Origin of the sequence: Streptomyces sp. NPDC048277 (genome assembly GCF_040652235.1) — a bacterium.
Taxonomy (GTDB): Bacteria; Actinomycetota; Actinomycetes; order Streptomycetales; family Streptomycetaceae; genus Streptomyces.
The window spans coordinates 112288-169958 of the sequence record NZ_JBEZLQ010000017.1; the positions used below are offsets into that span (position 1 = coordinate 112288).

Annotated in this window: 47 protein-coding genes and 1 pseudogene (2 of these 48 only partly in view); 22 read left to right on the forward strand and 26 right to left on the reverse strand. The window is 71.4% G+C overall.

The window, feature by feature from the left end; all coding sequences use genetic code 11:
• Window positions 1-1478, forward strand: the 3' portion of a protein-coding gene (locus tag AB0D85_RS32350; RefSeq protein WP_362328091.1) for an alpha/beta fold hydrolase. It extends 247 nt beyond the left edge of the window; 1478 of the gene's 1725 nt are visible here — the last part of the coding sequence; the start codon falls outside the window, past its left edge; its stop codon occupies window positions 1476-1478.
• Window positions 1479-1636: 158 nt separating this feature from the next.
• On the opposite strand, the gene AB0D85_RS32355 is transcribed toward AB0D85_RS32350, so the two are convergent.
• Window positions 1637-2869, reverse strand: a complete 1233-nt coding sequence (locus AB0D85_RS32355) for a beta-ketoacyl-[acyl-carrier-protein] synthase family protein (RefSeq protein WP_362328094.1) — start codon at window positions 2867-2869, stop codon at window positions 1637-1639.
• 488 nt (window positions 2870-3357) lie between these two features.
• Between AB0D85_RS32355 and AB0D85_RS32360 the strand changes: the two genes are divergently transcribed.
• On the forward strand, window positions 3358-3882 hold the full coding sequence (locus AB0D85_RS32360) for a helix-turn-helix domain-containing protein (RefSeq protein ID WP_362328096.1): 525 nt from the start codon (window positions 3358-3360) through the stop codon (window positions 3880-3882).
• Window positions 3883-4002: 120 nt separating this feature from the next.
• Here AB0D85_RS32360 and AB0D85_RS32365 read toward each other — a convergent pair whose 3' ends face one another.
• The 8 genes from AB0D85_RS32365 to AB0D85_RS32400 form a co-directional block, all read right to left on the reverse strand.
• Window positions 4003-4752 carry a response regulator transcription factor gene (locus AB0D85_RS32365; RefSeq protein ID WP_362328098.1) on the reverse strand — a complete coding sequence of 250 codons (750 nt, stop codon included), beginning with the start codon at window positions 4750-4752 and terminating at the stop codon, window positions 4003-4005.
• Between the two features lie 5 nt (window positions 4753-4757).
• Window positions 4758-6185 (reverse strand): MFS transporter, encoded by a 1428-nt coding sequence (locus tag AB0D85_RS32370; protein WP_362328100.1) that lies wholly within the window; start codon window positions 6183-6185, stop codon window positions 4758-4760.
• 93 nt (window positions 6186-6278) lie between these two features.
• Window positions 6279-7259, reverse strand: coding sequence for a ThiF family adenylyltransferase (locus AB0D85_RS32375; RefSeq protein ID WP_362328102.1), 981 nt, complete (start codon window positions 7257-7259; stop codon window positions 6279-6281).
• A complete protein-coding gene (locus AB0D85_RS32380; RefSeq protein WP_362328104.1) occupies window positions 7256-8248 on the reverse strand; it encodes a hypothetical protein in 993 nt (330 codons plus the stop codon). The genes AB0D85_RS32375 and AB0D85_RS32380 overlap by 4 nt, the downstream gene beginning before the upstream one ends.
• Window positions 8245-9474 (reverse strand): acyl-CoA dehydrogenase family protein, encoded by a 1230-nt coding sequence (locus AB0D85_RS32385; protein WP_362328106.1) that lies wholly within the window; start codon window positions 9472-9474, stop codon window positions 8245-8247. The genes AB0D85_RS32380 and AB0D85_RS32385 overlap by 4 nt, the downstream gene beginning before the upstream one ends.
• A 57-nt stretch (window positions 9475-9531) precedes the next feature.
• Window positions 9532-9900 carry a hypothetical protein gene (locus AB0D85_RS32390; protein WP_362328108.1) on the reverse strand — a complete coding sequence of 123 codons (369 nt, stop codon included), beginning with the start codon at window positions 9898-9900 and terminating at the stop codon, window positions 9532-9534.
• Between the two features lie 290 nt (window positions 9901-10190).
• A complete protein-coding gene (glpK, locus tag AB0D85_RS32395) occupies window positions 10191-11711 on the reverse strand; it encodes a glycerol kinase GlpK (protein ID WP_362328110.1) in 1521 nt (506 codons plus the stop codon).
• 66 nt (window positions 11712-11777) lie between these two features.
• Entirely contained in the window at window positions 11778-12545 is a 768-nt protein-coding gene (locus AB0D85_RS32400; protein ID WP_362328112.1) for an IclR family transcriptional regulator, read from the reverse strand.
• A gap of 200 nt (window positions 12546-12745) precedes the next feature.
• On the opposite strand from AB0D85_RS32400, the gene AB0D85_RS32405 reads away from it, so the two are divergent.
• Complete coding sequence (locus tag AB0D85_RS32405) at window positions 12746-13171, forward strand: ATP-binding protein (protein ID WP_362328114.1); 426 nt, start codon at window positions 12746-12748, stop codon at window positions 13169-13171.
• Window positions 13172-13269: 98 nt separating this feature from the next.
• Here the strand turns inward: AB0D85_RS32405 and AB0D85_RS32410 are convergent, their stop codons facing one another.
• Together AB0D85_RS32410 and AB0D85_RS32415 are read right to left on the reverse strand one after the other, a co-directional pair.
• Window positions 13270-14580: a PP2C family protein-serine/threonine phosphatase gene (locus AB0D85_RS32410; protein WP_362328116.1), complete on the reverse strand. Its 1311-nt coding sequence runs from the start codon at window positions 14578-14580 to the stop codon at window positions 13270-13272.
• A 99-nt stretch (window positions 14581-14679) separates the two neighbouring features.
• Window positions 14680-15438: an IclR family transcriptional regulator C-terminal domain-containing protein gene (locus AB0D85_RS32415; RefSeq protein WP_362328118.1), complete on the reverse strand. Its 759-nt coding sequence runs from the start codon at window positions 15436-15438 to the stop codon at window positions 14680-14682.
• 145 nt (window positions 15439-15583) lie between these two features.
• On the opposite strand from AB0D85_RS32415, the gene AB0D85_RS32420 reads away from it, so the two are divergent.
• The 13 genes from AB0D85_RS32420 (at window position 15584) to AB0D85_RS32480 (ending at window position 29188) form a co-directional block, all read left to right on the forward strand.
• Window positions 15584-16651, forward strand: a complete 1068-nt coding sequence (locus AB0D85_RS32420; RefSeq protein WP_362328120.1) for a glucose-1-phosphate thymidylyltransferase — start codon at window positions 15584-15586, stop codon at window positions 16649-16651.
• Window positions 16648-17643, forward strand: a complete 996-nt coding sequence (gene rfbB / locus AB0D85_RS32425; RefSeq protein WP_362328122.1) for a dTDP-glucose 4,6-dehydratase — start codon at window positions 16648-16650, stop codon at window positions 17641-17643. The genes AB0D85_RS32420 and rfbB overlap by 4 nt, the downstream gene beginning before the upstream one ends.
• Window positions 17644-17857: 214 nt before the next feature.
• Window positions 17858-18457, forward strand: a complete 600-nt coding sequence (locus AB0D85_RS32430; protein WP_362328124.1) for an acyltransferase — start codon at window positions 17858-17860, stop codon at window positions 18455-18457.
• Window positions 18458-18741: 284 nt separating this feature from the next.
• Window positions 18742-19911, forward strand: coding sequence for a hypothetical protein (locus AB0D85_RS32435; RefSeq protein WP_362328126.1), 1170 nt, complete (start codon window positions 18742-18744; stop codon window positions 19909-19911).
• Window positions 19908-20681, forward strand: coding sequence for a WecB/TagA/CpsF family glycosyltransferase (locus AB0D85_RS32440; RefSeq protein ID WP_362328128.1), 774 nt, complete (start codon window positions 19908-19910; stop codon window positions 20679-20681). The genes AB0D85_RS32435 and AB0D85_RS32440 overlap by 4 nt, the downstream gene beginning before the upstream one ends.
• On the forward strand, window positions 20681-21940 hold the full coding sequence (locus tag AB0D85_RS32445; protein WP_362328130.1) for a nucleotide sugar dehydrogenase: 1260 nt from the start codon (window positions 20681-20683) through the stop codon (window positions 21938-21940). Before AB0D85_RS32440 ends, AB0D85_RS32445 begins: the two co-directional genes overlap by 1 nt.
• A gap of 3 nt (window positions 21941-21943) precedes the next feature.
• The gene (gene wecB, locus AB0D85_RS32450) at window positions 21944-23095 is read left to right on the forward strand and encodes a UDP-N-acetylglucosamine 2-epimerase (non-hydrolyzing) (RefSeq protein ID WP_362328132.1); all 1152 of its coding nucleotides are present in this window, start codon (window positions 21944-21946) and stop codon (window positions 23093-23095) included.
• A gap of 51 nt (window positions 23096-23146) precedes the next feature.
• Window positions 23147-24049 (forward strand): chain length determinant protein, encoded by a 903-nt coding sequence (locus tag AB0D85_RS32455; RefSeq protein WP_362328134.1) that lies wholly within the window; start codon window positions 23147-23149, stop codon window positions 24047-24049.
• Window positions 24012-25526 carry an oligosaccharide flippase family protein gene (locus tag AB0D85_RS32460; protein ID WP_362328136.1) on the forward strand — a complete coding sequence of 505 codons (1515 nt, stop codon included), beginning with the start codon at window positions 24012-24014 and terminating at the stop codon, window positions 25524-25526. Before AB0D85_RS32455 ends, AB0D85_RS32460 begins: the two co-directional genes overlap by 38 nt.
• 5 nt (window positions 25527-25531) lie before the next feature.
• A complete protein-coding gene (locus AB0D85_RS32465; RefSeq protein ID WP_362328138.1) occupies window positions 25532-26659 on the forward strand; it encodes a hypothetical protein in 1128 nt (375 codons plus the stop codon).
• Window positions 26656-27468 (forward strand): glycosyltransferase family 2 protein, encoded by an 813-nt coding sequence (locus AB0D85_RS32470; protein ID WP_362328140.1) that lies wholly within the window; start codon window positions 26656-26658, stop codon window positions 27466-27468. The genes AB0D85_RS32465 and AB0D85_RS32470 overlap by 4 nt, the downstream gene beginning before the upstream one ends.
• A gap of 56 nt (window positions 27469-27524) precedes the next feature.
• On the forward strand, window positions 27525-28202 hold the full coding sequence (locus AB0D85_RS32475) for a class I SAM-dependent methyltransferase (protein ID WP_362328142.1): 678 nt from the start codon (window positions 27525-27527) through the stop codon (window positions 28200-28202).
• On the forward strand, window positions 28196-29188 hold the full coding sequence (locus AB0D85_RS32480; protein WP_362328144.1) for a class I SAM-dependent methyltransferase: 993 nt from the start codon (window positions 28196-28198) through the stop codon (window positions 29186-29188). Before AB0D85_RS32475 ends, AB0D85_RS32480 begins: the two co-directional genes overlap by 7 nt.
• Window positions 29189-29215: 27 nt before the next feature.
• On the opposite strand, the gene AB0D85_RS32485 is transcribed toward AB0D85_RS32480, so the two are convergent.
• The 3 genes from AB0D85_RS32485 to AB0D85_RS32495 all read right to left on the reverse strand — a co-directional run bounded on the left by AB0D85_RS32485 (window position 29216) and on the right by AB0D85_RS32495 (window position 33412).
• Entirely contained in the window at window positions 29216-30325 is a 1110-nt protein-coding gene (locus AB0D85_RS32485; RefSeq protein WP_362328146.1) for an acyltransferase, read from the reverse strand.
• 145 nt (window positions 30326-30470) lie between these two features.
• The gene (locus tag AB0D85_RS32490; protein ID WP_362328148.1) at window positions 30471-31358 is read right to left on the reverse strand and encodes a glycosyltransferase family 2 protein; all 888 of its coding nucleotides are present in this window, start codon (window positions 31356-31358) and stop codon (window positions 30471-30473) included.
• Entirely contained in the window at window positions 31355-33412 is a 2058-nt protein-coding gene (locus AB0D85_RS32495) for an O-antigen ligase family protein (protein WP_362328150.1), read from the reverse strand. Before AB0D85_RS32495 ends, AB0D85_RS32490 begins: the two co-directional genes overlap by 4 nt.
• A gap of 68 nt (window positions 33413-33480) precedes the next feature.
• Between AB0D85_RS32495 and AB0D85_RS32500 the strand changes: the two genes are divergently transcribed.
• Window positions 33481-34152 (forward strand): hypothetical protein, encoded by a 672-nt coding sequence (locus tag AB0D85_RS32500; RefSeq protein ID WP_362328152.1) that lies wholly within the window; start codon window positions 33481-33483, stop codon window positions 34150-34152.
• A 20-nt stretch (window positions 34153-34172) separates the two neighbouring features.
• Here AB0D85_RS32500 and AB0D85_RS32505 read toward each other — a convergent pair whose 3' ends face one another.
• The 8 genes from AB0D85_RS32505 to AB0D85_RS32540 form a co-directional block, all read right to left on the reverse strand.
• Window positions 34173-35219: a glycosyltransferase gene (locus AB0D85_RS32505; RefSeq protein WP_362328154.1), complete on the reverse strand. Its 1047-nt coding sequence runs from the start codon at window positions 35217-35219 to the stop codon at window positions 34173-34175.
• A gap of 75 nt (window positions 35220-35294) precedes the next feature.
• The gene (locus tag AB0D85_RS32510) at window positions 35295-38894 is read right to left on the reverse strand and encodes a DUF4082 domain-containing protein (RefSeq protein WP_362328156.1); all 3600 of its coding nucleotides are present in this window, start codon (window positions 38892-38894) and stop codon (window positions 35295-35297) included.
• 81 nt (window positions 38895-38975) lie between these two features.
• Entirely contained in the window at window positions 38976-40094 is a 1119-nt protein-coding gene (locus AB0D85_RS32515) for a DegT/DnrJ/EryC1/StrS family aminotransferase (protein WP_362328158.1), read from the reverse strand.
• The gene (locus AB0D85_RS32520) at window positions 40091-40780 is read right to left on the reverse strand and encodes an acetyltransferase (RefSeq protein ID WP_362328160.1); all 690 of its coding nucleotides are present in this window, start codon (window positions 40778-40780) and stop codon (window positions 40091-40093) included. Before AB0D85_RS32520 ends, AB0D85_RS32515 begins: the two co-directional genes overlap by 4 nt.
• Window positions 40777-41916 carry a DegT/DnrJ/EryC1/StrS family aminotransferase gene (locus AB0D85_RS32525; RefSeq protein WP_362328162.1) on the reverse strand — a complete coding sequence of 380 codons (1140 nt, stop codon included), beginning with the start codon at window positions 41914-41916 and terminating at the stop codon, window positions 40777-40779. Before AB0D85_RS32525 ends, AB0D85_RS32520 begins: the two co-directional genes overlap by 4 nt.
• A complete protein-coding gene (locus AB0D85_RS32530; protein ID WP_362328164.1) occupies window positions 41913-42887 on the reverse strand; it encodes an SDR family NAD(P)-dependent oxidoreductase in 975 nt (324 codons plus the stop codon). Before AB0D85_RS32530 ends, AB0D85_RS32525 begins: the two co-directional genes overlap by 4 nt.
• 31 nt (window positions 42888-42918) lie before the next feature.
• Window positions 42919-43968 (reverse strand): Gfo/Idh/MocA family oxidoreductase, encoded by a 1050-nt coding sequence (locus AB0D85_RS32535; protein WP_362328166.1) that lies wholly within the window; start codon window positions 43966-43968, stop codon window positions 42919-42921.
• A gap of 68 nt (window positions 43969-44036) precedes the next feature.
• Entirely contained in the window at window positions 44037-45476 is a 1440-nt protein-coding gene (locus tag AB0D85_RS32540) for an exopolysaccharide biosynthesis polyprenyl glycosylphosphotransferase (RefSeq protein WP_362328169.1), read from the reverse strand.
• Between the two features lie 294 nt (window positions 45477-45770).
• Between AB0D85_RS32540 and AB0D85_RS32545 the strand changes: the two genes are divergently transcribed.
• From AB0D85_RS32545 to AB0D85_RS32555, 3 genes are read left to right on the forward strand one after another with little or no spacing between them, the layout of a single operon-like run.
• Window positions 45771-46622 (forward strand): glycosyltransferase family 2 protein, encoded by an 852-nt coding sequence (locus AB0D85_RS32545; RefSeq protein WP_362328171.1) that lies wholly within the window; start codon window positions 45771-45773, stop codon window positions 46620-46622.
• 25 nt (window positions 46623-46647) lie between these two features.
• Complete coding sequence (locus AB0D85_RS32550) at window positions 46648-47955, forward strand: MFS transporter (RefSeq protein WP_362328173.1); 1308 nt, start codon at window positions 46648-46650, stop codon at window positions 47953-47955.
• Window positions 47956-47999: 44 nt separating this feature from the next.
• Entirely contained in the window at window positions 48000-49022 is a 1023-nt protein-coding gene (locus AB0D85_RS32555; RefSeq protein ID WP_362328175.1) for a TolB-like translocation protein, read from the forward strand.
• Window positions 49023-49043: 21 nt separating this feature from the next.
• Here AB0D85_RS32555 and AB0D85_RS32560 read toward each other — a convergent pair whose 3' ends face one another.
• From AB0D85_RS32560 to AB0D85_RS32570, 3 genes are read right to left on the reverse strand one after another with little or no spacing between them, the layout of a single operon-like run.
• A complete protein-coding gene (locus AB0D85_RS32560; RefSeq protein ID WP_362328177.1) occupies window positions 49044-50018 on the reverse strand; it encodes an antibiotic biosynthesis monooxygenase in 975 nt (324 codons plus the stop codon).
• Window positions 50019-50024: 6 nt separating this feature from the next.
• Window positions 50025-52742, reverse strand: a complete 2718-nt coding sequence (locus AB0D85_RS32565; protein ID WP_362328179.1) for a molybdopterin cofactor-binding domain-containing protein — start codon at window positions 52740-52742, stop codon at window positions 50025-50027.
• Entirely contained in the window at window positions 52739-53566 is an 828-nt protein-coding gene (locus tag AB0D85_RS32570) for an FAD binding domain-containing protein (RefSeq protein WP_362328181.1), read from the reverse strand. Before AB0D85_RS32570 ends, AB0D85_RS32565 begins: the two co-directional genes overlap by 4 nt.
• Window positions 53567-53956: 390 nt before the next feature.
• On the opposite strand from AB0D85_RS32570, the gene AB0D85_RS32575 reads away from it, so the two are divergent.
• Both AB0D85_RS32575 and AB0D85_RS32580 read left to right on the forward strand, forming a co-directional pair.
• Complete coding sequence (locus AB0D85_RS32575; protein ID WP_362328183.1) at window positions 53957-56893, forward strand: alpha-L-rhamnosidase; 2937 nt, start codon at window positions 53957-53959, stop codon at window positions 56891-56893.
• 138 nt (window positions 56894-57031) lie between these two features.
• Window positions 57032-57242: pseudogene (locus AB0D85_RS32580) on the forward strand (MFS transporter); the annotation flags it as partial.
• 28 nt (window positions 57243-57270) lie between these two features.
• On the opposite strand, the gene AB0D85_RS32585 reads toward AB0D85_RS32580, so the two are convergent.
• Window positions 57271-57671 carry the final stretch of a GAF domain-containing protein gene (locus AB0D85_RS32585; RefSeq protein ID WP_362328185.1) on the reverse strand. It continues 1570 nt past the right edge of the window, so only the last 401 of its 1971 coding nucleotides appear in the window; its start codon lies beyond the right edge, outside the window — the gene reads right to left on this strand; it ends in the stop codon at window positions 57271-57273.

Consider the following 57671-nt stretch of genomic DNA (forward strand, 5'->3'; position numbering starts at 1 on the left):
CCGCGCGCTTCGCGTTCGGCATCGAAGCGGCGGAGGCGCGGGCGGTCAACGTCACAGGTGCCGTGCGGGTGGTCGAGTGGGCGGCCGGCCTGCCGAAGCTGCGCCGGGTGGTCCACATCAGCGGCTACCGCATGGCGGCCGCCGAGGGGCGGGCACCCGACTACCGCGCGCAGGGCGCGTACGAGGCGTCGAAGCAGGAGGGGGACGCCGCGGTGCGAACCCGCGCCCGCGAGCTGGGTGTTCCGCTGAGCATCGCCAACCCCAGCACGGTGATCGGGCCGGGACAGTACATCGGCCTGGCCACGGTGGTCTCCGAGCTGTGGCGGGGCCGGCTGCGGGCGCTGCCCGGCGGTCCCGGCATCTTCCTGCCGGTCGTGGCCCTGGACCACTTCGTCCGGTTCCTGGCCGCTCTTCCCGAGCACCCCGGGAGCGAGGGCGGTACCTATGCCGTCCTGGACGACTCGACCCCCGAACTGCCGGCGCTGGTGGGCCTCTTGGCCGAGCACATGGGGGTGCGCGCGCCCCGTCGCTCGGTTCCCGTGGGTCTGCTGCGCAGGCTGCCCCGCGCGATCACCCGGGCGGACCCCGAGACCCTGTCGTTCCTGTCGACCGACCGCTACGACACGGCCTCCGCCCGGGCCCTGTCCGAAGCGCACGGACTGTCCATGGCGCCCGTGCAGGAGGCGCTGCGCGGGTGGGCCGACGACCTGGTCGCCACCCGGTTCGGCGGCTCCGGACCGTGCCGCCGTCCGTACGGCTTCCACAGCGTGGGCGGCAGCCGGACCTGGGTGACGGGCGAACGCCGGCGGCCCGGATACGTCCTGCTGCACGGACTGCTGCTCAGCGCGGACGCGTGGGCGGGGGCGGCGGACCACCTGGACGCCCCCTCCCTCGCGGCGGACCTGCCCGGGCTGGGCAGGTCGGGAGCGCGCGAAGGGACGCTCGACGACTGGCTCACCGAACTGCTGCGTCCCGTGGACACCCGGCCGGTGCTCGTGGCGCACTCGCTCGCGTGCGGCCCCGCACTGCGCTACGCCGCGGCCCGGCCCGACCGCCTCTCGGCACTCGTGCTGGTCGCGCCGGCCTTCCTGCAGCGGCCGTCCTCCGCGTTGCTGCGGTCGCCCCTGGCCGTACCGCTGCTGCGGGCGACTCCCGTGTCCCGCCTGGCCCGTTCGCTCGGTCTCTCCGAGGGCCCGGGCCTCGACGCCCTCGCGCTGGACCTGCGGCGTGCGGGGACGGCGCGCCGGGTGATCGCCGCGCTGCGCGAGGCCCACGGGCAGCGCGCCGAACTGCGCCGTCTGCTCGGGGAGTTGCGGCTGCCCGTGGAGATCGTCGTCGGGTCGGCGGATCCGCTGACCGAGACCGTGGACACACCGGTCACGGTGGTCGAAGCCGCGGGGCACTGTCCCCAGCTCACCCGTCCGGCGTCCGTCGCGCGCCTTCTGACGTCCTGCCGGGACCGGGTCGGCGCCCGCTAAGCGCTCCGCTGGAAGTGCCGCGGTACATAGTCGATCGTCTGCGGCGCCGTCGTGGCTGGTCGCGCAGTTCCCCGCGCCCCTTCGGGGCGCTGCCGAAGTGCTGCGGACTTCGCCCGGCCCGCTGGGCGGCGGCCCGCTCGGCCGGAGGGCACCGGTCCTCACCGTGTGAAGGCGAGGACCACGTTGTGTCCTCCGAACCCGAAGGACGTGGACAGGGCCGCCCGGGCCGGGGTCCGCCGCGGCCCGCCGGACACCAGGTCCAGTTCGATCCCGTCCGACGCCCGGTCCAGATTGCGGACCGGCGGAATCAGCCCGTGCACCAGGGTGAGGACGGTGAAGACGGCCTCGACCGCGCCGGAGGCGCCCAGGAGGTGCCCGGTGGCGGACTTGCAGGCGGTGACCGCCGGGTGCGGGCCCACGGCCTCCCGTACGGCCCTGGCCTCGGTGACATCGCCGACGGGCGTGCCGGTGGCGTGGGCGTTCACATGGTCGATGTCGGCCCCGGCGAGGCCGGCGTCCCGCAGCGCCGCCCCGATGGCCCGCATCTGCCCCTCCGCGGCGGGCAGCGTCACGTCGTAGGCGTCGGATGTGACGCCGGCGCCGGACATGGCCGCGTGCACATGGGCTCCGCGCGCCCTCGCGAAGTCGGCGCGCTCCAGTACGACCATGCCCGCGCCCTCGGACATCACGAACCCGTCGCGGTCCCGGTCGAACGGCCGGGACGCCCGGTCCGGAGCGTCGTTGCGCAGGGAGAGGGCACGCATCCGGGCGAACGCGCCGAGCGCCAGGGGGTGCAGGCAGGCGTCCGTCCCCCCGGCGACGACCACGTCGGCGCGGCCGGCCCGGATCAGCAGCGCACCGACCGCCAGTGCCTCCGCGCCGGACGCGCAGGCACTGGTCGGGGCGTGCGTGCCCGCCCGGGCCCCCAGCAGCAGGCCGACCGCCGCGGCACTGCCGTTGGGCATCAGCATGGGCACGGTGTGGGGCGAGATGGCACGGGGGCCCCGCTGCTCGAGGCGGTCGTCCTGTTCGAGGAGCGTGAGTCCGCCGCCGATGCCGGTCCCCACGACCACCGCGAGCCGTTCGGCCTCGACCTCGGGCGCGCCGGCGTCCGCCCACGCCTCCCGGGCCGCCACCACCGCGGCCGCCTGGCTGCGGTCCAGCCGCCGCTGCCGGATCCGGTCCAGTCGTGCGGCGGGGTCCTCACGCATGGTTCCGGCGATGCGGACGGGCAGTTGCCCGGCCCAGGGGGTGTCCAGCCGGGACACGCCGGAGCGGCCGGACAGCAGCGCCGCCCAGCTGGACGGGACGTCGCCGCCGAGCGGGGTGGTCGCTCCGAGGCCGGTCACCAGGACGTCGGGCCGGTTCGCTTCAGTGGTCGCGGGCAGCATGACGGATTCCTTCCGCGCGGTGTTCCTGTCCCTTGCCTTGCGTGGCCGGCGGGAGGTTCCCCGGCGTCTCTCCCGGGGCCCGGACGAGACCGGCCGCGACCAGTGCCACGATGGAGATGAGTAATTCCCCGGTGGTGAGAATATCTTCGGCCCTTTCCATGGCCTTCCATGCCCTTTCCGTGACCTTTCCCGGCACCTTCGGACATCGATTGATTTCTTCGAGGAATCTACCCGGCGGAAACAGCTCGGCGCCTCATTCTTTTTCATGAGATCCAGGCCGGTCCGGGGGGCCACACAAGGGACCATTAACACTATTAACAGCCCACAGCCGGTCCTATTTTATGCAGATAACCCGACAGTGGGCCCGCTAATGCACTTGTTGCAGCGATGCTTGGACCCCCTGCATAGTGAGGTAGTAATGCCACAGGGGGAGCGAGACGAACAGGGCCTTGCATTTATTCACCACGCCCGAAAGGGGAAGGTAATTCGTGCCGCAATACAATGAGGGGCAGTTATTCTCAGCCGCCCAGGACGTGCGTGTCCTGCGCTGGCCGGTCGAGGTGCAGGAACTGGAACAGTTACGCCGCCGGGGAATCCTCCGCCTGCTCGTGGTCGAGAACGGCGCGACCCCGCCGGTACCGAGCGACTCGCGGGAGGACTGGATCAGGGCGCCGGTCAGCCGGGCCGACTTCGCCGCCCGGGTCGCGGCGCTCCGGGCCAGAGCCGGCACGCACCTGATCCCCGTCCTGGACCAGGACGGGCTGCTCCGGTACGGCAGCCGGATGGTCCCCGTGTCACCGACCCAGATGAACCTGCTGCGTCCGCTGGTCGAGAGGTACGGCACCCTCGTGCCCCGGCACGAGCTAATCGCGCTGCTCCGTGCACGGCGCGGCACGGCGAGCCAGAACGCCCTGGACCTGCACATCATGCGAATCCGGCGCAAGGTGCTCTGCCTGGGGCTGCGCATCCGGACCGCCAACGGACGGGGATATCTCCTCGAATCGAGCGACTGATCTCCGCAACAGCCACCAGAACGAGCCCTGTTGAGCGCCACGCGCTCAACAGGGCTCGCACGGAGCGCCGCGGGCTCATTGGAGCGCCGCCGGAGCACCCGGGGCGTTTCCGCCCGCACCTCACGCCGACACGCCCGCCCATGGGCCGTACGGAGAGTGGTCGCCGTCGCGCCGCGGTCCGGGCTCCGGACAGGCGGATGCCACCAGGCCCGTCCGATAGGCGTGGATGACCGCGTGCACCCGGTTACGCAGGTTCAGTTTTTCCAGCAGTCGTTGCACATGGGACTTCACGGTGTTTTCGCTCAGCACCAGCACCGCGGAGATCTCCGTGTTGCTCAGTCCCTGCGCTAGCAGACGAAAGACCTCCCTCTCCCGCCGGGTCAGCAGCTCGAATCCCGCCGCATCCGCCGTCGAGGAGTCATGGAATTCCGTTGCCCCGGGGAACGGGCCGTCGTCGTACGCCGGGGGAATCCTCTCGTCGAAGAAGATCCGGTAGCCGGCGGCCACCACATGAATCGCGGACAGCAACTGCTCCGGGGTGACACGGTGGAGAACCACGCCGTTCGCTCCGGCCCGGAGGGCGCGCCGCGCACCGCGGCCCCCCTCGGGGGTCATGAGCAGGACGCCGGGCCCGCTCCCCCCGTGGCACACGGACAGTTCGTCGACCAGTTCCACGGCATCGGCCGGGGGCGGCACGGCTCCGACGAGCACCAGGTGCGGCCGGAGCTCACAGGCCTGTCCCACCGCACCCGCACGGTCGGACACCTCGCCGACCACCTCGATACCGCCGTCCTCCTCGAGAACGGACCGGATTCCGGTACGGGCGATGGACCGGTCGTCCACCAGCAGGACTCGGATCGGTGCGCTCATCGCCGTCACACCAGGTCGCCCACGCACCCCGGCACGGCCGGTTCGGGGTCTGCGGAGCGGTCGTCGCGGGGGCGCCGGGGCACCAGCAGGACCGCCAGTGCTCCGCAGGCGATCAGGGCGACTCCGGTCCACACCGCGGGAATCATGCCGTCCGTGAACCGGTCCGCCGTGGTGAGGTCGCCGTGCGCGGAGAACACCGAGGCGAGCACCGCGATGCCCAGCACACCGCCGAGTTCGCGCAGCGCGCTGATCGCCCCGGACGCCATGCCGCGTTCCCCGGCGTCGACCGCGCTCATCACCATGTTCGCCGTGGGGGTGAAGTAGAAGGTCATGCCCAGACCGCACAGGACCAGTGCGGGGACGAGCGACGGATAGGAGACCTCGGGCGAGACCCGGGCGGCGATCCACCCCAGGCCGAGTGCCTGGAAGGCCAGGCCGAGCGCGACGATGGTCCGGCTGCCGACGCGGTCGGAGACCAGTCCCACCAGGGGCGCCACGAAGATGGGGACCGCGGTCCACGGGAGGATCCGCAGCCCCGCCTCCAGGGGGGTGTAGCCGCGTGGTCCCTGGAGGAACTGGGTGAGCAGGAAGACCGAGCCGAACATGCCGGCGAACATCAGCAGCCCGGCGGCGTTCATCGCGCTGAACGTGCGGTGGCGGAACAACTGCATCGGGAACATGGGCCGTTCGGCACGCAGTTCCCACAGGACGAAGGCGGTCAGGACGACCGCGCCACCGGCCAGCGACAGCAGGACGCGCGTACTGGTCCAGTGGTCCGCGTGGCCGTTGATGATGCCGAGGACGATCCCGAAGAGCCCGGTGCTGGCCAGGACCGTCCCCACCAGGTCCAGCCGCGGGCTGGGGCCGTGGCTCTCGGTGAGCTTCCACCGGGAGACCGGCAGGACCACGGCACCGATCGGCACGTTGATCCAGAAGATCCACTGCCAGCTGAGGTGCTCCACCACCGCTCCGCCCAGGAGCGGGCCCATGGCGATGGCGATCCCCTCCACGGCGCTCATCGCGCCCAGCAGGGCACCGCGCCGCCGCTCGGGTGCCGCGTCCGTGAGGATCGTCAGGTTCAGCGGCATCAGCAGCGCGGCGCCCAGCCCCTGCACGGCGCGCGCGGCGATCAGGGCGCCGATGCCGGGGGCCGACGCGGCCGCGGCCGACGCGAGGACGAAGACGCCCAGCCCGATCCCGAACATCCTCCGCCGGCCGAACCGGTCCCCGAGGGCCGCGCCGGTCAGCATGAGCACCGCGTAGGTGAGGGTGTAGGCGTTCACGGTCCATTCGAGTTGCCGGATGCTCCCGCCGAGATCCGCGCGGATCGACGGCAGGGCCGTGATGACGACGAGGTTGTCGAGCGACACCATGGCCACGCCCAGGCCACAGCAGAAGAAGGTCCACAGCAGGTTCCGTTGCCGAACACTCATGTCCACCTCCGTGATGGGATTGCCTCCGGTCGTGCGGCCGCGCGCGTTCTCACCCGGTTCGCCCTCGGTGCACGCGCGGCCTGGGCCGGAGCTTCAGTGCCAGGAGGCCCGGGGCGCGTCGCGGTCCGGCGCGGCCGCCGGTGCGCGGCCCGCGGCGGACTCCCGGACCAGCCGCAGGAGTTCGGGCAGCAGCGCCCCCAGTTCCACCGGCCACCGCGCCCGGGTGCGCCACCGTTCCCCGAGCGGCCTGGCCTTCTGGTGCACGTCGAGACGGACCTCGTGCCGCACCCGCCGGCCGGCCAGCAGCCGCACCACCATGTGGGAGCTGATCACGCCGAACGCCATGGCGGTGTAGGCGACCTGGGGAAAGCTGTAGTCGGTCCGGGCGTGGTTGGCCCGGATCTCGGCGAGCATGTCGGTCGGTACGTGCCGCAACGGGACGGCCCGGCGCAGCAGTTCCCACATGTCGAGGCGGTCCGCGTCGTCCGGGCCGATGGCCCCCGCGAACGGTTCGCGGACGTGGCGGTAGTCGTAGCAGCGGACGTACTGGGTGCCGGCCATGTCCCAGCCGGTGATCAGGGGGAGCCGGCGTCGGACGGCGTGGCGGTGCAGCAGGAGTTTGGCCTGCCAGCCCTCCGGGGTCGTGACGTCCACCCCGTCGATGACCACCTGGCAGGAGGCGGTCAGCTTCTCGACGGTGTGCCGGGTGACGCCTTCGGTGAAGACCTCGACCGAGGCGTAGGGGTTGATCGCCCTTACCCGGTCCCCGGCCAGCGCGGCCTTGTTCCGGTCGAGGTCGGCGGCGGTGGCCGACTGCCGGTTGAGGTTGTTCAGCTCGTACGTCCCCGGGTCGGCGAGGACGAACTTCTGCAGGCCGAGCCGCGCCAGTGGTTCGACGGCGGCGCCCCCGATCGACCCGCAGCCGGCCACCAGGACGGTGGCCGAGCGCAGGGCCCGCTGATCGGCTTCGGCCACCACTCCGGCGTTGCGGGCGGTCAGCTCGGCGTAGAACCCGGCTTTCGCCGCGGGCCCTGCCAGGGTCTCGGGCATCGGCTCCATCTCGCCGTTCGTCACCTGTGTGCCCCTTCCGGTGCGGCATCGGGACGGTGGCCCGAACGCCTCTTCCGTGCGGCCAGGGTGGTGATCACGGCCTGCCACGAGGCCAGGTCGCTGGTCCCGGCGAGATAGGAACGGACCACGTCGCGGTACCAGGGGATGTCCGCGGGCACCGGGGCGACGAACGGCTTGGCGAGGACGGTCTGCCGGTAGATCGGCGCCATGGGATCCGCCGCGGACAGCTGCGGCGAGGTGCCCTCGACGACGTGCAGGTCGAAGCCGACGAGTCGCAGATGGCGCAGTGCGACATGCTCCTTGGCGTCGCCCAGCACCATGCGCAGGCCGTCGCCGAGTCCGAGCACCGCCTCGCCGATGCCGAGCATGAGGTGCCAGGGGACCCGGGCGTACTGCTCGTTCCGCGGCATCGTCTGGTCGCGCAGGAAGCGCTTGAACTCGAAGGCCTGGTGGGTCCCCAGGCCGGGCCGGGCGTACCTGGAGAGCAGGTCGATGCCGTGGGCCGCCTCCGTCGGGAACGGGATACGGCACGCGGAGTCCAGGGGCAGGTTCTCCGTGTCCGCCGAGCAGGCCAGCCCCACGTAGCCACGGATCTTCCCGGAGCGCGTGCACAGCGTCACGGTGTGGATGTTCTCCACGGCGTGTGCCTGCGGGAGGGGTTCGTGGAAGGCGGCGGTCCGGTGGACCGCGTCGGCGGAGATCCAGTTCAGCCGGAGGTACTGGGCGAGGCGGAATCCCAGCATCCCTTTGAGGTAGCGGGAGGGGAACTGGCTGTCGTGTCCGGTGACGGTGACCAGCGCGCCGTGCGGGTCCTCCACGAGGGAGAGCGGGGCGCCCCTGAGCTCCATGGGCAACCGCCGGTAGCTGAGCCGGTCGTGGAGCCCGATGATGTCCTGGGCGTAGCGGCGGGCGCGGGGGTCCCGGCCGCCGTCGTGCTCCTGGCCCGAGGTGCGGCGCGGGGCGGTGCCGGCGGTCCGGCCGGCGGTGCTCACCACTCGTCGTTCTCGGCGTAGAGGCTGTCGGTGATGGCGAGTGCCAGGACTTCGGGGGTGCCTTCGTAGATCCGGGTGCCCAGCGCGTCCCGCATCATCTTCTCCACGCCGTAGGAGCGCAGATAGCCGCGCGCTCCGAGCAGGGAAAGGGCCGTCTCGGCCACGTCGATCGCGGTCCGGTCCGCGAACAGCTTGGCCGCGGCCGGTTCGTAGACCGGCGGCGGCAGTTCGTTGTCGACCTTGTCCGCGGCGCGCAGGTACAGCATGCGGGCGGCGTCCACCTTGGCCGCCATCCCGGCGAGCTTGGCGGCCGTGAACTGCTGGTCCTTCAGGTGCCGTCCGCCCTGCACCCGCTCACCGCACCAGGTGATCGCCCGTTCCAGGGCGCTGCGCGCCACGCCGGTGGAGATGCCGGCCACCGCGGCGCGGGCCATGTTGCTCTGCGCCATGTTGATGGCCATGCCCTCGCCCTCTCCCCCGATCATGTACTCGGCGGGCACCCGGACGTCGTGGAACTCCAGTTCGCTCCCCAGGCAGGCGCGGTATCCCATCTTGTCCGCCACCGGGCCGCGGACCACGCCGGGCAGGTCGAGGGGGACGATGAAGGAGGTGAGCCCCGTCGCCCCCGGGCTGCCCTCCATGCCGGCGAACACGGAGGCGAACGCGGCGACCTTCGCGTTGGTGATGAACCGCTTCCGGCCGGTCAGGACGTAGTGGTCGCCGTCCCGGCGTGCGGTCGTGACGTTGCGCGCGTGCTCGGCCTGGGAAGGGATGATCAGGTCGCAGCCGGCGTCCTCCTCGGTGACCGCGTTGCAGGCGAGAACCGGTTCGTCGCCCGAGAACATGGGCAGGAAGCGGGCCTGCAGCCGGGGGTCTCCGGACAGCAGGATCGGCGCCTGGCCGAGCAGGGTGGCCCCGAAGACCAGTGCCGTGCCCGGGCAGACCGCGGCCACCTCCTCGAGCGCGGTGGCGACCCCCAGCATCCCCACACCCATGCCGCCGTATTCCTTGGGGACGGCCGCGCGGGTGAGGCCGACCCGGTGGCCGTGGCCGACGAGTTCCCAGTCGAAGTGCGCTGCCGGTTTCTGGTCCAGTTCCTGTACTCGGGGCCTGACGACGTTCCGGGCGAACGTCCTCGCGGCGTCCCTGAACTGCTCGACCTCGTACGGCAGTACGTCGAAGTTGAGCGCCGTCTCGGACACGGATTCGGACAGAGCGGTGTTCACGTGGGATGTCACTCCTTACGCGTGGGATTCGGTGGTCGTGACGGTGTCCTGCGGCGGTTACCCGTCGATTCCGCAGGCGGCCGCGATGTCCGGGTACCGGTCGAACGCGGGCCGCAGCATCGGCACCAGTTCCAGCACCTTGGCGACCTTGCCGCGGATCCTGAGCCGGCCGGTGGCGATGGCGACGGGCACCATGAGCCGCCCCATCCACAGTGCGTGGGCCGTGTCGCAGGACATCCTGAGGGTGATCGCCGCCGTCCTCGACGGCTGCTCGCCGATGACGACACCCTGCGGTGCCACGAAGATCTCGCAGTCGGGCTTGGTGTGGACGAGCCGGACGGACAGCCCCTCCTGCCGGGCTTTCGCCACGAATTCCTCGTCCTCCAGCAATACGGTGAACAAACCGCCGAAGACCTTCTCGGCCATTTCACCCGATGGAAAAATGCCGGACATCTTCCCCCCTTTCGATCGCTTCTCTCGTTTCTGCCGGACGACATCTCCTACGAGGAACGATAAGGGCCGCCGCACCCGGATTCCATCGCGTCAACATAAGGCCGAAGGGAAGCGGAAAGGACACCGAAAGGCGACGCAACAATCGGTCGACGGGAAACAGATGACGAAAAGGATATTCACCCACAGCCACTTCGTTGGCTTCTGCATGCATCACCGGCAACACGCTGCGTTTCCGGCACAGTGTTCCCGGCCGGCCGTGCGGGTCAGGACGGCCGGGGCGGTTTGATCCAGCCCAGGGACCGTTCGACGGCCCGCAGCCAGTTGTCGTACTCGGACTCCCGGTGGCCGGGGTCCATCGCGGGCAGCCATCGGGCGGCCGGGTGCCAGTTGCGGCGCAGCACCTCCAGGTCCGGCCAGTAGCCGGCGGCGAGCCCGGCGGCGTAGCCGGCTCCGAGGGAGACCGTCTCGGAGACCATGGGCCGTACGACGGGCACGTCGAGGACGTCCGCGATGAACTGCATGAGCAGGTTGTCCGCCGTCATGCCGCCGTCCACCTTGAGCTCCTTCAGCGCCACCGAGGAGTCGGCGTTCATGGCGTCGACGACCTCCCGCGTCTGCCAGCCGGTGGCCTCCAGGACGGCCCGGGCCAGGTGCCCGCTGGTGATGTAGGAGGTCAGGCCCACGATGACGCCGCGTGCGTCGCTGCGCCAGCGGGGTGCGAACAGGCCGGAGAAGGCGGGGACGATGTAGCAGCCGCCGTTGTCCTCGACGGTCCGGGCGAGCGTCTCGATCTCCGGTGCGCTGTTGATCAGTCCCAGCCGGTCGCGGAACCACTGGACCAGTGCGCCGGTGACGGCGATCGACCCTTCCAGGGCGTAGACCGGCGGCCGGTCCCCGATCCGGTAGGCGACCGTCGTGAGCAGCCCGTGCCGGGACCGTACGACGTCGGTGCCCGTGTTGAGCAGCAGAAAGCTGCCCGTGCCGTAGGTGCACTTGGCCTCGCCCGGGGAGAAGCAGGTCTGGCCGAAGAGGGCCGCCTGCTGGTCGCCGAGCGCGGCGGTGATGGGAACGCCGGGCAGCAGCGCGCTGGCCTCGCCGTAGGTCTCCGCGTTGGACCTGATCTCGGGCAGCATCGGCCGGGGCACACCGAACAGCGCCAGGAGCTCCTCGTCCCAGGTGAGGGTGTGGATGTTCATCAGCATGGTGCGGCTGGCGTTGGTGGCGTCGGTGATGTGCAGACCGCCGTCGGCACCGCCGGTGAGGTTCCAGATCAGCCAGCTCTCCATGGTGCCGAACAGCACCTCACCGTCCTCGGCACGCTGTTCCAGGCCTTTGACGTGGTCGAACAGCCAGCGGATCCGCAGCGCCGAGAAGTAGGTGGAGGGCGGCAGCCCGCAGCGGTCGAGGAAGAACTCCTCTCCGGGCCGCTGTCTGAGGTCCTCGACCAGCGGCGCCGTGCGGGTGTCCTGCCAGACGATCGCCCGGCCCAGCGGGGTGCCCGTGCGCGGGTCCCAGAGCACCGTCGTCTCCCGCTGGTTGGCCAGGCCGATGGCGGCGACCTGCCCCGCGTCGACGCCGGTACCGGCTCCGGACAGGGCCTCGGACACGACGCGCCGCAGGTTCTGCCAGATCTCGACGGCGTCGTGCTCGACCCAGCCGGGCCTGGGGAAGTGCTGCTGGTGCTCCCTCTGCGCGACGGACACCAGCCGCCCGCCCTGGTCGAACAGGATGCATCGGGTGGAATTGGTGCCCTGATCGATGGACATCACATACCGTTCCACCATGATCGGGTCCGCCTTCCGATGGGTCGCGGAGTGAGCGCGGGGCCGGGGGCCGGGGGGCAGGGGGGCTTACCAGCGGGCGGCTCCCAGGTCCCTGGAGATCGCTCGCGCGGCCTCACGGATCAGCGTGATCAGGCTGGGCCGGGGCCGGCCCCGGCTGTCACAGATCCGCTCGACCGGGCCGGACAGCCCGATGGCACCGACCACGAGGCCGCCGTGCCCCCGGATCGGCACGGCGAGCCCGGCCTCGCCCATGCTCATCTCCTGTGTCTCGACGGCCCAGCCCAGCTCCCGGACCTCGGCGAGCGCCCGGGTGAGCTGCTCCTGGGTGACCAGGGTGTGCCGGGTGTACGCCTCGAGGCCCGACTCCAGGGCGGATTCGAGGGGGGCGGCCCCGTAGGCCAGCAGCACCTTGCCCAGCGAGGAGGCGTGCAGGGGCAGCAGTGAGCCCACGTCCAGGGTCTGGAGCGTGTCGTCCGGCCGGAACACATGGTGGACGACCAGCACCATGCCTTCCAGGGGCGTGCCCAGGCGCACCGCCTCCCCGCTGCGGGCGGCCAGGGCGTCGGCCCAGTTGATGGAACGGGACCGCAGCTCGTTGACGTCGAGGTAACTCGTGCCGAGGTGCAGCAGGGCGGCTCCGAGCTGGTACTTCCCGGTCGTCGCGTCCTGCTCCACGAAGTCCACGTGCTGGAGCGTGCGCAGAATGCCGTGGGCGGTTCCCTTGGCCAGCCCGAGGGAGGCCGCCACCTCTCCGAGCCCGAGACGACGAGGCCCACCCGCGAGCAGGCGCAGAATCGCGGCCGCCCGTTCGATCGACTGGACCGGACCGGCCATGGAATGAGCTTATTACCGACGCGGAGGGCGCGCCGTGTGTGCAGGTGGGCGCCCCGGCACACGGGAGTGGGCAGCGGCGTTCGGTAATGCCGACCGGCATTCATTGACCGGCCCGGCGCGGCTCCTTAGCGTGCTACGAAGCCCGGCAAAGCGCCGAGGCGTGATGCGGGGCCAATGGCGCTCACCCCTGGAGACACGAGATGACGGTAGAGCTGAACACACTGGCACGGGAGGCATGCGAACACGTCTTCCCGATGCCGCCCGTCGCCGGTGCCGTCACGGACCTGCGTCGACGGGCGGGTACGGTCCTCGCCGCCTGGAAGGTGTCCCCGGAGATCGTCGAGGACGCGCTGCTGGTGGTGTCGGAACTCCTCACCAACGCGATCGTCCATGCCCTGCCCCCGGCGATGCTGCGGCTCTCGTGGGTCCGCGACGCCGGGTTCGGCACCCTGCGCATCGAGGTCACGGACGCGGGTCCCGCGCGTACGGCGGGAGAGCCGCCCGCGGGGATCGACCCGGACGAGCACGGCCGGGGCGAGGAGATCGTCCATGCGCTGGCGACCCGGTACGGCATTCGCGTCCGCCCGGGCGGGGTCACCCGGTGGGCCGACCTCGTCGCGGTATGAGACCGGGCAGGCCTACGAGTCGGGTGTGAGACCGGGCGGACCGACGAGTCGGGTGTGACACCCGGCGGACCATCGGGTCGGCTGTGACACCCGGCGGGCTATCGGGTCGACGGGAGCGCGAGGCCGCTCCGCTCGGCCCTCCGCCTTCCACCGTCCGACCCCCCGGCGACGGACCGGAAGCGTGACACCACGCGGACGGAACCGCTGTCGGCCACGTGCCCCGGTGCCCTCGCGCCGGGGCCGACGCGTTCCTCCACCGCCTGCATCCGGAGCAGCAGCAGCGCCGCGTCGTCGTGCAGCCGCCCGCCCACGTGCGCCAGCAGTTCGTCGTGGACCGCGGACAGGACGTGTTCCGGCTCGTCGCACACATGGCGGGCCACGCCCTCGGCCAGCGGATAGAACTCGCGGGCGCGGTCGCGGGCCTCGGTGACGCCGTCGGTGTAGAGCAGCAGCTGGTCCCCGTCGGAGAAGGGCAGGATCTCCAGGCAGGGGGGCTCGCCGACGAGGGCGCGCAGACCGAGCGGCGGGGCCGGGGAGGTGGGTTCGACCGCGGCGACGTCTCCGGACGCGGATATCAGCAGGGGAGGCGCGTGGCCGCAGTTGACCACCTCCAGCTCCCCCGGGCGCGGGTGTCCGACGACCACCGCGGTGACGAAGTCGTCCGGCGCGAGGTTGCGCTCCAGGCTCCGCTCGATCCTGCCGACGACGGCAAGGAGATCGGGCTCGTCGTAGGCGGCCTCGCGGAAGACACCGAGCACGAGGGCGGCGGTCCCCACCGCCGTCAGCCCCTTGCCGCGCACGTCGCCGACGATCAGCCGCACCCCGTGCGGAGTGGGTACGAGTGCGTAGAGATCACCGCCGATCCGGGCCTCCGCCGCCGCGGCGCTGTACCGGACCGCCACCCGGAACGGGCCCACGGTCTGCGGGATGGGCTGGAGAACCGCGTGCTGGGCGGCCTCCGCGACCGAGCGGACGGCGGCGAGCACCCGTTCCCGGCGGCAGCGCAGCGCACTGGCCAGGGCACTCGCCAGAGTGACGGCGAGCAGAGCGGAGAGTACGACCGCCAGCTCGCGCCCCGGAACCCCGTCGTCCACGCCGCCGAGCATCGCGCCCAGCACCGCGGCGAGAAGCCCGACGCACAGGACGCCCCGGGGACCGTTGGTGCTCGCGGCCAGGGCCGGCCCGGCCGCCAGCAGCGGCAGCCAGAACAGGCCCGATCCCCCCAGGGAGTCCACGAACACGACACCGGAGACGATCAGAACCGGCACCACGGGAAATCCGGCGGTCAGCTGGGAGACGGCACGTCGGGGAGCCGACGCGCCCCGGCCGGCCGCTCGCCGGCCGGCCATTCGCTGCCTGAACGGCAGCAACGGCCGGTGGTCGCCACCATGGTCTCGGGCCTGGCTCATATGACTGTCCGCAATCCTCGCCTATACGGGGAGTACTCCCGACTTGTCCGTTTCATCCAGGAAACGGGGTGCGGTCAGCACGCCACAAGGAGCGGATTTTCAGATAGTGAGCGACAGGCCTCTGGTCACGCGGTCGGCGGTCGGGATCAGCCGGTCCCTGACCTCCCGGAGCCGGGAGATCCGCTCCGCCGGGAGGGACACACCGAGCGAGCCGAGGACGTCACCGCGGTAGATGGGCACGGCGACGCACACGGTGCCGAGCGCGTACTCCTCGAGGTCCGTGACGGCCGGAGCCAGCGGGGAGGCGTCCAGGTTCCGGAGCAGTTCCGGGAGGCTGGTGATGGTCCGTGGCGTCAGGTCGGCGAGATCGTGCCGGGAGAGGTAGTCGCGGCGGGCGTCCTCGTCCAGTTCCCGCAGGACGGACTTGCCCAGCGCGGTGGCGTGTCCCGCGTCCTCGAACCCCACCCAGAGGTCGACCCGGGGCGCGCGGGGACCGTCGACGATCTCGGCGACGCTGATCTCGCCCTCCTCGTAGAACGTGATGTAGGTGGCGGTGACCAGCTCGTCACGGAGCGCGGCGAGCGTCGGCCGGACCCGGCTGAGCAGTGCCTGGGCGCGGCCCGCGGTGTGCAGCGTCTGCACCTTGTCGCCCAGGACGAAGCCGCCGTCCGCCAGCTTCCGCAGGTATCCGTCGTGGACCAGCGTCCGCAGCAGGTGATAGGCGGTCGCCAGGGGCAGCCCCGTCTCCCGTGCCAGCTGCTTCGCCGGTGCGCCGTTCTCGTGCGCGCTCACCGCCTCCAGCAGCCGGAAAGCACGCTGGACGGACATGATGAGCGTGGGGCTCTCTTGAACGCTCATGCCACCAGCGTGCGCCGCGGACCCGGCACGGGCAAGGCGCACGGCTCGCACGGACACCGCGCGACACGTCACCGGGCCGGTCGGCACGGTCCCCGGTGCACGGAATCCCCCCGTCGGCGCGCCCGGCATAAGTAGGGTGATGCGCATGAAGGCACTTTTGTTGTCCGGTGGCTCTGGTACCCGTTTGCGCCCCATAACCCACACCTCGGCGAAACAACTCGTACCCGTCGCGAACAAACCGGTGCTGTTCTACGGCCTGGAGGCGATCGCCGAGGCGGGCGTCACCGAGGTCGGGATCATCGTCGGGGACACCGCCGAGGAGATCCGGGCGGCGGTCGGCGACGGCTCCGCGTTCGGTCTCGACGTGACCTACATTCCGCAGGCGGCGCCGCTGGGGCTGGCCCACGCGGTGCTGATCGCCCGGGATTTCCTGGGCGACGACGACTTCGTGATGTACCTCGGCGACAACTTCATCGTCGGTGGCATCACGGCTCTGGTGGACGCCTTCCGTGCCGAACGGCCGGACGCCCGGATCCTGCTGACGAAGGTGCCGAACCCGGCGGCGTTCGGCGTGGCCGAGCTGGACGCGGCCGGCCAGGTGATCGGTCTGGAGGAGAAACCCGGCCGTCCCAAGAGCGAACTGGCGCTGGTGGGCGTGTACCTGTTCACGCCGGTGATCCATGAGGCCGTACGCGCGATCGAGCCCTCCGGGCGGGGCGAACTGGAGATCACGGACGCCGTCCAGTGGCTGATCGACGCCGGACACGAGGTGCGCTCCACGACGATCTCCGGGTACTGGAAGGACACCGGGAACGTCACCGACATGCTCGAGGTCAACCGCTCGGTGCTGGAGACCCTGGAGCGCCGGATCGACGGCACGGTGGACGACGACAGCGAGATCATCGGCCGGGTGCGGCTCGAACCCGGAGCGAAGGTGACCGGGAGCCGGATCGTCGGGCCGGTGGTCGTCGGCGCCAACACCGTGATCACCGACTCGTACGTCGGACCCTTCACCTCGATCGCCGGCGACTGCCGGATCGAGGACAGCGAGATCGAGTACTCGATCATGCTCCGTGACTCCTCGATGAGCGGCGTCCGGCGGGTGGAGGCCTCCCTCATCGGCCGCAACGTCGAGGTCACCCCGGCGCCCCGCAAGCCCGCCGCCCACCGGCTCGTCCTCGGCGACCACAGCAAGGTGCAGATCTCGTCATGACGACCGGAATCCTGGTGACCGGCGGCGCCGGTTTCATAGGCTCGCACCACGTCCGCACGCTGCTCGGTCCGGCCGGCCCGGGCGATGTGGCGGTCACGGTGCTGGACAAGCTCACCTACGCGGGCAACCCCGCCAACCTCGACGGGGTCCGCGACCACCCGGGATTCACCTTCGTCAAGGGTGACATCTGTGACGCGGCGCTGGTCGGCGAACTGCTCGCCGAACACGACCAGATCGTCCACTTCGCCGCCGAGTCCCATGTGGACCGCTCGATCCTGGGCGCCGGCGATTTCGTCCGGACCAACGTCCTGGGCACCCAGACCCTGCTGGACGCGGCGCTGCGCCACCGGAGCCGTCGAAGACCCATGACCTTCGTGCACATCTCCACCGACGAGGTGTACGGCTCCATCGACTCCGGCTCCTGGCCGGAGACCGACCCGCTGCGCCCCAACTCCCCCTACGCCGCCGCCAAGGCGTCGAGCGACCTGATCGCCCTCTCCTACCACCGCACCCACGGCCTCGACGTGCGGGTGACCCGCTGCTCCAACAACTACGGGCACCACCACTTCCCCGAGAAGGTCATCCCGCTGTTCATCACGAACCTCCTGGACGGCAGAAAGGTTCCGCTGTACGGCGACGGCGGCAACGTCCGCGACTGGCTGCACATCGACGACCACGTCCAGGGCATCGAACTGGTACGCACCCGGGGCCGCGCCGGCGAGGTCTACAACATCGGCGGCGGTACCGAGTTGTCCAACAAGGAGCTGACCGCCCTGCTGCTGGAGGCCTGCGGCGCGGACTGGGACAGCGTCGAGTACGTCGCCGACCGCAAGGGCCACGACCGCCGCTACTCCGTGAACTGCACCAAGATCCGTGCCGAGTTGGGCTACGCGCCCCGCAGGGACTTCGCCACCGGCCTTGCGGAGACGGTCGCCTGGTACCGCGAGAACCGCTCCTGGTGGGAGCCGCTGACGGAGCGCGCGGCGCTCTGAGACGGCGGGGATGCCCCGGCGGGGGGGACGTCCTGGCGCGTAACAGTCTCGACATCACGGACGCCGACGCGGTAAACGGCGCAATCGACGCACACCGGCCCCGGACCGTCGTCGACTGCGCCGCGTCCACGGCCCGTACCCCGAGCACGGCCCGACGACCTGCAACGCCTTCGCACGACCCCATCCCGCTCCACGAGAAGAAAGGTTCAGCCCGGTGAACTTCAAGGTCCAGCCCACCGCCCAGGTCGACGAGACGGCCGAGATCGGCGACGGAACGACGGTCTGGGACCTGGCCCAGATACGGGAGGACGCCCTGCTGGGCAGCGGCTGCATCGTGGGCCGGGGAGCGTATGTCGGCCCGGGGGTGCGGATCGGCGACAACGTGAAGCTCCAGAACTACGCGCTGGTCTACGAACCCGCGGTGCTCGGCGACGGGGTGTTCGTGGGCCCCGCGGCGGTCCTCACCAACGACTACTTCCCGCGCTCGGTGGACCCGCAGGGCAGGCTCAAGCGCGGCGGCGACTGGGAGGCCGTGGCCGTGGTGGTGGCCGAGGGGGCGTCGCTGGGCGCCCGTTCGGTGTGCGTGGCGCCGGTGCGCGTCGGTCGCTGGGCGCTGGTCGCGGCGGGTGCCGTGGTGACCCGGGACGTGCCGGACTTCGCGCTCGTGGCCGGCGTACCGGCCCGCCGGATCGGCTGGGTGGGCCGGGCCGGCGTACGGCTGACCGAGCGTGAGGGCGAGCCGGGCGTGTGGGAGTGTCCCGAGACGGGCGCGCTGTACGACGAGAAGGACGGGGACCTCGTCGAACGCGCATGACAGTTGTTTTCAGCTGTTTCCCTCAAAACGCAATTCCTCGAACATCTGCAGGCATAACATGTGCCCGAACTGTGCAGACCAAGCACAATGAGCACACAAGCCATTAGTGCCCAGGGGGGGTTACGGGGTGGTGGGGACACCTGTGCCTGCAGCCAGGAGCGACAACCGCTCCGACGGCTGACGGCTGACGTCTGCCTTGCTTAGTTCCGCCCGGCCGTCGGCGCCGAGGCGCTCTCAAGTCTGCGCACAAAAAGGACCCACAGGGGGGTTGGTGTGCCCAAACCATGACCACCACACGTCTGGCGACGCTCGAACATGAGGACCCGCCGCTGTTCGCACTCGCCCAACGGCTGCTGACGGTCGCCGAGTCGGGGCTGCCGTCGATGCTGCTCCCGGGCGGCGAGGCCTTCGCCTTCACGATGGCCGGGCACCAGGACCCCGACGGCTCCTGGACCCTGGAGCGACGCGGGATCAGCACCCGGTACGCGGCCATCACCGTGCTGGGCGCCCAGTACCTCCCCGAGGAGCGCCAGCGCCCGGTGCTGGGCGGGCGTACGGCCGCGGAGTTCGCGGGTCTGCTGGTCGAGTCGCTGCCCGCGGTGACCAACCTCGGGGACGCGGCGCTCATCGCCTGGGGCGCCGCCGAGACCGAGCACCCCAAGCTGTCCGACGCCCTGGAGCGGGTCGCGGCGCTGGACGTGCCGGGCCGGCCGCAGTACACCGTGGAGGCCGCCTGGGTGCTGTCCGCCCTCGCCGCGGCCCGCTCCACGGTCGATGTGGAGAGACGTTTCACCGCAGCTCGCGACCGACTGCTGCGGGCCCGGATCGGCGACAGCCCGCTGTTCCCGCACGCCACCGGCCCCGGCCTGGTGTCCTGGTACCGGGCGCATGTCAGCTGCTTCGCCGACCAGACGTACCCGCTCCAGGCCCTGGCCCGCGCCCATGCCTGCGGCGACGGGGACGGCGATCCGGAGGCCCTGGCCGCGGCCGAGGCGTGCGCGGCGCGCATCTGCGAGCTGCAGGGCGAGGGCGGGCAGTGGTGGTGGCACTACGACGCGCGCACCGGCGGTGTCGTGGAGGGCTACCCGGTCTACAGCGTCCACCAGCACGCGATGGCGCCGACCGCCCTGTTCGACCTCACCGACGCCGGCGGGAGCGACTTCGGCGCGGCGATCCGCAGGGGCCTGCGCTGGATGACCGACGTACCCGAACTGGCCGGCTCGGCGCACCGGGAGCCGATGATCCTCGACGAGCTCGGCGCGACCTGGCGCAAGGTCTACCGGGGTGACCCGAAGAAGGCCGTACGCGCCGCCCGCGGCCTGTCCACCCGGGTCGTTCCGGGCCTGCGCCTGAAGTCCCTGGACCGGGTGTACCGCCCGCTGTCCGTGGACCGCGAATGCCGGCCGTACGAGTTCGGCTGGATGCTCCACGCCTGGCAGGGGGGCCGGATATGACCGGGAGACAGACGCTGTTCGGGGTCGAGCTGGACCCGCTGACCATGGACGAGACCGTGGCGCGCTGCCTCGAAGCGGTACGCGACGGGGAGCAGCTGGAGATCGGCGTGGTCAACGCCGCGAAGCTGGTGAACATGCGGCGGGACGACCGGCTCGCCAAGGCCGTCGCCGGCTGCGACCTGGTCCTCGCCGACGGCCAGGCCGTGGTGTGGGCGGGCCGGGTGCTGCGCGCCCCGCTGCCCGAACGGGTCGCTGGCATCGACCTGTTCCTCAGGCTGCTGGCCGAGGCGGAGACCACGGGCATCCCGGTGTACTTCCTCGGCGCCAAGGAGGAGGTACTGGACCAGATGCTGCTCCGGGTGGCCGACCGCTTCCCCGGACTGAAGGTCGCCGGCAGCCGCAACGGCTACTTCGACGACTCCGAGCAGGAGGCGATCGCGGACGGCATCGCCCGCAGCGGCGCCCAGCTGCTGTTCCTCGGCATGACCTCGCCGAAGAAGGAGATCTTCACCGCCGCGTACGGCACCCGCACCGGCGCCCATGTGGTGCACGGTGTCGGCGGCTCCTTCGACATCCTGGCCGGGGTCACCAAGCGGGCCCCGGAGTCCTGGCAGCGGCTGGGCATGGAGTGGCTCTACCGCGCGCTGCAGGAGCCGCGCCGCCTGGGCCGCCGCTATCTCACCACCAACGTCTCCTTCGTCCTCATGACGGCGCGTGAGCTGTTCCGGCCCACCCCGTCGGCCGCCGCTTCCACGAACAGGAGCCGCTGATGCGTGTCGTCGTGGTGGGACAGGGATACGTGGGTCTGCCGCTGGCCGTCCGCGCCGCCGAGGTCGGACACGAGGTGATCGGCTACGACGTCGACACCCGGCGGATCAAGAGCCTCGCCGCCGGCGAGTCCTTCGTCGAGGACGTCTCCTCCGAGCGGATCCGGGCGGCTCTGGACAACGGCTCGTACCGCCCGACCGACTCGGCCCGCGACTGCGGCGGTTTCGACGTGGCCGTGGTGACCGTGCCGACCCCGCTGCACGAGGGCACCCCCGACCTCCGCTACATCAGGGAGTCGGCCGTCACCCTCGCCCGCTATCTGCGCCCCGGGGCCACGGTCGTCCTGGAGTCGACGACCTATCCGGGCACCACCCAGGAGCTGTTCGCCCCGATCCTGGAGGAGGGTTCGGGTCTCGCCGCGGGTGCGGACTTCCACCTGGGCTACAGCCCGGAGCGGATCGACCCGGGCAACACGGTGTGGGGCTTCAAGGAGACCCCGAAGGTCGTCTCCGGTGTCAACGAGGCCTCTCTCAAGGCCGTTCAGGGCTTCTACGCCCAACTCGTCGACACCACCGTGCCGGTGGGCTCGCCGAAGGAGGCCGAGCTCGCCAAGCTCCTGGAGAACACCTTCCGGCATGTGAACATCGCGCTGGTCAACGAGATCGCGATGTTCGCCCACCACCTGGACATCGACGTCTGGCAGGCCATCGACGCGGCCTCCTCCAAGCCCTTCGGCTTCATGAAGTTCACGCCGGGACCGGGCGTCGGCGGCCACTGCCTGCCGATCGACCCCTCGTACCTGTCCTGGCGGGTGCAGCGCGAACTCGGCCAGAACTTCCGGTTCGTGGAGCTGGCCAACGACATCAACAGCCACATGCCCGAGTACGTGACGCGCCGCATCAGCGACCTGTTCAACGAGAGACGCAGAGCGGTGAACGGCTCGCGGATCCTGCTGCTCGGTCTGGCGTACAAGAAGAACACCGGCGACGCCCGTGAGTCGCCCGCCCTGCGCATCTCCCAACTGCTGCTGGACATGGGCGCGCAGGTCAGGGCGGCCGACCCGCACGTCGTCGAGAGCCTGCCGGTGGACTCCAGGCTGGTCCGGGTCGAGCCGACGCAGCAGGAGCTGGCGGACGCCGACGTGGTGGTCCTGCTCACCGACCACGACGGTTTCGACTACGAACTGATCGCCGAACACGCCCCCTTCGTCCTGGACTGCCGCCGCCGGCTGCCGTCCGGACCCACGATCGAGGTGCTCTGAACCATGCGAGTCGTCTGTGTAGCCGGGGCGCGCCCCAACTACATGAAGATCAAACCGGTGATGGACGCCCTGGAGCGCCGCGGCGCCGAGGTGCTCCTCGTCCACACCGGCCAGCACTACGACCCGGCGATGAACGACGTGTTCTTCGCCGACCTCGGCATCCGGCCGCCCGACCGCTTCCTCGGGGTCGGCTCCGGCAGCCATGCCGAGCAGACCGGACGTGTGATGACCGCGTTCGAACCGCTCCTCGACGAGGTGTCCCCGGACGTCGTCGTGGTGGTCGGCGACATCAACTCCACCCTGGCCTGCGCCCTGGTCACCGCCAAGGCCGGGCCGCTCCTCGCCCATGTCGAGGCCGGGCTGCGCAGCCGCGACTGGAGCATGCCGGAGGAGGTCAACCGGGTCGCCACCGACCGGGTCAGCGACTATCTACTGGCCCCCTCCCCCGACGCCGTCGACAACCTGCGCGCCGAGGGGTACCGGGAGGACCAGATCCACCTGGTCGGCAACGTCATGATCGACACCCTGCTGGCCAACCTGGAGCGGGCCCGGGCCTCGGACGTCCTCGGCCGATACGGCCTGTCCAAGGGCGAGTTCGGCCTTGTGACCCTGCACCGGCCGGCCAACGTTGACGACCCGGAGGTCCTCACCGGGCTGCTGAAGGCCCTGGGCGAGATCGCCGGCCGCCTTCCGCTCGTGCTGCCCGTGCACCCGCGCGCGGCCGGCCGGCTGGCCGAGATCGGCGTCCCCGGGGGCGTCCGGCTCGTACCGCCCGCCGGATACCTGGACTTCATCGCGCTGCAGGACTCCGCCCGTGTCGTGCTCACCGACTCCGGCGGTGTGCAGGAGGAGACCACCGCGCTGGGTGTGCCGTGTGTGACCCTGCGGGACAACACCGAGCGGCCCGTCACCGTCGAGCAGGGCACCAATGTGCTGGCCGGACGCGATCCGGCACGGATCACGGCCACCGTGAACGCGGTGCTGGACCGCCCGCCCGTGCCACGCCGGCCCGACCTCTGGGACGGCCGTGCGAGCGACCGTATCGCCGAGGTGCTGTTGGCGGGAGGCACCGCGAGCACCCGGCCGAGACCGACCGATCGACCCACCGCCCCAGCCACCGATCAGCCCACCGAGGACCGAACGTTCCCCATATGATCCGCTTGCAACATATGCTCGTCGAACGTTTGGCCGTGAGGGGGGACCGTCATGGATCTCGCTGAGATCTTCCGGGTCATGCGCAGGCGCTGGTACGTCCTGCTGCCGGGACTGCTGCTGACCGCCGGCCTGATCGTCGGGGTGATCGTGCTGGTCCCGGTCACGTACCAGTCGCAGAGCACGGTGGTCCTGCTGAACTCCCAGAAGGCCACGAAGGCCTACGACGGCAATCCCTTCCTCAGCACCCAGACCTCGCTCACCGGCATGGCCGACAGCCTGGCCCGCAACCTGAACTCCGACGACTCGCTGCGGGATCTCAAGGCCCGTGGCGCCAAGGGCACGTTCGCGGCCAAGCTCGCCGACAACGCGCAGGGACCGCTGATGTGGCTCACCGTCACCGGCACCGACAAGGCCTCCGTCCTGGACTCGGACAAGATCCTGACCACGTACGCCGGGGAACGGCTGGACCAGTTCCAGAAGGCGCAGTCGGTCACCCCGAAGGCCATGATCCGGATGGCGACGATCGTGCCGCCGCAGAACCCGGTGGCGCAGACCAAGACGCGGCTGGAGTACATGGTCATGGCCGGGGCCCTGGGCGTGGTGCTCACCCTGGTCGCCGCCTTCTACGTGGAGGCGCGCAAGAGGTCGTCGCGCACGCCGGGACCGGCGGCCGGGCCCACGGAGCCGGAGGCCGGGTCGGCCGAGCCGGAAACCAGGCCGGCCGAGCCCGGGGAGCGGACGTCCGCCGCCGCCCGCTCGACCGGGGAATCGGTCGTGGAGGAGACGCTCGCCATCCGGCAGCCGCCCCGCTGGTCGCACTCCTCCGTGGACGGTGCGACCACCCCAGAGCCCGACGCGCCACGGCCCGCCATGGCCGTGGCGTCCGCCGCAGAGCCGCTCGACGAGGAGTCGACTCATGGACATCGCCCGCGCACCGGACAGCGGGACCGGTGAGACGAGCGACGCGCCCGCTCCTCCCGACCCCGTAGTACCCCCCGCCGCCCCCTCCCTCGGCCGCAAGGTCCGTTCGGCGGCCCGGTGGAGCCTGATCAACACGGTCGTCCTGCGCCTGGGCAACTTCGCGACCGGCATCGTCCTGGCGCGTTTCGCCCTGGGCCCCGCGGAATGGGGCGTGTACGGCATCGCCCAGACCGTGCTGCTCGTGCTGCTGTCCGCGAACGAGCTGGGCGTGGGCCTGGCCATCGTGCGCTGGGAGGGGGACGCACGGCGGTTCGCGCCGACCGTGCTGACCCTCAGCACCCTCTCCAGCGGCCTGCTGTACGTGGCGCTGTTCGCGGCGGCGCCGACGGTGGCCGGTCTGCTCGGCTCGCCGGACGCCGCGAACGTCCTGCGGGTGATGTGCCTGTGCGTGGTGATCGACGGGGTGGCACAGGTACCCGGCGGCTTCCTCACCCGTGAGTTCGCCCAGGGCAGGCGGATGGTCATCGACGGGCTCAACTTCGTGGTCTCCACCGCGGTGACGCTGCTGCTGGCCTTCGAGGGCCGGGGCGCGATGAGCTTCGCCTGGGGCGCCGTGGCCGGGAACGTGGTCACGCTGATCGGCTGTGCGCTGGCGGCGCCGGGCACCCTGAGATTCGGCTGGGACACCGAACAGGCCCGGGCGCTGCTGAGGTTCGGGCTGCCGCTGGCGGGCGCGAGCCTGCTGGCCCTCGCCGTGGTCAACGTCGACACCATGGTGGTGGGCGCGACGCTGGGCAGCGTGTCGCTCGGGTTCTACGTGCTCGCCTTCAACATCTCGGGCTGGCCCGTGCGGATCATCTCCGAGGCCGCCCGCCGGGTCTCCTTCGCCGGGTTCTCCCGCCTGGCCGCCTCGCCGCCCGCGCTGGCCCAGGGCTTCAGCCGCGCCCTGGGCGTGGTGATCACCGGCACCGTCCCGCTGTGCGTCCTGCTGGCCGGACTCGCGGAACCGGTCGTCCGGCTGATCTACGGCAGCGAGTGGACCCCGGCCGCCGCCGCTCTGCCCTGGCTGATGGCCCTGGGCCTGATCCGCATCGGCAGTGAACTCGCCTACGACTGCCTGGTCGCGGTCGGACAGCGCCGCTCGCTCTTCCTGGTGCAGGGCCTGTGGCTGGTGGCGCTGATCCCGGTGCTCCTCCTCGCCGCCCACCTGAACGGCATCGTGGGGGTCTCCCAGGGCCATGTCCTGGTCGCCGGCGGCCTGGTGGTGCCCGTCTTCCTGACCGCCCTGCACCGCGGCGGCATCGGGCTGGGCCGGATCGCCCGGGCCTGCGCCTGGCCCTTCCTGGGCGGCGCCGTGATGGCCGTGATCATCCTCGGGCTGCAGCGCCTGTTCGGCGACGGGCGGCTCGCGCTCCTCGCCATCGGCACCGTCGCCCTGGCCGGCTACACGGTGTGCGTCCTGCCCAGTCTCGACTTCCTGCGGGGCGTCGACCGACGGGACACGAGGTGAACGGGGTGTCACGGCGTACCGCCCGAAGCGCGCTCGTGTGGCCGCTGCTCGCCGTCCTGCTGGCGGTCATGGGAACGGCCTGCTCGGGATCGAACAAATCCGCGTTGCCGGACTGCCCGGACGACGCGCTGACCTGCCCCGCGAGCGGATCCCCGGCGACCGCGAGCGCCGGCCTGCCGGCCTCGGCCGACGGGACGACGGGGACACCCGGGGCATCCGGGACACCGGGGAGCCCCACCGGCGTGCCGTCCCCGACGGCGACGCCCACCACCACGGCCGGCACGAACGGCACACCCACGGCCAAGGCCGCCGTATGCGCCTCGCCCGGCGCCTGCGGCTTCCCCGACGCCCGCACCACCGGCCCCCGCGTCCCTCTCGAACCGCACAAAACCGGCTACCTGGCCGTCCGCACCGACGGGATGGTCATCCGGGGCTGGGACATCACCGGCTCGCTCGACGTCTACGCCAACGACGTCACCGTCATCGACACGAAGATCACCTCGGACAACTGGTGGGGCGTCAACCTGCGCCCCGGCTACCACGGCCTGCGGATCCTGCACTCCACCATCACCGCGGTGCCCGGCAAGGGACCGGACAACGGCGGCGTGGACTACGCGGTGTCGAACATGGGGACCAGCTCCATCGAGGTCGGCTGGTGCGACGTCTCGGTGTTCGGCGACGCCCTGGCCATGGGGCAGGGCAACCTGCACGACAACTACGTCCACGACATCGCCCCGTTCGTCAACAAGGGCGGCGAGTGGCAGCACACCAACGCGGTGATCAGCAGCGGCGGCAACGACGGGCAGCTGGTCATCCGCCACAACACGCTGCTGAACCCGACGAGCCTCAAGCAGGGGGCCTCGGGCAGCATCGGCCTGTTCGCGGACAGCGGGGTGGTCCGCAACGTCACCGTGGACGACAACTGGATAGCCGGGGGCGCGTACGCCCTCTACGGCGGTGACACCGGCGCCACCGGTATCAGGGTCACGGACAACGTCTTCTCGACCGAGTACCACCCCGGCTCCGGCGGCTACGGCCCGGTCGCCCACTGGAACGCGGAGGGCGCCGGAAACGTGTGGCGGAACAACCGGATGTCCGACGGCCGCCCGGTCACCCCGGAGCCGGCCTCGTGAGCGGCGGCCTGCCGCGCCGTGTCGCGCGGGCGCCCTGGACCCTGCTCAAGGCGCTCTTCGGCTGGCTGGTGCTCTTCGAGGCCAGGAACAAGGTCCTGCTGGCCCCCGGCGCGGTGCGACTGCGCCGGTTCGAGGACGCCGAGACCCGACGCCTGGCGGCCGGCCTGCCCGCACCGCCCTCGGCCCTGGTCGCCACGGTGATCGCCACCCACCGGCGTCCCGAGGCGCTGCGGGCGGCGGTGCGCTCGGCCCTGGACCAGACCGTCCGCGACCAGGTCGTCATCGTCGTCGACGACGGCGCCGGGCTGCCCGAACTCCCCGCCGACCCACGGCTGTTCGCCGTCTCGCTGGCCCGCAACACCGGCGTGGCGGGCGTCGTGCGCAATGTGGGCATCCGCCTCACCCGCTCGCGGTACGTGGCGTTCCTGGACGACGACAACCTGTGGGAACCCGACCATCTGGAACGGGCGTTGGCGGTCCTGGACGCCCCCGGCGGACCGGACGGCGTCTACACGGCACTGCGCCGCGTCCTGCCCGACGGCAGCGAGAACGACGTCCTGTCGGTGCCCTTCGACCGGCGCCGGGCCGCCCGCGAGGCGTTCCTGGACACCAACGCCTTCGTCGCCCGCCGTACCCGCGCCCTGCACTTCAGCCGCCTGCGCCGGACCCCTCAGGTGCTGCCCCGGGAGGACTGGGAGCTGATCCGCCGGTACGGGCGCAGGCACCGCGTGCGCCATGTGCCGCACCCCACCGTCCGGTACCTGATGAACCCGGCCAGCTTCTACACCCAATGGCGACAGCCCGGTTGAGGCCCGCTCCCCGTCCGCTTGCTTCCCTTCCGCTCCGACCACAGGTGGTTGATCCCGTGCCACGATCCCGCGCCCTCAGGAACAAATTCGTCGACGCTCCGGGCTCGCTCGGCGAACGACTGCGCATCGCCCGCTGGGAACGGTTCCGGCGCTGCTTCCCCGGCATCGAGAACATGAGCGTGGTGGACCTGGGCGGGACGGCCGAGATGTGGCTGCGCGCGCCGGTGCGCGCCAAGCACGTCCACCTGATCAACCTGGAGGCGCACCCCGCCGAACTGCCCGCCTGGATCACCGCGGAGAACGCCGACGTCACCGACCCGGCGGTCGCCGCCGAACTGAGCGACAAGGGCGGTTACGACCTGGTGTTCTCCAACTCGACCATCGAGCACGTGGGCGGCCACAGCCAGCGCCAGAAGTTCGTCTCCGCCGTCGAGCGACTGGCGCCGCTGCACTGGATCCAGACCCCGTACCGCTACTTCCCCGTCGAACCGCACTTCGTGGCACCCGGCTTCCAGTTCCTCCCGCTGAACGCCAGGGCGCGGCTGGTCAGGCACTGGCCGCTCGTGCACAGCCGCCCGGACAGTCCGGAGTCGGCGATGAACGCCGTGATCAACATCGAGCTGCTGACCCGCACCGAGATGCGCTACCTGTTCCCCCGGTCGGAGCTCCTCAGCGAGCGGGTGCTCGGTGCGCCGAAGTCGCTCATAGCCGTAAGAACGGAGCCGGCATGCTGAACAACCTGGTCAACAGACATGACGCGGACCGGCTGATGCGCAAGGTGCGCAAGCTGGACCTCGACCCGGTGCTGGCCAAGCTGCGGGTGCGCGGCGGCGCCCGGGTGGTCCAGCACTGGTCCCAGGTCGACCCCTCGCTGACCGAGTGGTGGGCGATCCCGTCGGTGATCAAACGCTGGAACCTGCTGATGACCGGGGACGCGGACACGTCGTTCCCCGAGTACGTGGCCGCCAAGCACTTCGCGCCGCGCACCGATCTGCGCGGCCTGTCGCTGGGCTGCGGCACCGGCGGGAACGAGCTGCTGTGGGCGAAGACCGGCGCGTTCTCCCTCCTGGAGGGAGTGGACGTGGCACCGGAGCGGATCGACTTCGCCACCCGCGCCGCCGCCGAGAACGGCCTCGCCGACGTCCTGCGCTTCCGGGTCACCGACGTCAACCGGATGACCGCCGACGGGGAACGCTTCGACGTCCTGCTGGGCCTGCAGTCCCTGCACCACTTCGACCACCTCGACGAGACCCTGCCGCGCCTCGCCCAACTGATCGAGCCGGGCGGGACGTTCGTCATCGACGAGTTCGTCGGCCCCACCCGGTTCCAGTGGACCGACGCCCAACTGGACGCGGCGAACGCGCTGCTGGCGCTGCTCCCCGAGGAACGGCGGCGGCTGGCCGACGGCCGGATCAAGCGCCGGGTCGTGCGGCCCAGCAGGTTGTCGATGGTGCTGGACGACCCCTCGGAGGCGGTCGACGCCGCCGCGCTGCTGCCGGGCCTGCGGCGCGAGTTCGACGTCGTCGAGGAACGGCCGTACGGGGGGACGGTGCTGCACATCGCGTTCTCCGGGATCGCGCACAACTTCCGGGACGGTGAGCCGGAGACGTCGGCGCTGCTGGACGAGTGCTTCGCGACGGAGGACGCGGTGCTGCCCGATGTGGGGCACGACTTCATCGCGATGGTGTGCCGGCCGCGGGACGCGGGCCGGACCGTTTGACCGTGGCTGCCGGCGGCGCCACCCCGCTCACGCGGGGTGGCGCGCTCTCCGGCGTCCGAATCGCCGCATCAGGGGCACCTCGACGAACCGGTGCATGAGCCCGGCGAGCGCCACGGAGAGGGCGAGCGCCCCGACGGTGAGCGCCCATGCCCGCGCCGGCCCCGACCCCTGGGCGTCCAGTCCCCGCATCAGGTCCACGATCACCGACTGATGGATCAGGTAGAAGGCGAAGGAGATCTCCCCCAGCCACACCGCGGACCGGCTGCGCCACACGCTCCGCCTCCCCTCGGCGTCGGCGACCGCCACGGCCGGGATGAGCAACGCGAACGGGATCACGGTGACGGCCGACGTCTCCGCGTCCGGCGGGAAGTACGGCGTCACGGCGTACGCGACGACGAGAAGCGCCCCGACGGACCACACCGGGATCCGCGGCCAGCGCCCGCTGTGCACGACGAGCGCCATCAGGATCCCGAGCACGAACTCCAGCAGGCGGACCGGCGGGAAGATGTAGACGAACCAGTAGTGCCGGTCGGCGGGCAGCAGTGTTGCCGCCACGGGCACCGCGAACACCGCCGCCACGCACGCCGCGGCGCTCGCCCACAGCCGCTCCGGACGGATGCGCCGCAGCACGGGCAGCAACGCGGGGAAGAGGGCGTAGAAGAACGCCTCGCAGGCCAGTGACCAACTGACCGAGTTGGCGCCGAAGTAGACCGCCGGGTCCGGCCACCACGCCTGGACGAGCCCGAGGTTCGCCGCGCCGACCAGGACGCCGACGGTGTGGCCGGTCGCGTACAGCCCGACGACGGAGATGACGAAGGCGACGACGTAGTTCGGGTAGATCTTCGCCGCCCGGCGCCGCCAGAAGGCGCGAGCCGTGTCCCCCGGCCGCGCCGACCAGGTCAGGACGAAGCCGCTGAGGACGAAGAAGAACGAGACGCCGACGGCGCCTGCGCCTGCCGTGCGCGCGAACGCGTGTTGCGTCGAGGACGGGGCGAGCAGTCCCGATATCGAGATGTGGAAGCAGAAGACGGTGAACGCCGCGAGGAATCGGAGCCCGGTGAGGGACGGGAGCCGGGAGCCTTCGGCGTGCGTGGTGGTGGGCCTGTCCGATCTGTCGGTGGCCTCGACTGCGCCCATGGATTCTCCTGAGGCCCGGTGGGCGGGCGGGTTGTCGATATGTGGCCGGCGCGTGGTGCGCCGCTGGATGTGCCGGGACGGGTCGTGGGGCGGCTGCGGGAGCGTTGTGGCTGGTCGCGCAGTTCCCCGCGCCCCTGGCGGGGCGCTATGTGCGCAGGGCACCCGGTCGGGCCAGGGCAGCTGCTGCCGCTCGGCTGGCGGGGCGGCCGAGCAGAGCGCGGGAGGTCTCCCTGAGGAGGACCGCGGTGCGGAAGGCGGTGGTGGCCAGGGGGCCGTGGCGTCGGCGGTAGAGGCGGACGCGGTTGAGGGTGAGGAGGGTCCAGAGGCGGGGCGAGACCTGGGAGTCGCCGCCCAGGTGGACTGCCTCGGCGGTCGGCTCCAGTTGGGTGGCGTATCCGTGGTCGCGGGCCCGCAGGCAGTACTCGGTCTCCTCGGAGTAGAGGAAGAAGGACTCGTCCCAGGGGCCGCAGGAGGCCAGGCAGTCGCCCGAGACCGCCATCAGCGCGCCGGTCGCCCAGTCGGCGCGCGTGGGACGTCGATAGGCGGAGGGGTCGGTGACCAGTTCGCTCAGGGCCGGGAAGCGGCCGGCCCGGGTGTTGCCGATCACGGCCTCCCCGAGCGCCCGCAGGACGGTCGACTCGCGGCGCAGCGAGTGGTGGGGGGTGGCCCTGCCCTCTTCGTAGAGAAGGGGTACGGCGATGCCGACGCCGTCCGTGAGGCTGTCGACGAGGCGTTTGGCGCAGCCCTGCCGCATCCGGATGTCGGGGTTGCAGATCAGCACGGCTCCGTGGTCCCCGGCGGCGGACAGCGCCGCGTTGATCCCGGCCGCGTAGCCGGCGTTGCGGCCGGTCTGGACGACCGTGGCGTCCGGCGCCAGGGTCCGCAGCACCTCCACGGTGTCGTCGGCGGAGTCGTTGTCGGCGACGACGAGCCGGTGTTCGAGACCGGCCATGCCGTCGGGAAGCGCGGCGAGGAACCCGGGGAGCACCGCGGCGCTGTTCCAGGTGACGACGATGACGGCGACGGTGCTCATCGGGACTCCACGAGTTGGGGCGGCTCTGCTTCGGATGCCTCGGGTGCCTCGGGTGCCTTCCGGGGCACGGGGATGGCGGTGGCCGTGGCCGTGGCCGCGGCCGCCTCGCGGCGGACGAAGCCGAGGTAGCTGCCGCCGGCGCCCAATGTCAGGAAGAACATCCCCGCGTACATGGGGAAGCTGAGCGCGTCGAAGGTGGCGCTGATGACCAGGGCGACCAGGGCCGAGGCGAGGAAGGCCTGCCCCAGTTCCCGGTCCGTCTCGGTGCGGGCGAGCCTGCGGATGGCGCCGCCCTGGTGGATCCCGGTGACGAACAGGACGAGCAGGGCGACCAGTCCGAGGGCACCCGTCTCGGCCAGGGTCAGCATGTACTGGTTGTCCGTGAAGAAGTACAGGTCGGGGGTGAAGGTGCCGAACCCCCGCCCGGACCACGGGCGTTCGCTGAGGTAGGGGACGATCGCGCTGTACTTGACGGTGCGCGCCTGGGTGCTGCTGTCGGAGTTGGACAGGAAGGTGGCGAACAGGTTGGTGATGGTTCCGATCAGCCCCGGGATGATCACCTTGAAGCCGGCCACCGAGCCCAGGACGATGCCGATCGCGGCCCAGCGGCGCTGCGGCTTCCAGCGGGGCACCATCACCAGGATCACGATGGCGGCGCCGATGATGGACGTCCGGGACACCGTCAGCGGCAGCGCCCCCGCCATGATCGCCACCGGGCCCCAGCGGCGCAGCGCGCCCGCGTGCCGGCGCACCGGGTCGAAGGCCTGGTGGACGGCGAAGGGCACCAGGATGGCGAGCATCCCGCCGAACTCCAGCGGATGGGCGGTGGTGGAGCGCGGCCGGGTGAACGAGCCGCGGTCCATGGCGCTCAGCCCGACGGTGTTGGAGTGCAGGCCGGGGATGTGGATGGAGTCGGCGATGTTGGTGGCGGCGAAGAAGTCGTAGTAGCCGATCAGGGCGACGACGGTGCCGAGGACGACGAGCCGGCGCATCAGGGTCTCCAGGCGGCTGCGCTCCTGGATGCCGGCCGAGGACAGCACGACGAGCGCCACCCACACCCCGAGCAGGATGAGCCCCCGGTCGGCTCCGAGGACCTCCTCGTGCGAGCTCTGGCGGGTCGCGTTGGCGAGGTAGGACAGCAGGACCGCCGCGGTGAGCACGCACATCGTCACGCGCGGCAGCCTGGTCCCCGGCGCCGGCAGGATACGGCCGCCGAGCCAGGTCGCGAGGTACCAGAGGAGTCCCAGCAGGGCGAAGACGTTGGCCGGGGTGCCGACGCCGCCGAGCGCGGGCAGGGTGAGGTTGGAGGGGACGAAGAAGGCCAGCACCAGGTAGCCGGTGAGGACGGTGGTGGCGTCCAGCCGTCGTACCAGCAGGCCCTTGGGCCGCTCGGGGGGATGGGCACGGTGGCGCCGGGGCACGTAGCCGGCCACGGCGCGGCCCCGGCGGCGGACCACCGCGACGCCCTCGGCGAGGATGGACAGCAGGAACGCGCTCACTATGCCGAGGATGAGGACCGCCGCGATGTCCTGGTAGCGGCTCTTCGACTGCGAGACCGGGGTCTGCGGCAGGACGACCGGCGCGGTCTGCACCGCGTACCCCGCGGGTACCTTGGCGGCGGCCTGCAGGGCCTTGAGCTGCTCCCCGGTGAACTGGGTGAGCGTGGTGGTCTCCCGGAGCACCTTCGCCCGGTCGGTTCCGGTGACGCTCAGGGTGACCAGCGGGCTGTCGGCGTCCGGTGCGAACCCGACCGTGTACGGGTCCGTGACCCCCCGGGAGGCCAGTTCCTTGGCCGAGTCGCCGGACTGGAGCGTCCTGATCAGCACGTCGGCCGTGACGACCAGCGAACCGCCCGCGTTCGACAGGGGGTTGCCGAAGGTGGGCGCCAGCTTGGCGATCGCCGTGGAGTCGAGGAGCGTGACGGAGCTCTGCGACTCGTAGGACACCGGGATGGTCCGGTACAGATAGCCGCCCGCGAGCAGGCTGAGCAGGGTGAGGGGCACCATGAAGTACCAACGCCTGCGCATGATGGCCAAGAGATCGGCGAGGCTCATGAGAACTCCCTTTTGGTGGCGATCCGCCCCGGCGCCTGCGAGGATCGGGGGCGACGGAAGGAATCCCTGTGTCGCCTCGTGACGTCGCCGAAGCGCTGCTCCGCCGCTGGTACGTACTGCTGCTCGCGCTGGCGCTGACGGCCGCCGGAGCCTACAAGGTGCTGCACCCGGCCCCGCAGTACCTGAGTTCGGCGGTGATCGTCCTCAAGCCGCCCGTGACCGGCAACCAGCCGAACCAGCTGACGAACCTCCAGCCGCCGCTCGCCACCCTGTCGTACGGGGTGATCCAGCAGCTGGAGTCGCCCGCCGGGCGCAAGGAGCTGGACGCCGTCGGCGTGCACGGGACGTACCAGCTGATCCCGCGCAACAGCGGCACCAGCGCGACGCCGCGCTATCTGATCCCCTCGGTGCAGGTGCAGGCGCAGCGGGGCGACGCCGTCGAGGCCGACACGGCGGTCACCCGGGTGATCGAGGCCTACACCCGGCATGTGACGGCCCTCCAGGACGCCCAGGGGATCGCGCCGGCGTCGCGGATCAGCGCATCCGTGCTGGTCGCCGCGAGCGCCACCCCGGTGCAGGGCACCAGGACCCGCGCCCTGGCGGGTACGGCCCTGCTGGGCGCTGTCTCCGGGATCCTGGGCGCGCTGTGGTTGGACCGGTACGCGCGGCGCCGCGGGCGGCGCGAGGAGGTCCGCCCGGAGCCGGTCCGCCCCGTCGAGGGGATCGCGGTGGCGGGCTGAGCCGTTGAACTGATCGCGCATCAGATACCGCGGCGCTTCCAGGACTCCCACCACAGCCACTCCCGTCCGCGCTCGGCCACCGCCGACCACACCAGGGGCTGCAGGTACGGCATCGCCTTCGGGCCGATCCGTCTGCGCAGGCGCAGCGCCCGGTACTCGGGCAGCGCCGCGTATCCCGGCAGGCACCGCTCGGCGAACGCCACGCACTCGTCGACCGGTACGACGCCGGTACGGCCGCGGTCGTAGGCGCGGTAGGCCCGGCGCAGGGCGTAGCGGGCGAGGCGGGTGTGGACCTGCTCGGCGAGGCGGTCGGCGTGCGGCAGCCGGTCCCCGCACTTGTCGAGCACCGAGTCGAAGGCGACGAGGCGCTGGCGCAGGTCGTCGAGCTGGCCGCCGAAGTCGACGGTGGACATGTTGTTGCCGTGGACGCGGTAGAAGGCCTGGTCGGCGCCGCGTATGTAGCCGACGTCGGCGTGCGCGGCGAGCCGCATCCACATCTCGATGTCGCCGGCGTGCGGCAGGGCGGGGTCGTAGCCGCCGACCCTGCGCTGCAGGTCCGTGCGGACCACGACCTCCGGTGAGGTGATGCAGCCGGTGCCCTCGCGGAAGCGGCGCTCCAGCCACCACTGGCCGGGGTACACGACCGAACCGGTGCTCTGCGTACGGGCAGCGGGCAGCGGGCCGCCGTGCTGGAAGCGCAGCGGGCGCCCGTAGGCGAAGCCCGCCTCGGGGTGGGCGTCCAGCAGGGCGGCGGCGCGCACCAGCGCGCCCGGGACCAGTCGGTCGTCGGCGGACAGGAGGGCCACGTAGTCGCCGTCGGCCCACTCCAGGAGGCCCTCGTTGTACGTGGCGATGTGGCCCTTGTTGGTCTCGTGGACGAGGACCTCGATCCGCGGGTCGGCGGCGGCCAGCTTGAGCGCGGCCTCCGCCGAGTCGTCGGGCGAGGCGTCGTCGATGATGAGGACCCGGACGTCAACGCCGTCCTGCTCGTCCAGGACGCTGCTCACGCAGTCGGCGAGGAAATGGCCGTACTTGTAGCAGGGGATCACAACACTGACGCTGCTCATGGGTCGGGGAAGCCAATCCCCGTCGGTGGCCCGCGCCCGGCTGGGCGCGGGCCACCGACGGTGTGTGGGGACGGGTCAGTTCTTTTTCTTCTTGAAGGTGGTCTTGCTGGTCAGGGTCCAGCTCTGGGACTTGACGGTGTCGCGGTGTCTGTCCCGCGCCGTGACCGTGACCTTGAACCGGGTGCCGTCCGGCAGCGGTGCGGACAGGTGGACGGTCGCCCGGTGGGTCGCCCGGTTGTAGGAGACGACGGCCGTGACGTGGAGCTTCCTGGCGGCCTGGGAGCCCTTCAGGATCGTCACGGTCGCCTGCACGGACGTCACCGGTGCCTTGGCCGGGACGGACAGGACGAGGGCGCTCGCCGCGTCGGCGGTGTGCGCCACGGTGGCCGCGGTCACCTCCGAGGCGGCGACCGACGCGGCCAGGGACGCGCTCGGGTCGTCGGCGGTGAAGACGGGGCCGACCCAGTAGTTCGCGGATCCGTAGGAACCGTTAGGGAAGGCCGAGTCGCCGTACTTGTAGAGCCCGTTGTGGTGGGTGGTGGTGTCGGCCGTGGCCGTCAGCGGATAGGACTTGTGGGCCGCCGCGAAGTAGCCGCCGTCCACCGCGTAGTTGCCGTTCGGCGCGTGGTAGGAGACGACGTAGGCGGTGTCGGCGGTGATCGCCACCGGGGTGGCGAAGGTCAGCGTCTGCCAGCCGGAGGCCGTCTCGTTGGTGAAGGTGCCGCTGGCGAGCAGCGTGCCGTCGTCGGTCCACAGGCTGCCGGTGTGGGTGCCCGTGTTGCCGGTGCCCTTGTAGAAGGTGACACCGGTGACCCAGCCGGCCGCGGAGGACGTGAACCGGGTGCCCAGCTCCACGGAGTTGGGGTCGGCGGTCATGTCGGTGGTGGCCGGGGTGGCGGAGGAACTCCACAGCGAGCAGGGGCAGGTGACCGCGGGCGGCGTGGAACTGGTGGTGAAGGACCAGGTCACCGGGTCCGTCATGGTGTTGCCCCACACGTCGGAGGCCTGCACGGACGCGGTGTACTGGGTGTTGAGCTCCAGCTCCGTCGACGGGGTGAAGGTCGCCTTGTTCGACGCGGGGAAGGTGACGGCCCCGGGCACGGTGTTGCCGTCCGGGTCCTTCAGGGTGAACGTCACGCTGTCGGTGTCGACGGCCGAGCTGAAGGTGGCCGACACCGGTGCCGTGATCGACGCGCCCGTCGCCCCGGAGGTCGGGGACGTCGAGGAGACGGTGGGCGGGGTCGTGCTGGCCGTCGAGGTGTCGAGCACCACGTCGACCCAGTAGTTGCTGCCCGCGGCCGCCGAGGACGGGAAGGCGCTGGTCGAGCCGTAGTGGTAGACGCCGTTGCCGCCGTCGACCCCGGTCTGCAGGGCCGTCAGCGGGGCCAGTCCGGCGCCGCTGCTCGCGAAGGAGGGGTCGTAGGAGTATCCGCCGTTGGGGGCGAAGTACGAGGCGACATAGGTGGTGTTGGCCTTGACGGTCACCGGGGTGGAGAAGTTCAGCTGCTGCCAGCCGGAGGCCGTCTCGTCGGTGAAGGTGCCGGTGGCCAGGCGGGTGCCGGAGGCCGTCCACAGGCTGCCGATGTGGGTGCCGGTGTTGACGGGCGACTTGTAGAAGCGCACTCCGGTGACCGAACCGGCCACGGTGGTGCGGAACTTGACGCCGAGCTCCACCGAGCCGCCGTCGCCGGCGTTGACGGTGCCGGGCACGGCCGAGGCCGGCCAGATGGTGCACGGGCAGGCCTGGGGGCCGACGGTCACCGGGATGGTGGTGACGGCGCCGATGTTGACGCTGTCGTCGACCGCGCGGACCTTGATGGACGCGGAGCCCGGGGTGGTCGGGGTCCAGCTGTAGGTCCAGGACCCGAGGCCGGTGGCGGCCTCCCAGGTCGTGCCGCCGTCCGTGGACACCTCGACCCGGGCCACCACGCCTGCGGAGTCGGTGGCGGTGCCCTTGATGGTGACCGCCTTCAGCGCCGGGACGGTGGCCCCGGAGGACGGGCTGGTCACGGTGACGGCCGGGCCGGTGGTGTCGGTGGACTTCGAGGCGGCGACCAGGTTGCTCTGCAGGGTCAGCGGCTGGACGCCCATGTCGGCGAGGACGTTCACCGTCGCCTGCTGCATCCGGGAGTCCTCGGTGACCACCGTGTCGGCAGCGTTGTAGGTGGGGACGTTGGTCAGGCCCCACGACCACTGCACGGTCCCGGTCCCGAACACCAGGGCTCCGGAGTCCTGGTCGCGGAACTCGACGAGGTTGTGCGTCGCCGTGCCGTTGCCGTACAGGTTGCCCCAGTCCAGCCGGTAGGTGCCGTCGGTGATGTCCACCGTGGTGGAGGACACGTCGATCTCGCCGGCGGGTCTGGTGCTGTTGTCGAGGTCGCTGTCCCACTCGTAGCCGAGCGTGCCGGTCGGGAAGGTCGCGGTCTGGCCGGAGGTGAGGCTCGCGATGGAGGTGTTGCGCCAGATCCGGTTCTTGCCGTACGAGCCGGGGACGGTGATCGCGTCGGCGCGGTAGCCGTTCGCCTGGAACATGGAACCGGTGAGGATGTTCGGCGGCTGGTAGCTCTGGCCGTAGTTGGTGCTGGTCGGATCCATCCAGGTGCCGGTCCAGGTGCCGCTGGGATCGGCGATGCCGTTGTTGAACGCCATCTTGGTCATCTTGTAGCAGACCAGGGTGCGGTCGGCCGTGTTCGTGCCGTCGATGCTGGGGGCCAGCCGCGTCTTCCAGAAGACCTCGTTGCCGCTGAAGAAGCCCTGCTGCACACCGGCCTTGCGCGCCGCCAGGACATTGGAGTACTGGCTCTGCGTCCAGTACTCGTCATGGCCGGACGACATGTACATCTTGTGCTTCTCCAGCAGGGTCGCGCCGTTGCTCGACGACACGTCCACGCCGGACAGGTAGCTGACGTCGTAGCCGTTGCGCTCCAGCCAGGACAGCATCTCGAACTCGGAGCCGTAGATGCCGTTGTCGCCGCCGACGTCCAGCGGCCGGTTGTAGCTGACCTCGTAGGCGCGGCCGTCGGGCGCGGGCCCGGTGCCGCCGTACAGGTCCTGGCCGCCGTAGTCGTTGTACGCCTGCCAGGTCTGGTCGCTGGTCTGTACGACGATGTCGGAGGTGCTGGAGTCGTTGCGGACCACGAACGGGTACGGCATCAGGCCGTTGCCGTCGGTCTGCGTGATGTTCGCGATGTACAGGCCGGACACGGCGTCGCTGGGCACGGTCCAGGTCGAGGTCACCGGCCAGTTGCCGCAGTCGACCAGGCCGGTGCTGCTCTTGGTGGTGCAACTGGCCGGGTTCGTCGTGTAGTTGGCCGGGTACGTCACGGCCGCCTGGGCGTCGGTCGACATCTGGCGGGCGCCGTCGCCGCCGTACCAGCCGAGCCGGAAGATCTGGATGTTGTAGGAGACGGGCGACTGGACCTTGAACTGGACGGTGTCCCCGGCCTGGACGCTCTCCTTGGTGGTGAAGCCCTTGATGTCACCGTAGGCGTTGGGCGAGAACCAGTCGTCCTTGGGGGTGCCCGTCTTGGAGTTCTCGCACACGATCGGGTTGGAGCCCGAACCGCATGGGTCGGAGGCCGCCTGGGCTGACCCGGCCAGCGGGAGCACCGCCAGTATCAATGCTGCTACGACGGCGAGGCGCCCGCCCCGGATCCGTCTGCTCCATTTTCTCATGTGTACCTCTCAGCGGTGCTGTGCAGGGCCGACCCGTGGGGTCGAGGTGATGCGGGGGGTGGCGCTTGAAGCGGGTGCCGGTCAGCCGCGGAGGGCGTCGGCGAACGCGTCCACGACCCGCTGCTGCTGGTCGGGGGTGATCTGCGGGTACAGCGGCAGCGACAGGATCCGGTCCGCCGCCTTCTCGGCGTTCGGGAAGTCGCCCCGGCCGTACCCGAGATGGCGGTACGCCGGTGTCAGGTGCACCGGGGCGGGATAGTGCACCCCGGCGCCGATGCCCTCGGCGTTGAGCTTGCCGACGATGTCGTCCCGGTCGGCGCCGGTGACCTGGACGACGTACAGGTGCCAGACGTGGACGTTGCCGGGTGCCGTGGCCGGGAGGACGACGCGGCCGGCCGCTGCCAGGCCGGCGAGGAGGGTGTCGTAGCGGGCCGCGGCCGCCCGGCGGGCCGCGTTGCCGTCCGCGAGGCGTGCCAGCTTCGCCCGCAGGACGACGGCCTGCAGGCCGTCCAGGCGGCTGTTGAAGCCGGGCACGTCGTGCCGGTACTTGGCGACTCCGCCGTGGTTGGCGATCGCGCGCACCAGGCCGGCGAGTTCCTCGTCGTCGGTGAGCACCGCGCCCGCGTCCCCGTAGGCGCCCAGGTTCTTGCCCGGGTAGAAGCTGGTGGCCGCGATGCCGCCGCTGCCGGGCGTACGGCCGTCGCGGGTGGCGCCCTGGCACTGGGCGGCGTCCTCCACGACCCTTACGCCGTCGGGCAGTCGGCCGGTCAGCGCCGTCACGTCGGCCAGCTGTCCGTAGAGGTGGACGGGGACGACCGCGCGTGTGGCCGGGCCGACCGCGTCCAGGGCGGCCTGCGGGTCGAGCAGGTGGCTGTCGGGCAGGCAGTCGGCGAGGACCGGGCGCGCCCCGATCCTGGCGACCGCGCCGACGGTGGCGATGAAGGTGTTGGCGGGCACCACGACCTCGTCGCCGACCCCGACCCCGCTCGCGCGCAGGGCGAGTTCGACGGCGTCGGTGCCGTTGGCGACGCCCACGCAGTGCGCGACGCCGCCGAAGTCGGCGTATTCGCGCTCGAATCCGCGTACTTCGTCGCCGCCGACGAACGCGGTGCCGGCCAGGACCCTTTCGAATCCGGCCCGTACCTCGTCGGCGACCTCCGCGTGGGCCGCCTTGAGGTCCACGAGCGGAATCTGGTTCATGTCAGCGGTCCCCCCACTGTCGGTGTCGCGAGTTCGTCCAGCGCGGGCGCGTCCGCCGCGCGCAGCCGCCGGGCCGGGCTCCCCGCCCAGACCTCGCCCGGCGGTACGTCGCCGAGCACGGCGCTCCCCATCCCGACCAGCGCCCAGGCGCCGACCGTCGTGCCCTCCCTGACCAGGGCCCCGGAGCCCACGTAGGCCCCCTGCCGCAACCTGACTCCCCCGCCCAGCCGGACGCCGGACGTGATCGTCGCGAAGTCCTCGACCACGTCGTCATGGGTGAGGACGACGTGCGGCATCACGGCGACATGCGCGCCGACGCGCACGGCGGCGGTCAGCACGCAGTGCGCGAGCAGGACCGAGCCGGGGCCGACCGCGGAGGTCTCCGACACCGAGGCCGTCGGATGGACGACGGTGGCGTAGCGGTCGTCGGACAGGCCGAACCGGCGGACCAGCCGGGCGCGGGCCGCGTAGTCCCGGGGGTTGCCCACGCAGATCACCACGCGGGCGTGGGTCAGCTCGTGGACCAGGTCGCAGCCGCCGAGGACGGGCACGCCGTCCACCTCGGTGCCGTGCAGGGCGGGGTTGTCGTCGAGGTGCCCGAGCAGCTTGAACTCGCCCGCGTCCGCGACGGCCTGCGCGGTCTCGCGGGCGAAACCGCCGGCCCCGACGATCACAAGTCCGGTCATCTCCGGGCCTGTTCGCGCAGTGCGGTCACGACGCGGTCCTGCTGTGCCTCGGTCATCGTGTGGAACAGGGGCAGGATCAGCGAGCCACGGGTGAGGCGCTCGGTGACCGGCAGCGGTGCGCGCGGATGGTCCGCGTAGGCGGGTTCGAGGTGCGCGGCCATGATCCCGCGCCGGGCCGAGACGCCGGCCTCGGCGAGTGCGGCGAGCAGCTCGTCCCGGCCGACCGGGAAGTCCTCGTCGAGCAGCACCCAGTAGGACTGGAAATTGCTCGTGCCGTGCGCAGGGTCGCGTACGGGGGTGAGGCCGGGGACGTCGTGCAGCAACGCGTCGTAGCGGGCCGCCAGTTCGCGGCGGCGGGCGATCATCGCGTCGAGCTTGCCGAGCTGGACCAGGCCGATGGCGGCCTGGACGTCGGTCATCCGGTAGTTGAAGCCGACTTCCAGGTAGCTTTCCAGGACCGGCTTGTTGCTCGCGTGCCGGTCCGCCGCCGAGGCGTTCATGCCGTGCTCGCGCAGCCGGCGCAGCCGGGCCGCCCACTCGGCGTCGTCGGTGGTGATCATGCCGCCCTCGCCCGTGGTGACGAGCTTGCGCGGATGGAAGGACCAGGCGGCGAGCAGCGCGCCGTGGCCGACGGGCTTGCCGCCGACGGTCGAGCCGATGGCGCAGGCCGCGTCCTCGACCAGCGGCAGGTCCCGGTCGGCGCAGGCGGCCCGCAGGGCGTGCACATCGGCCGGGACACCGCCCTGGTGGACGGCGAGGACGGCCCTGGTGCGGGCGGTGCGAACGGCGTCCACGGTGGCCGGGGTCAGGTTGCCGGTGGCCGGGTCGACGTCGGCGAACACCGGCTCGGCACCGACGTACCGTACGGCGTTGGCGGTGGCGATGAAGGACAGCGAGGGCACCACGACCTCGTCGCCGGGGCCAATGCCCAGGGCGACGAGGGAGAGGTGCAGGGCGGTGGTGCAGGAGCTGACGGCGATGCCGTGCTCGGCGCCCACCCGCTCGGCGAAGGCCTTCTCGAAGGCGGCGACCCGGGGGCCCTGGGCGACCCACCCGGACAGGACGGCGTCGGAGGCGGCCTTGGCCTCCTCCTCGCCGAGCCAGGGGATCATCACCGGGATGCGGTCGGTGCTCACTTGGCGGCCTCCCGCTCCGCGCGCCACCACTGGACCAGGTCGCGCAGTCCGGTGCGCAGGTCGATCTCGGCCGTGAACCCGAGCCGCTCGACGGCCTGCGAGGTGTCCGCGAGCCGGCGGACCACCGAGTTCACCGTGCGGGCGGGTCCGTGCACCGGCTCCAGGCCTTCGGCGCCCATCGCCTCCAGCAGGCCCTCGGCGAGCTCCTTGAGCGAAGTCTCCGTGCCGCTCGCGATGTTGAAGACCTCGTCGGTGAGGTCCGACTCGGCGGCCAGGACGTTGGCCCTGGCGATGTCGCGGACGTCGACGAAGTCCATGGTCTGGCTGCCGTCGCCGAGGATCAGCGGCGGCTCGCCCGCCTCGATGCGCTCCATCCAGCGGATGAGGACCTCGGTGTAGAGGCCGTGGATGTCCATCCGGGGGCCGTAGACGTTGAAGTAGCGCAGGGCCACGTAGTCCAGGCCGTACATGGCGTGGAAGCTGCGCAGCATGCCCTCGTTGAAGGCCTTCGCGGCGCCGTAGAAGGTGTCGTTGTTGTACGGGTGGTGGCGCTCGGTCGTCGGGAACTCCTCGGCCATGCCGTAGACGGACGCCGAGGACGAGGCGACCACCTTGGCGACGCCGGCCGCGGCCGCCGCCTCCAGGACGTTGAAGGTGCCGTCGACCAGGACCTCGTTGGCGAGCCGGGGCTCCTCCGCGCACTGGGTGATACGGATCGCGGCGAGGTGGAACACCAGGTCGGCGCCCTCGGTGACCTTCCGTACGGTGTCGGCGTCCCGGACGTCGCCCTCGACGAGTTCCACGACACCGCTGGGCAGGGCCCGGGCGAGGTTGGCCCGCCGCCCGCGCACGAGGTTGTCGAGGACGACGACCTCGCGGGCGCCGCCCTCGGCCAGCAGGTCGACGAGGTTGGAGCCGATCGTGCCCGCTCCCCCGGTGACCAGGATCTTCTTGCCGCGTACGCTGCTCAACTGCCTTGCCCTCTCGATGGATTGGTTGTGCTCAACGCCCGGCGCGCAGACCGACGACCGCGCCCTTGAACTCGAGGCTTCGCGACGCCGCCTCGAGAATGTCCAGCACCCTGAGGCCCGCCCGGCCGTCGGTGAGCGGCGCCCGGCCCTGTCCGATCGCCTCGCCGAACTCGTCGACCATGCTGCGCAGCGCTTCCTTCTCGCCGATCGCGGGCGCGACCATGTCCCCGGAGCGGTAGGAGACGAGCATGTCCCGGCGTTCGTCGGCGCCGATCTCCTGCGGCGACGCCAGGTCCACGCCCCGGTCGAAGATCGCCACGCGCTGGGCGGGGTTGAGGTCGTCCCAGATGAGGGTGCGCTTGGAGCCGCCCACCATGGTGGTGCGCACCTTGGTCGGGGAGAGCCAGTTGACGTGCACGTGGGCGATGGCGCCGGTGTTGAGCTGGAGCGTCAGATAGGCCACGCAGGCCTGGCCGGCGCCGAGCGGGTCGGCCCCGTGGGCGGCGACGGCGACCGGCTCGACGTTGTCGGGGAGGATGAAGTCCAGGATCGACAGGTCGTGCGGGGCGAGGTCCCACAGCACGTCGATGTCCTTCTGGACGAGCCCGAGGTTGATACGGACCGAGTCGACGAAGTGGATCTCGCCGAGTTCGCCGGAGCGGACCAGTTCGCGGATCCGGCCCACGGCGGGGGTGTAGCAGTAGGTGTGGTCGCACATCAGGGTGAGGCCGCGTTCCTCGGCCTCGGTCACCAGGCGCATCCCGTCGGCGTAGGTCGCCGCGAGCGGCTTCTCCACGAGCACGTGCTTGCCGGCGCGCAGGGCGGCGAGGGCGATGTCGAGGTGGGTGCCGGCGGGCGTGGCCACGGCGACGGCGGCCACCGAGGGGTCGGCGAGGACGGCCGCGTAGTCCGAGGTGGCCTCGACCGTCGAGTAGCCGCCGAGGACCCGGCGGGCCCGGTCCACGTCGAGGTCGCACAGCCAGCGCAGCCGGAAGCGGTCGCTGGCCTGGAAGTTGCGTACGAGGTTGGGGCCCCAGTAGCCGGCCCCGACGACCGCGACCCCCAACGGCTCCTGCGTCACTGCCTGCCTCTTCCCTCGGTCCTCGGGTGAGCGGTCCTTCGGTGAGCGGTCCTTCGGTGAGCGGTCCATCAGTAGGCCCCCGTTCCGCGCACCACCACGGCCCCGGTGCGCGCCAGGATCGACAGGTCCAGGCCCATCGACCAGTTGTCCACGTATCCGAGATCGAGCCGGACCGCCTCGTCCCAGGGCAGGTCGGAGCGTCCGCTGACCTGCCACAGTCCGGTCAGGCCGGGCTTGACCAGCAGCCGGCGTTTGATGTCCGCCGAGTACTCCTCGACCTCCTCGGGCAGCGGCGGCCGGGGGCCGACGAGCGACATCTGGCCCTTGACGACGTTGACCAGCTGCGGGAGTTCGTCGAGCGAGCTGCGGCGCAGGAACGAGCCGACCCGGGTGATCCGCGGGTCCTCCTTCACCTTGAACAGCAGGCCGTCGCTGTTCTCGTTGAGGTGCTCCAGTTCCGCGCGCAGGGCCTCCGAGTCGGGCCGCATGGTGCGGAACTTCAGCATGGTGAAGTGGTCGCCGTACCGGCCCACCCGCTGCTGCCGGAAGAGGGCGGGGCCGGAGCTGTCCAGCCGGACGACCAGGGCGATCAGCAGCATCGGCAGCGCGAGGAGGAGGAGCAGCGCGGCCGCGAGGGAACGATCCAGCAGTTCCTTGGGGAGCCGGGAGATCCGGGAGAGGTTGGGCGGTTTGATCCGCACCAGCGGCACCCCGTTGGTGGGCCGTACCGCCAGCCGGGCGGCGGCGACGTCGGTCAGCACGGGGGCCAGCAGGAAGTCGACGCCCTGCACGGCGGCGGTCCAGGACATCCGGCGCAGGACGGAAGCGTCGAACTCGGGCGCGGGCAGCACCACCACGGTGCTGATGCCGAGGGCCCGGACGACGTCGTTCATGCCGCCGACGCCGCCGAGGGCGGGGAGCCCCAGCTTGCGGATCTCCCGGGCGTTCTCGGGGTCGGTCAGGCACACCCCGGCGGCCTGGAGCTTCGGTGTGCCGCCGCGTCTGAGCACCGTGACCAGCTCCGCGATGCCGCGCGACGGCCCGACCAGGAGCGTCGCGCTCCCGTCCTGGCTGCGGGCCCAGCGCCGGTGCAGCCGGCGGCGCAGCGTGTACCGGCCCGCGAGGGCGATCGCGGCAGCGGGCACCGCAGCCATGATCATGTCATGAAGGAGATCCGAATCGCGGGTGAACAGCCAGTACGCGGCGGCGGCGAGCGCCGGCAGCGCGACGGCCCCGCGGAGCACCCGCCGGTACTCCTCGGTTCCCAGACCGAGTGTGCTGCGGTCGTAGGAACGGTGGGCCAGCATGGCCACGATCCAGGTCGGGGGCAGCACCAGGGCCACCGCCCAGCGGCCGTAGGCCGCGTGGATCAGGAAGGCCGCGGCGACGGCCGCGAGGCCGTCCGCGACCAGCAGGACAATGCGGTACTTCCGTTCCCAACGTCTTCGGCGGCCCTGTGGAAGTCTGCGTTCCACGACCGATTGCTCATGCGTGACCTCAATGGTCATGCGCCCCCCACCACATGCGGCTAACCCTGACCGAAGTGCCCTGGACACAGCGGCACTGGAAAGCGAGGGAGCTTCGGCGGTTCCCCAACCGCCTCATGCCCCCGGCATGCTGGTACGTACTGGTTGTTCTGAATGTTCAGATCCGTTCAACTGCCGGTCCGTGACGTGCAGTCAAGAACGAGTTCCCCACCCAAACCGGTCCGGCGGCCATCAATCTAGACCACGCGGCGCAGTCTCGGGAACAGTTGGACGAAACACATGTCGCAATAGTGACGCCGACGGCATACTGCCCCCGTGACGAGCATCGTGATCCCGGCCCACAACGAGGCCCGAGTCATCGGCCGACTCCTCGATTCGCTGTTGGCTGATTCCTCACCCGAGGGCGACGCCGACATCGTGGTCGTATGCAATGGCTGCACCGACGACACCGCGCGGATCGCGGCCGAACGCGGCCCGCGCGTACGGGTGGTGGAGATCCCCGTGCCCTCCAAGCACGCCGCGCTGCGGGCCGGCGACGACCACGCGCGCGGCTTCCCGCGCCTCTACGTGGACGCCGACGTCGTGATCACGGGGGCCGACGTACGGGCACTGACCGAGCCCCTGGACGACGAGGCCTCGGGCGTCCTCGCCACCGCCCCCGAACGACGGATCCCGCTGGTCTCCTGCGCCTGGCGGGTGCGCGCCTACTACCGGGTGTGGCAGCGGCTGCCCGTCGTACGCGAAGGGCTGTTCGGGCGGGGCGTCATCGCGGTCTCCAAGGCCGGGCACACCCGGATCGCCGCGCTGCCGCCGCTGATGGCGGACGATCTCGCCGCGTCCCTCGCGTTCACCCCGGAGGAACGGCTCGTGGTCGGCGCGGCCGGTGCGGTGATCCAACCGCCGCGCACCTGGCGGGACTTGATCAAGCGGCGCGTCCGGGCCATGGTGTCCACCGCCCAGGTCGAGCAGCACCAGGGGCCGGAAGGTGCCTCGGCGCGCACCAGCAAGGCCGACCTGACAGCGCTGCTCCGCCGGGAACCGGGGCTCTTCGTGGCCGTCCTGGTCTTCGTCGGCGCGGCGGTCGTCGCCCGCAGAAAGGCCGAAAAGGCCATCCGGGCCCAGGACTTCGGCACCTGGCTGCGGGACGAGAGCAGCCGGCAGAACTGACCGCACCCGACCTGGAGTTCCTTTCTTGTACCTCACCGACCGCTCCCAGCCTGCCCAGGCGGACACCGACCGGGACCGAAGACGCGGGCCGGGGCGCAGGGTCGCACCCGTCGTGCTGGTGCTGGGCACGGTCAGCCTGATCACCGACATCTCCTCGGAGATGGTCACCGCCGTCCTGCCGCTGTACCTCGTCACCACGCTCGGCTTCAGCCCGCTGGGGTTCGGCACCCTCGACGGCGTCTACAACGGCGTCAGCGCCCTGGTCCAGCTCACCGGCGGCCACCTCGCCGACCGCATCCGCAACCACAAGCTGCTGGCCGGGCTCGGCTACGGCCTGTCCGCGCTGTGCAAACCGCTGCTCCTGTTCGCCGGCAGCATCGGCACCCTCGGCACGGTCCTCGCCCTGGAACGGACCGGCAAGGGCCTGCGCACCGCCCCGCGCGACGCGATGATCTCCCTGTCCACCCCGGCCGAGAGCCAGGGCCGCGCCTTCGGCGTGCACCGCGCGATGGACACCACCGGCGCGATGCTCGGCCCGCTGGCGGCCTTCCTCATCCTGCGCGCGGCGACCGACGGCTACGACGCGGTGTTCGGCGTGAGCGCGTGCGTCGCCGCCCTGGGCGTGGTCGTCCTGGTGCTGTTCGTGCCGGGCAGGGCGAAGGGCCCCGGGGCCGAGGAGGAGGCCGCCGGGGAGGCCGGCGGGAAGGCCGCGGAGGGGAACGGGCCGACCGCCAGGCCGCCGGTCCGCGTCCGCGAGGCGCTCGAACTGCTGCGCATCCCCCGGCTCCGCGCGCTCGCCGGCTGTGCCGCGCTGCTCGGGCTGACCACGGTCAGCGACGCCTTCGTCTACCTGCTCCTGCAGCGGCGGGCCGGCGTCGGCGAGCAGTGGTTCACACTGCTGCCGCTGGGCACCGCCGTGGTGTTCCTGCTGCTGGCCGTGCCCGTCGGCGCGCTCGCCGACCGCATCGGACGGCGCACGGTGTTCCTCGCCGGGCACGCGGCCCTGCTCACCGCCTACGCACTCCTGCTCTGGGCCCCGGCCACGCCGGTTCCCGTCCCGCTCGTCCTCGCCCTGCACGGCACGTTCTACGCGGCCACCGACGGGGTGCTCCCGGCCGCCCTCGCCGGCCTCGTGCCCGAACAGCTGCGCGCCAGCGGCCTCGCCATCGTCGGCACCAGCCAGGCGCTGGCCCGGTTCTGCTGCTCGCTGGCCTTCGGCGCCGCCTGGACGGTGTGGGGCGACGGCCCGGCGCTGGCCGGCTCGGCGGTCGGCCTGCTGTGCTGCGCGGCCGTCGCGGGCCTGGTGCTGCGTCCGGCGGGCGGGACCCGATGACCACCACAGCCACCCCGAAAGCCACCGGGAACCAAGGGAACCAGATGACATCCATGCGCCGCCGTCTGCTCGTACTCCTCGCGGCGGTCCTGGTGCTCGCCGGCCTGGGCACCGGCGTGGTCCTGCACGCCGCCGCCCGCGCGGACCAGGCGAACCAGCCGCACGCGGGCGACCCCACGGTCAGCGCGGGCAGGCTGACACTCGCCCAGAAGAGCCGCCTGATGTTCGTCAACGCGGCGGCCGGCCCGCACCGCACCGCGGTCGCCTCGGTCCCGTCGGCCGACCCCGGGGGCGGCCGGACCGCCTCCGACCTCAAGTGCGTCCGCTTCTACGCGGCGGCCGGCACCGGCGTCTGCCTCCAGTCCAACCCCGGCGTCCTCAAGCAGAGCAACCGCGCCCTGCTCCTGGACGCCGACCTGCGCACCAGGCGCACCTTCCCGCTCGCGGGCACCCCCAGCCGGGCCCGGGTCTCCCCCAGCGGCCGCTTCGTCGCCTGGACGGTCTTCGTCTCCGGCGAGTCCTACGCGTCCGCGTTCTTCTCCACCCGGACCTCGGTCCTGGACACCCGCACCATGAAGCTGACGCCCAGCCTGGAGACCTTCTCGATCATCAAGGACGGCAAGCCCTACCACGCCTCGGACATCAACTTCTGGGGCGTCACCTTCGCCACCGACGACGACACCTTCTACGCCACCCTCAACACCGCAGACAAGACCTACCTGGTGCGGGGTTCGCTGTCCCGGCGTACGGTCACCACGCTCGTGGAGAACGTGGAGTGCCCCTCGCTCTCCCCCGACGGGACCCGGGTCGCCTTCAAGAAGCGGGTGCTGTCCCGTACCGACCTGTGGCACGAGTACGTCCTCGACCTGCGCACCCTGCGCGAGACACCGCTCGCCGAACGCCACAGCGTCGACGACCAGGCCACCTGGCTGGACAACCGCACCGTCGCCTACGCCCTGCCCAGCGACGGCGACGTCAAGAGCACCGACCTGTGGAGCGTCCCGGCCGACGGCACCGGAAAGCCGAGCCTGCTGATCGCGGGCGCGTCCTCCCCGGCGCCGCTGTAGACGCGGGCCGGCCGTCGCCGGTCAGGGCAGGGTCCAGAACCGGACCGTGACGAGATAGAAGACGACGGCCCAGCAGACCATCGCGGCCGCGACCACGCCCAGGCCGCGGACGTTGCTCCGGACCGCCGGTTCGTCCGGCGGCGGCCGCAGCCAGCGCCCGAGCAGCGGGTTCACGTAGTAGGGCATGGTCAGGAAGCTCATGATGAAACTGGACAGCAGGTTGCCCACCAGCAGGCCGATCCAGAGCCGCAGATGCAGCGGGGACAGGGCGAGGGTCAGCAGCACGACGGTCGGGTACAGGCCCACCCAGATGGCGAGCGAGGTCCTGGTCTCGGAGGGCGGCGGCGGTGCGTCCTTGCCGTTGCCCCCGAAGGCGAACCAGCTGCCGAAGGAGTTGTCGATCGTCCGCAGTCTGAAGTCGCTGAACTTCTCGCCCTCGGCCAGGGCCTGCTGCCGTTGGGGTGACGTCAGCCAGGCGTCGAGGTGCTCGGCGCTGTCGTAGCGGTACAGCGTGGTCCATTCCTCCTGGAGCCCCTCGATGGGGCGGAAGATCTCGCTCCCGCGGAACCCCTCGAACTTGCTCTCCTCCTGGACCATGTGCTGCTGCCATGCGAGGAAGTCGTCGACCTGGTTCGGGTGGACGCGGTGGGTGACCACCACGGTGACCAGCGGGTCCAGTTCCTGGGTGCCGCTGCTGACCACCTGCTGGGTCGCCGGGCCGTCGAAGTACTGGGCGCCGACGTCGAGATACGTCGCCCTGGTCCCGCTGTTGATCCACGCCTGCAGATGCGCCACCGAGTCGAACCGGTACACGATGACCCAGTCCGGCTGCAGCGGTGTCGGCCGGGAGATCTCGGCGCCGAGGAAACCGGGGTAGTAGGCGGCCGCGGTGTTCAGGCCCTCCTGCCACTTCTCGAACTCCCCGTCCCTCCCGGCGAGGACCTTCTGGCCGATGATCGCCGTCGCCGCGGCGGCCACGTTCTTCTCGGTGTTCATGGCGGCTCAGCCTGCCGACACCGACTGCTCCGCGGGGAGCCGGCCGTAGATGCGTTCCGGAGTCAGCGGCAGCGCCCGGTAGCGGACGCCCGTGGCGTCCTGCACCGCGTTCGCGAGCGCGGGGGCGACCGGGTTGATACAGCACTCCGCCATCCCCTTCGCCCGCATGGGCCCCACCGAATCCGCCGAGCCCACCAGGAGCACCTCGGTACGGGGGATGTCCGCGTAGGCGGGGATGCGGTAGTTCCGGAGGTTCGGGTTGACCATGACGCCGTGTTCGTCGACGTGATGGTTCTCGGTGAGCGCGAAGCCGATTCCCTGGGCGACACCGCCCTCTATCTGTCCCCGGACCTGCGCCGGGTTGATGATCACCCCGGCGTCCGCCGCCTGCACGCTGTACAGGATCCGGATCTCCCCGGTCACTCGGTGCACGGCGACCCGGAACCCCTGGGTGTTGGAGGTGACGCTCCGGGGCGAGCCGTACGCCTTGCGCGCGGCCGTGAAGCGGATGCCACGTCTGCGGGCCAGCGCGACGAGTTCGGCCAGCGACACCCGCCGGTCCCCGCAGACGACCCCGTCGTCGTCCATCGTGCACATCACGACATGGACGCCGGTGTGCGCCGCCGCGAAGTCCAGGATGCGGTCGCGCACGGCGCCCGCCGCCCGCAGGACCGCGTTGCCCGCCACGAAGAGGCCGGCGCTCGCGAAGGCACCGGTGTCGAATCCGGTGCGGTCGGTGTCGGACTGCACCAGACGGATCCGCGACGGCGTCGTGCCCAGCTGGCTGGCCGCGATCTGGACGTGGGCCGTGGAGGTGCCCTCCCCGAACTCCACCGTCCCGACCGCCAGTTCGTAGACGAGATCGTCGCCCAGCGTGACCCAGGCCTCGGAGAGGTGTTCCGTCGGGGGCGCGGTCTCGTGCAGGGAACTCGCCGCACCGGCCCCGACGAGCCACTCCGGGCCGGGGGGCGGCCGGTCGGCGGTACGGGCCAGGGCGGCGCCCACCAGGTCGATGCACTTGGCCAGTCCGTCCTCGGTGAAGATGACGTCGTCGGGACCGTCGTGCAGGGCGACCAGGGGCTCGCCCGGCCGCACGACGTTGCGTCTGCGCAGTTCCAGCGGGTCCATGTGGAGGGCGCGGGCCAGTTCGTCCATCGCCGACTCCACGGCGAACGCCGGCTGTGTCATCCCGTAGCCGCGCAGCGCCCCGCTCGGCACGGTGTTGGTGTAGACGGAGTACGCGTCGTACTTCTTGTTGGGGCAGCGGTAGATCATGACGGCCGCGCCGCCCGCGTAGAGCGTCTCGCCGCCGTGGTTGCCGTAGGCGCCGGTGTTGGACACGTTGCGTACCTGGAACGCGGTGAGTGTTCCGTCGTACCTCGCGCCGAGCCTGACCGTCAGGGTCATCGGATGGCGTGGCGAGGCCGTGGTGAACTCCTCCTCGCGGGTGAACTCGAGACAGGTGGGCCGTCCGGTGTCCAGGGTGGCGAGCGCGACCAGGTCCTCCGTGATCACTTCCTGCTTGCCGCCGAATCCGCCGCCGACACGCTTGCAGAACACCCTCAGCTGGTCCGGGCGCAGCGCGAACAGGTACTCCAGTTTGACCTTCGCGATCGACGGTGACTGCGAGCTGGTGCGGACGTTCAGCCGCCCGTCCTGCATCCAGGCGATCGAACCATGGGTCTCCAGGTGCGCGTGCTGCACCCGCGGTGAGAAGTACGTGCCTTCGTGGATCACGTCGGCCGCGGCGAATCCCGCGTCGATGTCGCCGATGTGCGAGTGGAGTTCGATCAGGATGTTGCGGGCCGGGTCGCGGACGAACGGATCGTCGGAGCCGTGCAGTCGGGGCGCGCCGTCGGCCATCGCCGCCTCGGGGTCGAACACCGCCGGCAGCACCTCGTAGTCGACCGCGAGGCGCCGGCAGCCCTCCTCGGCCGCCCCGACCGTGTCGGCCAGGACCGCGGCGACGCGCTGGCCTGCGAAGCGGACGGTGTCGTCGAGGACGTAGGTGTCGTCCGGGTCGACCAGGTGGTCGGTGTGGATCGCCGTGGTGAAGCGTCTGCGCGGCACGTCCTGCCAGGTGTAGACCCGGTGCACGCCGGGCACCGCGAGGGCGGCGCTCCTGTCGATCGAGAGGATCCGCGCGTGCGCGTGGGGCGAGTGCAGCACCTTGAGGTGCAGCATGCCGTCGATCCGTGTGTCCATGGTGAACTCGGCGTGCCCGGTCACCACGTCGTGGCCCGCGGGCGCGCCGACGCTCGTCCCGACGGCCTTGCCCGGTGCCGCCGTCTCCAGCGCGCCGACGCCCTTGACGGCGTCCTCGATCGCCCGGTATCCGGTGCAGCGGCAGAGGTTGCCCTTCAGCGCCCGTGGCAGGTCCGCCTTCTGTTCCTCGGTGAAGGTCGCCGACGTCATGATCATCCCTGCGGTGCAGAAACCGCACTGGAACCCCGGGGCGTCCTCGAACTGCCGCTGCACGGGGTGCGGGGCGCCGGGCCGTCCGAGGCCCTCGATCGTGGTCACCTCACGGCCCTCGGCGCGGAACGCGGGGGTGATGCAGCTGTGCACCGGTGCGCCGTCCAGCCACACCGTGCAGGCGCCGCAGTCGCCCGCGTCGCACCCCTTCTTGACGCCGAAGTGGCCGAGTTCGCGCAGGAAGGTGCGCAGGCACTGGCCGGGGGCCGGTTCCCGGTCGAACTCCCTGCCGTTCACGAGGTAGTTCATGGCAGGTCCCCAGCCGTGAGTTCGCGGCGGATCTCCTCGGCGAAGTGCCGGGCCAGATGCCGACGGTGGTCAGGGGTGCCGTTGGGGTCGGCGAACCAGACGTCGGCCGGCACGGCGTCGATGCTCTGCCGCAGCGTTCGGGCATCGGGCAGGGAGGCGAAGGCGATACGGACCGGCCGCGTGGTGCCGGCGGTGACGGTGAGCAACAGGTCGTTCGCTCCCGGCCGTTGTGTGCCGACGAGGAACACCGTCGAACGGCCGAGCCGGGTCAGCGTGAAGCGACGGTGCGCGGTGCGCTTGCGCAGCGCGTGCTCCGGAACGGTGATGCGCCGCAGGACCTCCCCGGGGGCGAGGACGTTGCGGTGGTCGCCCGTGACGAAGCCGACGGCGTCGACGAAGCGTACGGAGCCGTCGGACGCCCACAGTTCGTACCGCGCCTCCAGCGCGACCGTCAGCGTGATCATCGGGCCGGCGGGCAGGGACATACAGATGTTGCCGCCGACGGTCGCCGCGTTCCAGACCTTGAACGAGGACAGGAACGCCTCGCAGCCGGCCCGGAAGAGAATTCCGGCCGTCCACCGCTGCGGCCACGCGAAGGCGTACAGGTCGCGAACGGTGCAGGTGGCGCCGATCTCCAGGCCCTCGTCCGTCGGGACAAGGGGCTCCCAGCCCAGCGCCGTCAGGTCGATCAGCCGCCGCAGGTCCGGCTGTTCCGTGGAATAGAGCCAGGTCCCGCCCGCGAGCCAGGCGTCGCCCTCGTGCCAGTCCGCGCCCGGGCGCTCGGACGGTCGCCGGACTATGTCGGTGATGGTGTTGAGGTCCATGGAAGCCGGCCTACGGGAGAACGGACCCGCCGTCCGGGGCGGCTGAGCCGCGAGGGACGGGCGGGCGCACAGAGACTCCGTTGACAGCGTATCCCAGCAGGCGAACGAGGGCCCGGCCGAGCGGCCGGCAGCCGAGCATTGGTCCACACCTGTCCCGAAGCAGTGAATCGATTCGACCCGGAGCTGTCAATGCCTCAACTGGCTTCTGGTGCACCAAAGTTCGCGACGGAGTGGACGTATTGACACCCCGTTGCCGGGCACCCATCATCGGTGCCACTTCGGCGGGGCGCCTCACCCACTCACGATCCATCGGGCCCAGGCCGTCGTACCGGACTTTTTTGAATCGATTCAGACGGCTACCACGTTCCACAGGCCCTCCGGGAGGTACCCATGCACCGCCGCCGTCCCCCGCTGAACCGTCCCTCCCGCCGCCGGCGCCTCCTCGGTCTCGCCACGACCGTGGCGGCCGTGCTGGCCACGTCTCTCGCGCCGTCCGCCGACGCGTCGCCCGAAGCCACGGCGGCGTCGGCGACAGCGACAGCGACAGCGACAGCGACAGCGACAGCGACAGCGACGACCAGAGCCGAGGCGCAGGCCGACGCCGACAATTACTCACCGACCTCGCGCACGGTCCAGCCGACTGCCGTGTACACCACCTCCGGCACCGTGGCGAACCCGCAGAACGTCCTGAGCGGGCAGCCGACCCGGATCTCCGGCTCGCAGTCCGCGGTGACCCTCGACTTCGGCAAGGAGGTCGCCGGTCTGGCAACGTTGTCTTTCGGCAGCACCAGCGACAGCGCCCAGCGCGTCGGCCTGGCCTTCAGCGAGTCGTCGCTCTACGTGGGCAACAACAGCGACCGGAGCAGCGGCCGCGACGGCGAGGACGGGGCCCTCTACGGCGCGGCGCCCGCGAACGGCACGTACACCATGCCCACCGCCCAACTGCGGGGCGGCTTCCGCTATCTGACGGTCTTTCTCGACAGTGCGGGCTGGGTGGACCTGAAGGGTGTCACCCTCGCCTTCACCGCGGCCCCGGGAAAGAGCGACCCGGCCGACTACGCCAACTACTTCCACTCCAGCGACGATCTGCTCAACCGCATCTGGTACGCGGGGGCGTACACCGTGCAGCTCGACACGATCGCCTCCGACCAGGGCCGCGCCTGGCCCCCGCCGGCCTCGGCCTGGGACAACAGCGCCACCGTCGGTGTGGGTGACTCCGTCCTGGTCGACGGCGCCAAGCGCGACCGTACGGTGTGGCCCGGCGACCTGGGCATCGCGGTGCCCACGCAGTACGCCTACTCGGGCGACCTCGCCTCGACCCGCAACGCGCTCACCACGATGTACGACGCGCAGTCGGCGGACGGTGAAATCCCCTGGTCGGGCCCGCCGTTCAACCTGACCGGCTCGGACACGTACCACACCTGGACGCTGCTGGGCACGGCCACGTACTACACCTACTCGGCCGACCGCGCCTGGCTGGACTCGGAATGGGCCAACTACAAGCGCGGGATGGCCTTCATCACGAACAAGATCGACGCCAACGGCCTGCTGAACGTGACCCGTACCCAGGACTGGGCCCGGGTCGGCCAGGGCGGCGAGAACATCGCGGCCAACGCGCTGCTGTACGCCGCGCTCAGGTCCGGCGCCACCCTGGCCGCGGTCGAGGGCGACAGCGCGCTCTCCGCGAGCTGGACCGACAAGTCGCTCGCCCTCAAGGCCGCGGCGAACTCCCTGCTGTGGGACGCCTCCAAGGGGATGTACAAGGACAACCCCAGCAGCGCCCTGTACCCGCAGGACGGCAACTCGCTCGCCGTCTGGTACGGGCTCACCGACTCGACGGCGAAGACGCGGAGCATCGTCACCGGACTCGGGACCCGCTGGGGCGCCTACGGCCCGACCACTCCCGAGTGGGGCAGCAACGTGTCGCCCTTCGCTGGTGGGATGGAGCTGAACGCCCGCTTCACCGCCGGTGACGACTACGGCGCGCTGGCCCAGATCCGCCGCACCTGGGGCCACATGCTGAACAGCGACATCGGCACGAAGAGCACCTTCTGGGAGGGCGTCAAGGCCGACGGCGGCCTCGCCTACGGCGGTTCGTTCATGAGCCTGGCCCACGGCTGGTCCACGGCACCCACCTCGACGCTCACCTTCGACGTGCTGGGCACCGCGCCGGTGTCGGCGGCCGGCGCGTACCGCTTCGTCCCGCACCCCGGCGATCTGACCAGTGCCGAGGGCAGGATCACCATGCCCCAGGGGGCCGTCGAGGCGTCCTGGTCCCGCGACCCCGCCGCCGGCACCTACTCCGCGCAGCTCACCAGCCCCTCCGGTACGAGCGGCGTCATCGGCGTCCCGAAGTCCGGCGGCGGCAGCGTCTCGGTGTCCGTGAACGGCACCGCCGTCTGGCAGGGCGGATCCTTCACCGCCGTCCCCGGCATCACCGGCGCGTACCAGGACGACACCTACGTCTACCTCACCGGTGTCGCCCCGGGCAGCTACACCGTGACGGCCACCGGCCTCGGCAATCCGGCCGCTCCCGCCGAGCCCGGCACGAGTGCCCTGCGGGCGGGCTTCAGCCGGTGCGCGGGCGAGGGCGGTACCTGCTCCTTCAGCGGCACCCGTGCGGTGGCCTACGGGGCCGGGACGTACACGTACAAGACGGTGGCCGACGGCACCGCCTGCACCAACGACTCCTTCGGCGGCGACCCGGCGGAGGACGTGCTCAAGTCCTGCTACGTCGCCGACGCGGGCGGCCCGCCCGGATACACCGCGTGCGCGACGGAGGGCAACAGCTGTTCCGTTCCCGGCTACAACCGCGACGTCGCCTACGGCGCCAACGGCAACTTCGCGTACCAGGTCACCAACGGTTCCGTCAGCTGCGCCAACGCCCACTTCGGCGATCCCGTCGACGGCGTCGCCAAGTCCTGCTACCTGCCCCCGGCAGGCGGCCCGCCCGGCTACACCGCCTGCGCGACGGAGGGCGGCACCTGCCCGGCCGCCGCGGGACAGCCGGTCGCGTACGGCGCCTACGGCGCGTTCCGCACGATCACCGCCACCGGGGACACCCCGTGCGGCAACGGCGCGTTCGGCGACCCGATCCCCGGCGAGTCGAAGACCTGCTACACCGCGACCGGCGGCCCGGCCGGTTACGCCACCAGTTGCTCCGACGAGAACAGCACCTGCGCCTTCGCCGGACTGCAGACCGTCGCCTACGGCGCCCGGGGCGTCTTCGTCTACAAGTCCTTCACCGGCGGCACGAGTTGCACGACGACGGCCTTCGGCACCGATCCGCTGCCCGGCGTACGCAAGAGCTGCTACCTCACCCCCTGAGCCACACCCCGCACCGATCCGGCCCGGGGCACCCCGCCGCCCCGGGCCCACCACCGAGACCGAGAACGAGCACGGCGCAGGACGTCGATCTGTACACGCAACACCTGACCTACGGGTTCTTCCGGGCGGGGAAGGCCGTACGCGCCCCAGGCCGCCTTCTTCTCCGAGATGTTCGCGACCCGGATGCGCTACTCCGGCGCCTCCGTCGCCGCCGGGGCACCGGCCCCCCCTCATCGCCACCGCGCTCCTGTCCGGCTACGGCAGCTCGACCCCGATCGCCCTGTACGTGATCGCGGCTTCCCTGATCACCCTGGTCGCGCTGGCCGCGGCGAGGGAGACCCGGCAGCGGAGAGCGCGCCGCTGGTCCCGGCCGGGGATCAGCGGCGCTCTGTTGGCGCCCCCAACCGGTGTAGGCGCAGGGCCAGTTGGACCTCCAGGGCGCGGGCGGGACGCTGCCAGTCGTCGCCGAGCAGGCGGGCCACCCGCTCCAGTCGCTGGGCCACCGTGTTGACGTGGACGTGGAGTTCGTCCTTCGTGCGGGCCGGGCTCATCCCGGAGGTGAAGTACGCGTCGAGGGTGCGCAGCAGATCCGTGCCACGCCGTTCGTCGTACGCGACGACCGGGCCGATGGTGCGTTCGACGAATCCGGCGACGTCGCGTTCGCCCGCGAGGAGCAGACCGAGGAAGCCGAAGTCCTCGGCGGCGGCGCCGTCCCCGGCCCGGCCGAGGACGTTCAGTGCGTCGAGGCAGCGGCGGCCCTCGGCGTAGGCGACGGCCA

Coding starts and splice junctions, on each gene's coding strand:
- AB0D85_RS32355 (WP_362328094.1), bottom strand. CDS start 2,869: ATGCTGCCCGCGACCACTGAAGCGAACCGGCCCGACGTCCTGGTGACC.
- AB0D85_RS32365 (WP_362328098.1), bottom strand. CDS start 4,752: ATGAGCGCACCGATCCGAGTCCTGCTGGTGGACGACCGGTCCATCGCC.
- AB0D85_RS32370 (WP_362328100.1), bottom strand. CDS start 6,185: ATGAGTGTTCGGCAACGGAACCTGCTGTGGACCTTCTTCTGCTGTGGC.
- AB0D85_RS32390 (WP_362328108.1), bottom strand. CDS start 9,900: ATGGCCGAGAAGGTCTTCGGCGGTTTGTTCACCGTATTGCTGGAGGAC.
- glpK (WP_362328110.1), bottom strand. CDS start 11,711: ATGGTGGAACGGTATGTGATGTCCATCGATCAGGGCACCAATTCCACC.
- AB0D85_RS32400 (WP_362328112.1), bottom strand. CDS start 12,545: ATGGCCGGTCCGGTCCAGTCGATCGAACGGGCGGCCGCGATTCTGCGC.
- AB0D85_RS32405 (WP_362328114.1), top strand. CDS start 12,746: ATGACGGTAGAGCTGAACACACTGGCACGGGAGGCATGCGAACACGTC.
- AB0D85_RS32410 (WP_362328116.1), bottom strand. CDS start 14,580: ATGAGCCAGGCCCGAGACCATGGTGGCGACCACCGGCCGTTGCTGCCG.
- AB0D85_RS32415 (WP_362328118.1), bottom strand. CDS start 15,438: ATGAGCGTTCAAGAGAGCCCCACGCTCATCATGTCCGTCCAGCGTGCT.
- AB0D85_RS32420 (WP_362328120.1), top strand. CDS start 15,584: ATGAAGGCACTTTTGTTGTCCGGTGGCTCTGGTACCCGTTTGCGCCCC.
- rfbB (WP_362328122.1), top strand. CDS start 16,648: ATGACGACCGGAATCCTGGTGACCGGCGGCGCCGGTTTCATAGGCTCG.
- AB0D85_RS32435 (WP_362328126.1), top strand. CDS start 18,742: ATGACCACCACACGTCTGGCGACGCTCGAACATGAGGACCCGCCGCTG.
- AB0D85_RS32440 (WP_362328128.1), top strand. CDS start 19,908: ATGACCGGGAGACAGACGCTGTTCGGGGTCGAGCTGGACCCGCTGACC.
- AB0D85_RS32445 (WP_362328130.1), top strand. CDS start 20,681: ATGCGTGTCGTCGTGGTGGGACAGGGATACGTGGGTCTGCCGCTGGCC.
- wecB (WP_362328132.1), top strand. CDS start 21,944: ATGCGAGTCGTCTGTGTAGCCGGGGCGCGCCCCAACTACATGAAGATC.
- AB0D85_RS32455 (WP_362328134.1), top strand. CDS start 23,147: ATGGATCTCGCTGAGATCTTCCGGGTCATGCGCAGGCGCTGGTACGTC.
- AB0D85_RS32460 (WP_362328136.1), top strand. CDS start 24,012: ATGGACATCGCCCGCGCACCGGACAGCGGGACCGGTGAGACGAGCGAC.
- AB0D85_RS32480 (WP_362328144.1), top strand. CDS start 28,196: ATGCTGAACAACCTGGTCAACAGACATGACGCGGACCGGCTGATGCGC.
- AB0D85_RS32485 (WP_362328146.1), bottom strand. CDS start 30,325: ATGGGCGCAGTCGAGGCCACCGACAGATCGGACAGGCCCACCACCACG.
- AB0D85_RS32490 (WP_362328148.1), bottom strand. CDS start 31,358: ATGAGCACCGTCGCCGTCATCGTCGTCACCTGGAACAGCGCCGCGGTG.
- AB0D85_RS32495 (WP_362328150.1), bottom strand. CDS start 33,412: ATGAGCCTCGCCGATCTCTTGGCCATCATGCGCAGGCGTTGGTACTTC.
- AB0D85_RS32505 (WP_362328154.1), bottom strand. CDS start 35,219: ATGAGCAGCGTCAGTGTTGTGATCCCCTGCTACAAGTACGGCCATTTC.
- AB0D85_RS32510 (WP_362328156.1), bottom strand. CDS start 38,894: ATGAGAAAATGGAGCAGACGGATCCGGGGCGGGCGCCTCGCCGTCGTA.
- AB0D85_RS32515 (WP_362328158.1), bottom strand. CDS start 40,094: ATGAACCAGATTCCGCTCGTGGACCTCAAGGCGGCCCACGCGGAGGTC.
- AB0D85_RS32520 (WP_362328160.1), bottom strand. CDS start 40,780: ATGACCGGACTTGTGATCGTCGGGGCCGGCGGTTTCGCCCGCGAGACC.
- AB0D85_RS32540 (WP_362328169.1), bottom strand. CDS start 45,476: ATGACCATTGAGGTCACGCATGAGCAATCGGTCGTGGAACGCAGACTT.
- AB0D85_RS32555 (WP_362328175.1), top strand. CDS start 48,000: ATGACATCCATGCGCCGCCGTCTGCTCGTACTCCTCGCGGCGGTCCTG.
- AB0D85_RS32560 (WP_362328177.1), bottom strand. CDS start 50,018: ATGAACACCGAGAAGAACGTGGCCGCCGCGGCGACGGCGATCATCGGC.
- AB0D85_RS32565 (WP_362328179.1), bottom strand. CDS start 52,742: ATGAACTACCTCGTGAACGGCAGGGAGTTCGACCGGGAACCGGCCCCC.
- AB0D85_RS32570 (WP_362328181.1), bottom strand. CDS start 53,566: ATGGACCTCAACACCATCACCGACATAGTCCGGCGACCGTCCGAGCGC.
- AB0D85_RS32575 (WP_362328183.1), top strand. CDS start 53,957: ATGCACCGCCGCCGTCCCCCGCTGAACCGTCCCTCCCGCCGCCGGCGC.